Annotated in this window: 59 protein-coding genes, 2 tRNA genes and 1 other annotated feature (2 of these 62 cut by a window edge); of the genes, 45 read left to right on the forward strand and 16 right to left on the reverse strand. The window is 31.4% G+C overall.

What is annotated here, in order from left to right:
* The 16 genes from B5E58_RS08360 to B5E58_RS08435 form a co-directional block, all read left to right on the forward strand.
* Positions 1-690, forward strand: the 3' portion of a protein-coding gene (locus tag B5E58_RS08360) for an acyl-[acyl-carrier-protein] thioesterase (RefSeq protein WP_088109233.1). It extends 72 nt beyond the left edge of the window; only the last 690 of its 762 coding nucleotides appear in the window; its start codon lies off the left edge, out of view; its stop codon occupies positions 688-690.
* 114 nt (positions 691-804) lie between these two features.
* The gene (locus tag B5E58_RS08365) at positions 805-1,899 is read left to right on the forward strand and encodes a G5 domain-containing protein (RefSeq protein ID WP_158097710.1); all 1,095 of its coding nucleotides are present in this window, start codon (positions 805-807) and stop codon (positions 1,897-1,899) included.
* Positions 1,900-2,011: 112 nt separating this feature from the next.
* Positions 2,012-2,094 (forward strand) — tRNA-Leu (locus tag B5E58_RS08370).
* Positions 2,095-2,197: 103 nt separating this feature from the next.
* Complete coding sequence (locus B5E58_RS08375; protein WP_088109235.1) at positions 2,198-3,016, forward strand: VanW family protein; 819 nt, start codon at positions 2,198-2,200, stop codon at positions 3,014-3,016.
* A 50-nt stretch (positions 3,017-3,066) separates the two neighbouring features.
* Complete coding sequence (locus B5E58_RS08380; RefSeq protein ID WP_088109236.1) at positions 3,067-3,519, forward strand: PH domain-containing protein; 453 nt, start codon at positions 3,067-3,069, stop codon at positions 3,517-3,519.
* A complete protein-coding gene (locus B5E58_RS08385; RefSeq protein WP_088109237.1) occupies positions 3,491-4,786 on the forward strand; it encodes a YwqG family protein in 1,296 nt (431 codons plus the stop codon). Before B5E58_RS08380 ends, B5E58_RS08385 begins: the two co-directional genes overlap by 29 nt.
* A 119-nt stretch (positions 4,787-4,905) precedes the next feature.
* Complete coding sequence (lepA, locus tag B5E58_RS08390; protein WP_088109238.1) at positions 4,906-6,720, forward strand: translation elongation factor 4; 1,815 nt, start codon at positions 4,906-4,908, stop codon at positions 6,718-6,720.
* Between the two features lie 262 nt (positions 6,721-6,982).
* Positions 6,983-10,015: an InlB B-repeat-containing protein gene (locus tag B5E58_RS08395; RefSeq protein ID WP_088109239.1), complete on the forward strand. Its 3,033-nt coding sequence runs from the start codon at positions 6,983-6,985 to the stop codon at positions 10,013-10,015.
* 109 nt (positions 10,016-10,124) lie between these two features.
* On the forward strand, positions 10,125-10,646 hold the full coding sequence (locus B5E58_RS08400) for an RNA polymerase sigma factor (protein ID WP_088109240.1): 522 nt from the start codon (positions 10,125-10,127) through the stop codon (positions 10,644-10,646).
* Positions 10,615-11,655 carry a DUF4179 domain-containing protein gene (locus B5E58_RS08405; protein ID WP_088109241.1) on the forward strand — a complete coding sequence of 347 codons (1,041 nt, stop codon included), beginning with the start codon at positions 10,615-10,617 and terminating at the stop codon, positions 11,653-11,655. The genes B5E58_RS08400 and B5E58_RS08405 overlap by 32 nt, the downstream gene beginning before the upstream one ends.
* A 101-nt stretch (positions 11,656-11,756) precedes the next feature.
* Positions 11,757-12,893, forward strand: a complete 1,137-nt coding sequence (hemW, locus tag B5E58_RS08410; protein WP_088109242.1) for a radical SAM family heme chaperone HemW — start codon at positions 11,757-11,759, stop codon at positions 12,891-12,893.
* A 159-nt stretch (positions 12,894-13,052) separates the two neighbouring features.
* Entirely contained in the window at positions 13,053-14,096 is a 1,044-nt protein-coding gene (gene hrcA / locus B5E58_RS08415; RefSeq protein WP_088109243.1) for a heat-inducible transcriptional repressor HrcA, read from the forward strand.
* A gap of 14 nt (positions 14,097-14,110) precedes the next feature.
* Complete coding sequence (gene grpE / locus B5E58_RS08420) at positions 14,111-14,659, forward strand: nucleotide exchange factor GrpE (RefSeq protein WP_088109244.1); 549 nt, start codon at positions 14,111-14,113, stop codon at positions 14,657-14,659.
* A 76-nt stretch (positions 14,660-14,735) separates the two neighbouring features.
* Positions 14,736-16,577 carry a molecular chaperone DnaK gene (gene dnaK / locus B5E58_RS08425; protein ID WP_088109245.1) on the forward strand — a complete coding sequence of 614 codons (1,842 nt, stop codon included), beginning with the start codon at positions 14,736-14,738 and terminating at the stop codon, positions 16,575-16,577.
* 151 nt (positions 16,578-16,728) lie between these two features.
* Positions 16,729-17,889 (forward strand): molecular chaperone DnaJ, encoded by a 1,161-nt coding sequence (dnaJ, locus tag B5E58_RS08430; RefSeq protein WP_088109246.1) that lies wholly within the window; start codon positions 16,729-16,731, stop codon positions 17,887-17,889.
* Positions 17,890-17,908: 19 nt separating this feature from the next.
* Entirely contained in the window at positions 17,909-18,163 is a 255-nt protein-coding gene (locus B5E58_RS08435) for a TIGR03905 family TSCPD domain-containing protein (protein WP_088109247.1), read from the forward strand.
* 25 nt (positions 18,164-18,188) lie between these two features.
* Here B5E58_RS08435 and B5E58_RS08440 read toward each other — a convergent pair whose 3' ends face one another.
* Positions 18,189-18,893 (reverse strand): YciC family protein, encoded by a 705-nt coding sequence (locus B5E58_RS08440; RefSeq protein WP_088109248.1) that lies wholly within the window; start codon positions 18,891-18,893, stop codon positions 18,189-18,191.
* A gap of 258 nt (positions 18,894-19,151) precedes the next feature.
* Between B5E58_RS08440 and rpmG the strand changes: the two genes are divergently transcribed.
* The 5 genes from rpmG (at position 19,152) to rplA (ending at position 21,515) form a co-directional block, all read left to right on the forward strand.
* Positions 19,152-19,301, forward strand: coding sequence for a 50S ribosomal protein L33 (gene rpmG, locus B5E58_RS08445; protein WP_088109249.1), 150 nt, complete (start codon positions 19,152-19,154; stop codon positions 19,299-19,301).
* A gap of 32 nt (positions 19,302-19,333) precedes the next feature.
* The gene (secE, locus tag B5E58_RS08450; RefSeq protein WP_158097711.1) at positions 19,334-19,615 is read left to right on the forward strand and encodes a preprotein translocase subunit SecE; all 282 of its coding nucleotides are present in this window, start codon (positions 19,334-19,336) and stop codon (positions 19,613-19,615) included.
* A 39-nt stretch (positions 19,616-19,654) separates the two neighbouring features.
* Positions 19,655-20,209: a transcription termination/antitermination protein NusG gene (gene nusG / locus B5E58_RS08455; protein WP_088109251.1), complete on the forward strand. Its 555-nt coding sequence runs from the start codon at positions 19,655-19,657 to the stop codon at positions 20,207-20,209.
* A 101-nt stretch (positions 20,210-20,310) separates the two neighbouring features.
* The gene (gene rplK, locus B5E58_RS08460) at positions 20,311-20,736 is read left to right on the forward strand and encodes a 50S ribosomal protein L11 (protein ID WP_088109252.1); all 426 of its coding nucleotides are present in this window, start codon (positions 20,311-20,313) and stop codon (positions 20,734-20,736) included.
* A gap of 83 nt (positions 20,737-20,819) precedes the next feature.
* Positions 20,820-21,515: a 50S ribosomal protein L1 gene (gene rplA, locus B5E58_RS08465; protein WP_088109253.1), complete on the forward strand. Its 696-nt coding sequence runs from the start codon at positions 20,820-20,822 to the stop codon at positions 21,513-21,515.
* Between the two features lie 52 nt (positions 21,516-21,567).
* Here rplA and B5E58_RS08470 read toward each other — a convergent pair whose 3' ends face one another.
* The 4 genes from B5E58_RS08470 to B5E58_RS08485 all read right to left on the reverse strand — a co-directional run bounded on the left by B5E58_RS08470 (position 21,568) and on the right by B5E58_RS08485 (position 23,223).
* Positions 21,568-22,011 (reverse strand): hypothetical protein, encoded by a 444-nt coding sequence (locus B5E58_RS08470; RefSeq protein ID WP_088109254.1) that lies wholly within the window; start codon positions 22,009-22,011, stop codon positions 21,568-21,570.
* A 77-nt stretch (positions 22,012-22,088) separates the two neighbouring features.
* A complete protein-coding gene (locus tag B5E58_RS08475) occupies positions 22,089-22,358 on the reverse strand; it encodes a hypothetical protein (RefSeq protein ID WP_088109255.1) in 270 nt (89 codons plus the stop codon).
* Positions 22,359-22,461: 103 nt separating this feature from the next.
* On the reverse strand, positions 22,462-22,728 hold the full coding sequence (locus B5E58_RS08480; RefSeq protein ID WP_088109256.1) for a hypothetical protein: 267 nt from the start codon (positions 22,726-22,728) through the stop codon (positions 22,462-22,464).
* A 27-nt stretch (positions 22,729-22,755) separates the two neighbouring features.
* Positions 22,756-23,223: a hypothetical protein gene (locus tag B5E58_RS08485; RefSeq protein ID WP_088109257.1), complete on the reverse strand. Its 468-nt coding sequence runs from the start codon at positions 23,221-23,223 to the stop codon at positions 22,756-22,758.
* A gap of 208 nt (positions 23,224-23,431) precedes the next feature.
* Positions 23,432-23,574 (forward strand) — a sequence feature (ribosomal protein L10 leader region).
* Positions 23,575-23,604: 30 nt separating this feature from the next.
* Here B5E58_RS08485 and rplJ point away from each other — a divergent pair.
* The 12 genes from rplJ (at position 23,605) to murA (ending at position 35,600) form a co-directional block, all read left to right on the forward strand.
* A complete protein-coding gene (gene rplJ / locus B5E58_RS08490; protein ID WP_088109258.1) occupies positions 23,605-24,093 on the forward strand; it encodes a 50S ribosomal protein L10 in 489 nt (162 codons plus the stop codon).
* 64 nt (positions 24,094-24,157) lie between these two features.
* Entirely contained in the window at positions 24,158-24,529 is a 372-nt protein-coding gene (rplL, locus tag B5E58_RS08495; RefSeq protein ID WP_088109259.1) for a 50S ribosomal protein L7/L12, read from the forward strand.
* A gap of 245 nt (positions 24,530-24,774) precedes the next feature.
* Entirely contained in the window at positions 24,775-25,890 is a 1,116-nt protein-coding gene (locus B5E58_RS08500; RefSeq protein ID WP_088109260.1) for a LysM peptidoglycan-binding domain-containing protein, read from the forward strand.
* A gap of 27 nt (positions 25,891-25,917) precedes the next feature.
* Positions 25,918-27,387 carry a transcription termination factor Rho gene (rho, locus tag B5E58_RS08505; RefSeq protein WP_088109261.1) on the forward strand — a complete coding sequence of 490 codons (1,470 nt, stop codon included), beginning with the start codon at positions 25,918-25,920 and terminating at the stop codon, positions 27,385-27,387.
* A 103-nt stretch (positions 27,388-27,490) separates the two neighbouring features.
* Positions 27,491-27,694 (forward strand): 50S ribosomal protein L31, encoded by a 204-nt coding sequence (gene rpmE / locus B5E58_RS08510; protein WP_088109262.1) that lies wholly within the window; start codon positions 27,491-27,493, stop codon positions 27,692-27,694.
* 74 nt (positions 27,695-27,768) lie between these two features.
* Positions 27,769-28,686 carry a DUF1385 domain-containing protein gene (locus B5E58_RS08515; protein ID WP_088109263.1) on the forward strand — a complete coding sequence of 306 codons (918 nt, stop codon included), beginning with the start codon at positions 27,769-27,771 and terminating at the stop codon, positions 28,684-28,686.
* Positions 28,679-29,524, forward strand: a complete 846-nt coding sequence (prmC, locus tag B5E58_RS08520) for a peptide chain release factor N(5)-glutamine methyltransferase (protein ID WP_088109264.1) — start codon at positions 28,679-28,681, stop codon at positions 29,522-29,524. The genes B5E58_RS08515 and prmC overlap by 8 nt, the downstream gene beginning before the upstream one ends.
* Positions 29,525-29,537: 13 nt before the next feature.
* Entirely contained in the window at positions 29,538-30,608 is a 1,071-nt protein-coding gene (prfA, locus tag B5E58_RS08525) for a peptide chain release factor 1 (RefSeq protein WP_088109265.1), read from the forward strand.
* A gap of 84 nt (positions 30,609-30,692) precedes the next feature.
* On the forward strand, positions 30,693-31,322 hold the full coding sequence (locus tag B5E58_RS08530; protein WP_088109266.1) for a hypothetical protein: 630 nt from the start codon (positions 30,693-30,695) through the stop codon (positions 31,320-31,322).
* A 325-nt stretch (positions 31,323-31,647) separates the two neighbouring features.
* Entirely contained in the window at positions 31,648-34,101 is a 2,454-nt protein-coding gene (locus B5E58_RS08535) for a glycogen/starch/alpha-glucan phosphorylase (RefSeq protein WP_088109267.1), read from the forward strand.
* Between the two features lie 88 nt (positions 34,102-34,189).
* Positions 34,190-34,262, forward strand: a tRNA-Arg gene (locus tag B5E58_RS08540).
* An 81-nt stretch (positions 34,263-34,343) separates the two neighbouring features.
* Positions 34,344-35,600: a UDP-N-acetylglucosamine 1-carboxyvinyltransferase gene (murA, locus tag B5E58_RS08545; protein WP_088109268.1), complete on the forward strand. Its 1,257-nt coding sequence runs from the start codon at positions 34,344-34,346 to the stop codon at positions 35,598-35,600.
* A 53-nt stretch (positions 35,601-35,653) separates the two neighbouring features.
* On the opposite strand, the gene B5E58_RS08550 is transcribed toward murA, so the two are convergent.
* Both B5E58_RS08550 and lepB read right to left on the reverse strand, forming a co-directional pair.
* Entirely contained in the window at positions 35,654-37,234 is a 1,581-nt protein-coding gene (locus B5E58_RS08550; protein WP_088109269.1) for a DUF3794 and LysM peptidoglycan-binding domain-containing protein, read from the reverse strand.
* 94 nt (positions 37,235-37,328) lie between these two features.
* Complete coding sequence (gene lepB / locus B5E58_RS08555; protein ID WP_088109270.1) at positions 37,329-37,823, reverse strand: signal peptidase I; 495 nt, start codon at positions 37,821-37,823, stop codon at positions 37,329-37,331.
* 187 nt (positions 37,824-38,010) lie between these two features.
* Here lepB and B5E58_RS08560 point away from each other — a divergent pair, with 187 nt between their 5' ends.
* On the forward strand, positions 38,011-39,027 hold the full coding sequence (locus tag B5E58_RS08560) for a LacI family DNA-binding transcriptional regulator (RefSeq protein WP_088109271.1): 1,017 nt from the start codon (positions 38,011-38,013) through the stop codon (positions 39,025-39,027).
* 53 nt (positions 39,028-39,080) lie between these two features.
* On the opposite strand, the gene ychF is transcribed toward B5E58_RS08560, so the two are convergent.
* Positions 39,081-40,178 carry a redox-regulated ATPase YchF gene (gene ychF / locus B5E58_RS08565; RefSeq protein ID WP_088109272.1) on the reverse strand — a complete coding sequence of 366 codons (1,098 nt, stop codon included), beginning with the start codon at positions 40,176-40,178 and terminating at the stop codon, positions 39,081-39,083.
* A gap of 239 nt (positions 40,179-40,417) precedes the next feature.
* Here ychF and B5E58_RS08570 point away from each other — a divergent pair, with 239 nt between their 5' ends.
* Positions 40,418-42,943: an FAD-dependent oxidoreductase gene (locus B5E58_RS08570; protein WP_088109273.1), complete on the forward strand. Its 2,526-nt coding sequence runs from the start codon at positions 40,418-40,420 to the stop codon at positions 42,941-42,943.
* A gap of 225 nt (positions 42,944-43,168) precedes the next feature.
* Positions 43,169-43,429: an HPr family phosphocarrier protein gene (locus tag B5E58_RS08575; protein WP_088109274.1), complete on the forward strand. Its 261-nt coding sequence runs from the start codon at positions 43,169-43,171 to the stop codon at positions 43,427-43,429.
* A gap of 41 nt (positions 43,430-43,470) precedes the next feature.
* Here B5E58_RS08575 and B5E58_RS13450 read toward each other — a convergent pair whose 3' ends face one another.
* Positions 43,471-43,647: a hypothetical protein gene (locus B5E58_RS13450; RefSeq protein ID WP_158097712.1), complete on the reverse strand. Its 177-nt coding sequence runs from the start codon at positions 43,645-43,647 to the stop codon at positions 43,471-43,473.
* 110 nt (positions 43,648-43,757) lie between these two features.
* On the opposite strand from B5E58_RS13450, the gene B5E58_RS08580 reads away from it, so the two are divergent.
* Entirely contained in the window at positions 43,758-44,141 is a 384-nt protein-coding gene (locus B5E58_RS08580; protein ID WP_088109275.1) for a YhcN/YlaJ family sporulation lipoprotein, read from the forward strand.
* Between the two features lie 32 nt (positions 44,142-44,173).
* Here B5E58_RS08580 and B5E58_RS08585 read toward each other — a convergent pair whose 3' ends face one another.
* The 4 genes from B5E58_RS08585 to B5E58_RS08600 form a co-directional block, all read right to left on the reverse strand.
* Complete coding sequence (locus tag B5E58_RS08585; RefSeq protein WP_088109276.1) at positions 44,174-44,416, reverse strand: hypothetical protein; 243 nt, start codon at positions 44,414-44,416, stop codon at positions 44,174-44,176.
* A gap of 16 nt (positions 44,417-44,432) precedes the next feature.
* Positions 44,433-45,737: a thymidine phosphorylase gene (locus B5E58_RS08590; RefSeq protein ID WP_088109277.1), complete on the reverse strand. Its 1,305-nt coding sequence runs from the start codon at positions 45,735-45,737 to the stop codon at positions 44,433-44,435.
* A 208-nt stretch (positions 45,738-45,945) separates the two neighbouring features.
* Positions 45,946-46,152: a hypothetical protein gene (locus B5E58_RS08595; RefSeq protein WP_088109278.1), complete on the reverse strand. Its 207-nt coding sequence runs from the start codon at positions 46,150-46,152 to the stop codon at positions 45,946-45,948.
* A 378-nt stretch (positions 46,153-46,530) separates the two neighbouring features.
* A complete protein-coding gene (locus B5E58_RS08600) occupies positions 46,531-47,394 on the reverse strand; it encodes a nitroreductase family protein (protein WP_088109279.1) in 864 nt (287 codons plus the stop codon).
* Between the two features lie 203 nt (positions 47,395-47,597).
* On the opposite strand from B5E58_RS08600, the gene B5E58_RS08605 reads away from it, so the two are divergent.
* The 8 genes from B5E58_RS08605 to B5E58_RS08640 all read left to right on the forward strand — a co-directional run bounded on the left by B5E58_RS08605 (position 47,598) and on the right by B5E58_RS08640 (position 55,477).
* Positions 47,598-49,178: an NAD(P)/FAD-dependent oxidoreductase gene (locus tag B5E58_RS08605; protein WP_088109280.1), complete on the forward strand. Its 1,581-nt coding sequence runs from the start codon at positions 47,598-47,600 to the stop codon at positions 49,176-49,178.
* Positions 49,179-49,292: 114 nt separating this feature from the next.
* A complete protein-coding gene (gene pdaA, locus B5E58_RS08610) occupies positions 49,293-50,330 on the forward strand; it encodes a delta-lactam-biosynthetic de-N-acetylase (protein WP_088109281.1) in 1,038 nt (345 codons plus the stop codon).
* 83 nt (positions 50,331-50,413) lie between these two features.
* Positions 50,414-50,932, forward strand: coding sequence for a transcription repressor NadR (locus B5E58_RS08615; RefSeq protein ID WP_158097713.1), 519 nt, complete (start codon positions 50,414-50,416; stop codon positions 50,930-50,932).
* A 67-nt stretch (positions 50,933-50,999) separates the two neighbouring features.
* Positions 51,000-52,076: a PTS transporter subunit IIC gene (locus B5E58_RS08620; protein WP_275532722.1), complete on the forward strand. Its 1,077-nt coding sequence runs from the start codon at positions 51,000-51,002 to the stop codon at positions 52,074-52,076.
* A gap of 137 nt (positions 52,077-52,213) precedes the next feature.
* Positions 52,214-53,446, forward strand: a complete 1,233-nt coding sequence (locus tag B5E58_RS08625) for a LysM peptidoglycan-binding domain-containing protein (protein WP_088109283.1) — start codon at positions 52,214-52,216, stop codon at positions 53,444-53,446.
* A 125-nt stretch (positions 53,447-53,571) separates the two neighbouring features.
* Entirely contained in the window at positions 53,572-53,946 is a 375-nt protein-coding gene (locus tag B5E58_RS08630) for a GntR family transcriptional regulator (protein WP_088109284.1), read from the forward strand.
* 2 nt (positions 53,947-53,948) lie between these two features.
* Positions 53,949-54,812: an ABC transporter ATP-binding protein gene (locus tag B5E58_RS08635; RefSeq protein ID WP_088109285.1), complete on the forward strand. Its 864-nt coding sequence runs from the start codon at positions 53,949-53,951 to the stop codon at positions 54,810-54,812.
* Positions 54,806-55,477 (forward strand): ABC-2 transporter permease, encoded by a 672-nt coding sequence (locus tag B5E58_RS08640; protein ID WP_088109286.1) that lies wholly within the window; start codon positions 54,806-54,808, stop codon positions 55,475-55,477. The genes B5E58_RS08635 and B5E58_RS08640 overlap by 7 nt, the downstream gene beginning before the upstream one ends.
* Positions 55,478-55,509: 32 nt before the next feature.
* On the opposite strand, the gene B5E58_RS08645 is transcribed toward B5E58_RS08640, so the two are convergent.
* The 3 genes from B5E58_RS08645 to B5E58_RS08655 form a co-directional block, all read right to left on the reverse strand.
* Complete coding sequence (locus tag B5E58_RS08645) at positions 55,510-55,977, reverse strand: TspO/MBR family protein (protein ID WP_088109287.1); 468 nt, start codon at positions 55,975-55,977, stop codon at positions 55,510-55,512.
* A gap of 62 nt (positions 55,978-56,039) precedes the next feature.
* Complete coding sequence (locus B5E58_RS08650; protein ID WP_088109288.1) at positions 56,040-56,660, reverse strand: undecaprenyl diphosphate synthase family protein; 621 nt, start codon at positions 56,658-56,660, stop codon at positions 56,040-56,042.
* 104 nt (positions 56,661-56,764) lie between these two features.
* Positions 56,765-57,671 carry the 3' portion of a Na+/H+ antiporter NhaC family protein gene (locus tag B5E58_RS08655; RefSeq protein ID WP_088109289.1) on the reverse strand. Its footprint extends 401 nt past the window's final position, so the window shows 907 of its 1,308 coding nt (coding positions 402-1,308); its start codon lies off the right edge, out of view — the gene reads right to left on this strand; its stop codon occupies positions 56,765-56,767.

The following is a 57,671-nucleotide window of genomic DNA, read 5'->3' on the forward strand; positions in this document are numbered from 1 at the left end:
TCATCTCTTGCAGTTTATTTGCAGGACGCAGCTATACTTCATTCTGATTCAATAGGTTATACAATAGATTATTTTAATAACGAGAAAAAGGGCTGGGTTATAATAAATTGGCATATTGATATAATTCGTATGCCACAAAAAGGCGAGACAATAAGGGTTTGTACATGGTCTGATGAATGTAAAAGAATGCAAGCTGAGAGAAGTTTTGTTGTGTATGATGAAAATGAAATACCTGTTGCTAAAGCTATGAGTAAATGGATATTTATGGATTTGGAAAGACGCCGTCCTGTTAAAATTAATGAAGACATGGCAGAAAGATATAGTTCATTAAATGTTAAGGCAATAGAAAATGAAAATTATAAAATGATTGAAAAAGATGAAAACGATATAATTTCACAAAGGGTTTTTACTGTGACAAGAAGAGATACAGACTCAAATGGTCATACAAACAATACAAAATATATAGAATGGGCAATTGATGATGTGCCTGATGATATATATTATAATTATAAAGTTTCTGATATTAGAGTTGTATATAGAAAAGAATGTTATAAAAATTCCTGTGTAAAAGGTAAATGCTATCTTGTAAATTTAGATGATGATAAAAAATGTGTTGTATCCACATTTACAGATAATAACAATGATAAAGAAGTTTTTGCTGAAATCTCCACAATATGGGAAAAATGTTAACGGTTATTTTAAATATTGGTTACAATTGTTGCAAAAAATGAGTTAATGAAATAAAATATACCGTGTGTGTTTAATTATGTAAATTTTTAAAAGTTTATGATAGGGGGGGTTGATATGGCTGATTTTGGAAATAGAAATAGTGATAAAATTAGGCGTAGAACAAGAAGTACTGCTAATTTAAGAGATGTCAGTAAAAATAATTATACGCCGCCTGTTGAAAAAGAAAAAAGAGAAAATCCACGTAAAAAGCGTAAAAGAAGAAGTATAAAATTAAAAAACAGAAGATTGGCTGTTTTAGTAATTTTTATTTTTGTAATTATACTTCTGGCACTTTTTAGTATATTCAGTAAAAATGCATATGATATCACTGTTGATGGTGAGAGTGTTGGAGTTATAAAAAAGACAAATATAGAGGTTTCTGATATTAACAATACGGTTATAGCTGGAATTGAACAGCAATTAGGTTCAAAAATACAAATAAATGAAGAAATAGGAATGAAAGCTGTAAGAGCTTCTAAAAAAGATATGGTGACAATAGATTATGTTATTTCAAAAATAAAAGAGAATGTCACATATAAAGTTGAAGCGGCTGTTATAACTGTTGATGGAATTGAGGCGGCTGTTCTTTCTAATACTGCTGAGGCTGATAAACTTTTAAATGAAATAAAATCAGAATATATACCGGAGGATAAAAAAGATAAAATGGAGGCATCTTTTGTTGAAGATGTTCAAGTTGTATCTAAATATGTTAATTCTGATGATATAATAACAGCTGATGTGGCAAAAAGCAAATTCCAACAGACTACAAAAGTTTCAAAAACATATACTGTTCAATCTGGAGATACACTTTCTAAAATCGCTGATGCAGCAGTTATGACAATGGACGAACTTTATGCAGAAAATCCTGGTATAACAACTACCCTTAAATTAGGTCAGGTTGTTAATATACTTGTGGACAAGCCGGCTTTGTCTGTAAAAACTATTGAGACAAATGTTTTTACAGAGATTGCTAAAAAACAAGTTAAGTATCAGACTGATTCTTCAAAACCAGCTTCATATCAAAAAGTTATACAACAGGGTAGCGATGGACAGAAAGAAATCACTGTACAAACTATTCGTATAAACGGCTTTGAGGAGGAACAGGCTGTTGTTTCTGAAAATATAACACAAGAACCTGTTGATGAAATTATAGAAGTAGGGGCAAAATAAAGCCTATTTTGAGAAGTATCTTTTTTGAGATACTTCTCTTTTTATGTTTAAATTTTGACATTGACAACTTTCATTTTGTGTAATATCATTATGTTTAGTTAAAATTTAATATGCGGATATGGCGGAATGGCAGACGCGCAAGATTCAGATTCTTGTCCCTTTATGGTGGTGCAGGTTCAAGTCCTGTTATCCGCACTCATTTATTTTTAAAAACCGTAATTTTTTATTACGGTTTTTATTTTTTTATGTAATAAAATCTTAACATTGATACTCTAATATATTATAAGGGGGGAAAATTATGGAAAGAAAACTTTTTTGTGAAATATCGCCTTTAACTTATAATATATCTGTTAAAAAATGTATAATTCAAAGAAATATAAAAGATTTTTTAAAACACACAAATTTTTCTCTTGAAAAAGGTGAAATTCTTCCTGTTGTATTATATCGTCACAGCTCTCTTATAAGAAGAAAATTAGGTAATGTAGATATGGAGCTTCAGGAGAATAAAGCTATAAATCTTAATATTGCCGCACCTCTTGTAAATGAAATTATTATAAAACCGGGGGAAACTTTTTCATTTTGGAAACTTGTTGGAAATACAACAGCTAAAAAAGGATATAAAGAAGGTGTAACTATAAGTAATGAAAAAGTTAAAAGTGGAATTGGTGGTGGAATGTGTCAGTTTACAAATCTTATCCATTGGCTTGTTTTACATACTCCTCTTGATATTGTTGAGCATCATCACCATGATAGATTTGACCTTTTTCCAGATTATAATAGACAAGTTCCCTTTGGTACAGGGACTTCAATAGCTTATAATTATATTGATTATCGTTTTGAGAATAATACAGGTATGGACTTTCAGCTTATTACATATACAACAGATACTCATTTATGTGGTGAAATACGTGCTGAAAAAAATCTTGATTTTAAATATCATATATTTACTGAAAATGAAAAATTTATAAAAAAGAATGGAGAAGTTTATAGGACAGGAAATGTTTATAGAAAATGTGTTGATGTGAGAACAGGTAATACTATTTCAAAAGAACTTATAAGAGAAAACTATGCAAAAGTTCTGTATGATACATCAAATCTTGATGTGGAGGAAGTTTAATTGTTTTTGTTTTCGTATATATAAATATATTAACTTAGGAGGTTTTTAATATGGGATTTATGGATAAATTAGGTGGCAATATTGCAAATGGTTTAATGGGAAATCTTAGCCAGATTGATAATGATGAACTTATGAAAGATTATGGCGAATATATAATGAATGGAGAGACTATACAAATTGGTTTTAAAATGATACGTGACATTATGATAATAACAGATAAGAGAATTATAGAGATTGATAAACAGGGTGCTACTGGTCAGAAAATGCGTATTAATTCTATAAATCTTGACTCTGTTATACATGTTACTGCTGAAACATCTGGTTTTGGTGCTGATGATAGCGAAATAACAATAACATACATAACTTCACCTTATTTTAAAGTTTCCGGCGGTGTTTCTTTGGCTGAAAAGACTTTTGAGTTTCCAAAAAGTTTTGATATAAAATATCTTTATAGACTTTTACAGGAAACAGCTTATGAAAACCATGAAAGAATTAATAGGTGAGTATATGGACAAAGATTATATTTTAGATATACTTAGGAAAGAAATGGATAAAGGTACTATTGGATTTAGAGGTTCGAGTAAAAAGCCTACTATTTTTGACAGTCAAATTTATGGTATACCTTATATACCTAAAGATGGTATTTGGGTTAAAGATAAAAATGGTAAATGTATGAATTTTATGGGACAGATTAATCTTAAAGATATGTATGTACCTGAAGAACTACCTAAAAAAGGCATATTGCAGCTTTTTACAGATTATAATGATATATCGAAAATTGATTTTAATGACATAGCCGACAATGAACATTTTGAATTTATATATTATGAAGATATAGATGAAAGTGTTGGAGTTTCAGATGTTTTAAATAAATTTGACGAGGGAGAGTATAATTTTTATCCTTCTAATACTTGTAAAATTGAATTTAATGAACCTTGTAACTTTAAAAATGTTGATAAAGATAAAGTTGTTGAAGTTTTTAAAGAGATAAAAAGAAATACTGAAAAAGATGTTATAAGATTTACTCTTGAAGATGAAAAAGTAAATTTGTTTGATAGTTTTGTTTATGGTGTTCCATATATACCTTTAGATGGCTTTTGGCCAAAAGATGAAAATGGTCAGTGTTTAAATCTTTTAGCTCAGATAAACTGCGAAGATTTGAAAGGACTTGAACATTTTCCTAAAAAGGGTATACTTCAATTTTTTATAGCTTGTGATGATTGTTTAGGACTTGATTTTGATAATAATGAAAACAAAAATTTTAAAGTTGTGTATTATGAAAATATAGATAAAAACATAACTGTTGAAGATGTTATTGAAAAAGGAAATAATAATACTGATGATGATGTGTATTTTCCTGTATTAAATACATATAAAATTGTTTTTAAGGATATAGAAAAAGAAGGTATTACAACATCAGACTATAAATTTGATAAAATATTTACAAATTTATATAATAAAAAATTTAAATGTAAAATAGAAAAATGGTGGGATGTTGGAGCTGAGTTTGCAGACGATTTATGTAATTGTGAAAGCAATTATTCAAATCATAAATGTGGAGGGTATCCTTTCTTTACACAAAGCGACCCAAGAGTATATAAAAATTGTGAGGACTATGATGTTCTTTTATTCCAGTTGGACAGTGATTTTTGCGAAAATGACGAAAAGGTCATGTGGGGAGATGTTGGGGTTGGAAACTTCTTTATAAAAAAAGAAGACCTTGAAAATCTTAATTTTGATAATGTGCTTTATAACTGGGATTGTTGTTAAAAACAAAAAAGGCTGTCTTTTAGACAGCTTTTTTATTTTGTTTATTAAAAGTTATTCCTAAAATCAATAATAATATGATATACTATACATTAGTTTTAAATTTATGAGGAGGAAAAAAGATGTCTTTAAACAGACAGGATAAAATAAGAAATTTTTGTATTGTTGCACATATAGACCATGGCAAATCAACTCTTGCCGATAGACTTATACAGAAAACAGGACTTTTGACAGAAAGAGAAATGCAGGAACAAGTCCTTGATAATATGGAACTTGAGAGAGAAAGAGGAATTACAATAAAGGCACAGGCTGTCCGTCTTGTATATAAAGCTTCAGACGGTGAGGAGTATGTTTTTAACCTTATAGATACACCGGGACACGTTGACTTTAACTATGAGGTTTCAAGAAGTCTTGCTGCCTGCGAGGGTGCTATACTTATTGTTGACGCTGCTCAAGGTGTTGAGGCTCAAACTCTTGCAAATGTATATCTTGCAATAGATAACAATCTTGAAATACTTCCTGTTATAAATAAGATTGACCTTCCAAGTGCTAACCCTGAAATGGCTAAAAATGAGATTGAAGATATTATAGGAATACCTGCTGAGGATGCTCCTATGATTTCAGCTAAAAACGGTATAAACATTGAGGAAGTTCTTAAAAGAATAGTCACTGATATACCAGCTCCAAGTGGTGATGAAAATGCACCTTTGAAAGCTCTTGTTTTTGACTCTGTTTATGACCCTTATAAAGGTGTTATAGTTATTATGAGAGTTTTTGATGGAAGTATTAGAAAAGGTACTAAAGTTAAAATGATGGCAACTAAAAAAGAATTTGAAGTTGTTGAAACTGGTTTCTTTGGTCCTGGAAGATTTATACCTTGTGATGAGCTTAAAGCTGGCGATGTAGGATATTTTACTGCAAGTATTAAAAATGTTGCTGACACTCGTGTAGGTGATACTGTCACTGAAGTTGAAAATCCTACTTCTGAACCTCTTGCTGGATATAAAAAAGTAAATCCTATGGTTTACTGTGGTATTTTCCCAGCTGATGGTTCAAAGTATCCTGACCTTAGAGATGCTCTTGAAAAACTTCAGCTTAATGATGCTTCTCTTTTCTTTGAGCCTGAAACTTCTGTGGCTTTAGGTTTCGGTTTTAGATGTGGTTTCTTAGGACTTTTACATCTTGAAATTGTTCAAGAGAGACTTGAAAGAGAGTATAACTTTGATGTTGTTACAACTGCACCAAGTGTTATATATAAAGTTCATCTTACAGACGGTACAAGCATGGATATATCAAATCCAAGCAATATGCCAGACCCTGCAAGAATACTTTCTATGGAAGAACCTATTGTACGTGCTGAAATTATGCTTCCTAAAGATTATATTGGAACAATTATGGAACTTTGTCAGCAGAGACGAGGAGAATATATAAGTATGGAGTATCTTGATGATATAAGAGCTAGACTTATATATGAAATTCCTCTTAATGAAATTATATATGACTTCTTTGATGTTTTAAAATCAAGAAGTAGAGGCTATGCTTCATTTGATTATTCTTTAATAGGATATAAAGAGTCTGATCTTACAAAACTTGATATTCTTGTTAACCGTGAGGTTGTTGATGCCCTTTCATTTATCGTTCATACTTCTTCTGCTGTTGAGAGAGGTAGAAAGATTTGTGAAAAACTTAAAAAAGAAATTCCAAGACAGCTTTTTGAAATTCCTATTCAGGCTGCTATCGGAAGCAAAATTGTTGCAAGAGAAACTGTAAGTGCTATGAGAAAAGACGTACTTGCAAAATGTTATGGTGGTGACATTTCAAGAAAGAGAAAACTTCTTGAAAAACAGAAAGAAGGTAAAAAGAGAATGCGTCAGATTGGTAGCGTAGAAGTTCCACAGGCTGCTTTCATGAGTGTTCTTAAATTGGAAGAAGAATAAGTAATAGGCTATATTTAATTTGTTAATAAAAAGGTAGTGTAAAATATAAAATTTACACTGCCTTTTTTACTATTTTAATAAATGATAATTATTATTATATTTATTTTGATTGTCTACAATTTATAAGTTATTGTTTTTTGAGTTATATATAAATGAATAATTGGATAAAATTATAAAAAATGTAATTTATATATTGAATATATATGATTTTTATAATAATATAAATACAGTTAAATAAATTTTGATTTGGGGGGCATATTTTGTGAAAAGAAGAATTTTTCCATTAATTATGGCGGTATTAATGACAACATCATCTATATCAAGTGTTGTTATGGCTAATGATAATGAATTGTTATATGATGAAATTATTAATTCATATTTAGAGGAAAAAGAAAAAAAAGAAGAAAGAAATGATGGTTTAGATAATGTAGAAGAAAGTAATAATTTAGAGGAATTAGAGACAGAGAAAGAAAGTGATATTAAGTTAGATAAACCAAAAGAAGAAAATATTTTAAAATATGAAGAAACTGAAGTTGGTAAATTAGAAGAAAATACTTTGGAAACTTTAGAACAATTAGAAGAAACTACTGAATTATCACAAGAAGATATTAACTTATCTGAAGAAGAAAGTACAATTTGGGATGGAACAAGTGTAGATACTTCTTGGTACGATAACAATATTGACGAAACTTCTTATTCAATAGAAACAGCTGCTCAGTTGGCTGGAATTGCTAAGTTAGTAAATGAGGGAACAACTGATTTTTCAGGAAAGACTATAAAACTAACAGCAGATATTGATTTAGACAATAAAGAATGGACACCTATTGGTGGTGCTGGAACAGGTACAAAATTTGCAGGTGCCTTTGAAGGTGTCGGTCATACTGTTACTAATTTAAAAATTAGTCGTGAAATTTTAAATGCAGCTTCAAATAATAGAATTGGTTTATTTGGACATTGTACTGATAATGCTGTTATCCAAAATTTGAATTTTGAAAATATAAATATAAAAGGTTGTGCTTATATTGGAACAGTTTCAGGTGATGGTGGAAATATTTCCAATATAAATGTTAAAAATGTTAATATTAGTGGTTGTCAGTCTATGGGAAGTATTGCAGGAAATATATTAAAAAGTATTTCGAACTGTAATATTAGCGGAAATATTTATATTATTGCAAATAAAGACGCTGGTGGAATTACAAGCTCTAATGCTGGTGGTATTTTAGGAAAAGGAACTGGTAGTAATATTAATAATTGTTATTTGAAAGGTAATATAAATATATTTTCTGAAAATGGAACAGCTGGAGGTATAGTTGGAAGTGGTACAAATATTATTGTATCTAACTGTACAGTTGAAGGTAGTGTGAAAATTACAGAAGATATAACTAATCCCTATGGATATATTGGAGGAATTTTAGGTAAAGGATATGCGAAAATTAGTAATTGTGATGTTATAGGTGACGGCAAAGATACATCTATTATTGAGGCTAAATATACATATTCTGGTGGTATAGTAGGATTTATGGGTGAAGGAAATTGTATCACAGAAGGCTGTACTGTAAAAAATATATCTGTTTTAGGAGCATATAATGGAATTGGTGGTATTAATGGAATACTTCATTATGGAAATACTATTTCTGACTGTACAGTTGAAAATGTTGTTGTATATCAGACAACAAACCCTGAAGAATGTTTTGGGGAAGAGCGTATTTTTGTGGGAGCATTTGCTGGCACATATTTAGACAATAGTGGTAAAAACATACCAACAGTAAGTAGATGTACTTTTACAGGTGAGTTATATAGTGATATAAATAACGAAAAAACAAATATTTTAACAGAAGATAAATATGTAGGAGATTTATGGTATAATGCAAATTATCCAGCAACTGTAAATATTGAAAATTGTAAAATCAATATTCCATATAAAATTATATTTAACCACAATGATGGAACAGACACAATAACAGAATTAAAAGTTAATAGTGAAAATAAAATAGACACTTTACCTGTGCCAAAACGTGAGGGATATAAATTTAAAGGATGGTATACATTAGCAGAAGGTGGAGAGCAGATTACTAAAGATACTGTGTTTGAAAATGACACAACAGTATATGCTCAGTGGGAAGTTTCTTCATCTAGCTCTTCATCTAGTTCCTCCTCTAATAACAATAAAACGGAGATAGATAAAAATAAAGATGGTTCTACAACAATAACTGTAACAAAACCAGATGGAACGGTTACAGAAACTACAAAGAAACAAGACGGTTCGGTTATAACAACTATAACAAAGCCAGATGGAAGTAAGACAGAAACTATTGAAAAAGAAGATGGCTCAACTATAATTACAGAGACAACTGAAGAAAGCAAAATTACAACAGAAATTGATGCAGCTGGTAATAAAACTGAAATTGCTGAAGATAAAAATAGCGGAAGTACAACAACAACAGTAAACAAAGCTGATGGTACAAGTTCAATAACAAAAATTGACGAAAATGGTAATATACAAATAGAAGTTAATGTTTCTAAGGAAGCAATGGAAAATAATGCTATCGTTGATTTACCTATATCTTCTATAAATGGAACAAAGGATAAATCAGAAGCCCCAATTATTAAAATTGATGTTGAGGAAAAGGGTGTTACAAAAGTTGAAATACCTGTTGAAAATATAACAGATGGAACAGTTGCTGTTATAGTAAAGGATGATGGAACAGAAGAAATATTAAAGACATCTATTGTCAGTGAAAACGGTGTTGTTTTTACAGTAGATGGAAATGCAACAATTAAAGTTATAGATAACAGCAAGGATTTTATAGATGTTCCTGATGGTTTCTGGGGTGATAGTGCTATAAACTTTACTACAAGTCGTGAGATTTTTGCTGGAACAAGTGAAGTAACATTCAGCCCAGATGATACTATGACACGTGCTATGATAATTACAGTTCTTGCTCGCTCAGATGGTCAGGATACTTTAAATGGAGATTATTGGTATGAGCAGGCTTCAATATGGGCTGTTGAAAATGGAATATCTGATGGAACAAATCTTGAAAATTCAGTAACAAGAGAACAGATTATATCAATGCTTTATCGCTATGCAAAAAATCCATCTGTAACTGGAAATTTAGATAACTATATAGATGTTTTAGATGTCAGTGATTATGCCAGAAATCCAATGGTATGGGCTGTTGAAAATGGAATAATTCAAGGAATGGATAATGAAACTCTCAATCCTAAAGGTGAAGCTACAAGAGCTCAGGTTGCTACAATAATTATGAATTTTATAAAAGCTATGCATAAATAAATAGATAGTACTATTTAAAATGGTGTGAATAAAAAATCACACCATTTTTTATTTTTTTGCAATATTTTTAAGTTCTTAGTCGTGTACATTATAGAAAGGGGGCGTGTACATGGCTTATGATTATAATAAGGAGTATTTTATATCACTTTATGAAAGACATTGTGATATGGTTTACAGGATATGCTATTTTTATTTAAGTAATAAACATGATGCACAGGACGCTGTTCAGAGTGTTTTTACTAATATACTTAAAAAAGAGTTAAAATTTAATGACTTTGAACATGAGAAGGCTTTTTTGATTGTATCAGCAAAAAATTATTGTAAAGATGTATTAAAATCCTTTTGGATGAAAAAACGTGTGAATTATGATGAAATAAATGAGCTTTGTACTAAAAATAATAAAAATATTAATTCAGATATAATTTATAACGTTATGAATTTACCTTATAAATATAAAATTCCTGTCTATTTATATTATTATGAGGGTTATTCTGTCAAAGAAATTTCTGAAATTTTAGGTGAAAAGGAAACAACAATACAAACGCAACTTTCAAGGGCTAGAAAAAAACTTAAATTACAGTTGGAGAAGGAGGGTTTTTATGACGGAAAAAGAAGTAAAAGAACTGTTTGAAAATATGAATCCATCAGAAGAAGAGAAAAGAGAAATGTTTAATAATATATTTTACTCAAAAAATTTAAAAAGACATAAAAAAATTTATATTAAAAGAAGTGTTGTTTTGTTTGTTGCAATACTTATAATATCGACAGTCTCTGTTTTTGGATATATGAAAACAAAAATGGAACAGTATTCAACAGAAATATATAAATGGAGTGTTTCGGAATTTGCTAAAAACTTAAATATATCTGATACAGATAAAAATATAACTGTTACTGCAGAGACTGTTTTTGGAGATAATGAAAATTTTTATGTTTTATTTTCTGTAAGTGATAAAAATGGAAATCCCGTTAAAATAAAATATGATACTGAAAATGCTTATATTAAAAGTAAAGATGTTACTGTAACTTTCGATAAAAATGATAGTTATACAGGTTCTTCTGGAGCTTTTGCTGTAAATTATTTGGGAGATAATAAAGTATATTTTGTTTTACATGTTGAAACTCAAAGAGATGATGACGAAATACAGAATATAGGTCAAAATCTTAATGTTGTAATTAATGGTTTATATACAGGAAAGGTTACTGATTTATTTGATTTAAGCCCAGAAAATAATGGGGTTTGGGAGTTTGATATACCTCTTGATTATAAAAATTCTGGTAAAGATTTAATACTTAATATGCCTTTTGAGTATAAAGGTAAAACAGTGTATTTAGACAATATTCATTATTCACCTTTAGACATAGGTGTTCATTTAAAGAGTGATGAGGGAAATCTTGAAGATTTTGTATATTCTAGATTTGAAGGTACAGTAAATATTGCTGTTGAGACAACTAAGGGGCGTATATATCCTATTTCTTCAAATGGCAAAAATGATGGTACAACTGTGGATTTACAGTATAATATGATAAATTTTGGTGTTATAAAGCCTGAAGATGTTATAGGTCTTTATTACTACGAAAAAGAAAGTGAAAATGGAGATAAAATTGTTGAAAAATTAATACCAATCAATATTTCAGAGTGATTTTAAAATACTGTCCTTTTTGGGCAGTATTTTTTATGTAATTGAAAACAATATGTCTTTTTGATAAACTTTATTTATATTTTGTAAAGGAGGGTTTTTGTTTGAAACCTTTAAGTCTATATATACATATACCTTTTTGTGTTAAAAAGTGTCTTTACTGTGATTTTCCTTCCTATGGTGGTTGTGAAAATGTTTTTGAAGATTATGTTAGTTCTCTTATAAGTGAGATAAAAGAGACAAAAAGCAATTTTTCACAGTATGAAATAAAATCTGTATTTTTAGGTGGTGGAACTCCTTCTATACTTCCACCTAAACTTACAGGAAAAATTATGGATACTGTTTTTAATTCTTTTAATATAGCTAATGATGTTGAAATTACAACAGAGGCAAACCCTAAGACCGTTGATGAAATCAAACTTAGAGAATATAAAGCTATGGATATAAACCGTATAAGTTTTGGTGTTCAGGCTTGGCAAAATGATATTTTAAAATCTTTAGGTAGAATTCATACAATAGATGATTTTATAAAAAATATGGCTCAGGCTAGAGATATTGGATTTAAAAATATAAATGCTGATATTATGTTTGCTCTGCCAAATCAGACTTTATCAGATTGGGAAGAAACTTTGGAAAAAATAATGAAATTAAATCCGGAACATATTTCAGCTTACAGTTTAATTATTGAAGATGGTACACCTTTTGGAAAAATGTATGATGAAGGAAAACTTAAAATTTGTGATGAGGCTTTAGATAGAGAGATGTACTATTTAGCAAAAGAAATGATGAGAGATAAAGGCTATCATCAGTATGAAATATCAAATTTTGCAAAAGAAGGCTTTGAATGTTATCACAATAAAGTTTATTGGAAATGTGATGAGTATATGGGATATGGTCTTGGGGCTCATTCATATTTTAACGGTGAAAGATTTAATAATACTTATGATATGGATAAATATATATCTTCAAAGGGACTTTATAGCATTATAAAAGAGAACAGAGATAAACTTGAAATTACAGAAATGTATGGAGAGTTTATGTTTATGGGGCTTAGAATGACAGAGGGAATTTCAAAAGAAAGATTTTTTGAAAAATTCGGTAAAACTGTTTATGATATTTATAAAAATGAAATTGAATATCTTAAAGATATGAAACTTATAAAAGAGACAGAAAGCAATATTATGCTTACTGATAGAGGTATCGACGTTTCAAATACTGTTTTTGAAAAATTTATAATTTAAAAAGAATATTTTTTAAAATTTTTGCGTATATAATAACATAAAAGAAATATAAAATTTAAAAAATCACTTGACATATAGCCCGTCAAGTGATATTTTAAGAGTATGAGTTAGCACTCAAATAGAGTGAGTGCTAACAAAGAAAAGGAGGAGGGTTTGGATATGGCTTTAAATGATAGAAAAATACAGATTTTAAAAGCTATTATAAATGACTATATAGCAACAGCCGAGCCGGTCGGTTCCCGAACCCTTGCCAAAAAGTATGATTTGGGAGTCAGCTCGGCTACCATAAGAAATGAAATGAGTGACCTTGAAGATATGGGACTTATAATTCAGCCTCATACATCAGCAGGACGTATTCCTTCTGATTTAGGTTACAGACTCTATGTTGACAGACTTATGAACAGAAGTGAACTTACACCGAAGGAACAACAATTCCTTCACAGTGTTGTTTCAGGAAATGTATCAAGAATTGAATATCTTATGGAGGAGACAGCAAAGGCTCTTTCAATGCTTACAAATTATACAACAATTATTTCAGAGCCTGTTTTAAAAAGAACAGCATTAAAACAGATAAGGCTTATGCCTCTTGATGATGCATCAATAATGCTTATTATAGTTACTGAAGGAAATTTTGTTAAAAATCATATAATACACGTTAACAGAGCTCCTAGTGATGAAGATTTGTTCTCTGTATCAGTAAAAATAAACAGCATACTTCAGGGGCACACTTTGGAGGATATAAATGAGCATACAATAATGGCTTTACAAAAAGAGCTTAAAGAGTATAGCGGACTTCTTAAACCGGTACTCAAAGCAGTTCAAAAAACAATTCGTTCTGCTGAAAATGTTCATCTTCATATGAGTGGTGCAAAAAATATACTTACATTCCCTGAATTTAGTGATGTGGCAAAGGCAACAGAAATTTTTAGAGCCTTTGAGGAGAAAAATAATCTTGTAAGCCTTCTTGGAAATCCGAAGGATAATGACATAAGAATACTTATAGGAAATGAAATAAATATAAAAGAAATGAAAGATTGCAGTGTTATCACAACTACTTATAGAATGGGTGAAAACACTGGTGGAAGTATCGGAATAATAGGACCTACAAGAATGAATTATAATCAGGTTGTATCGGTACTTAATGAAATGGTTAAAAATATTGAGAGTGCTTTAAAAACCGTACCTGACGGTAAAAACACATAGCGGAGGTTTTGAATATGGAAGAAAATCAGAATATGACTGAAGAACAGAAAATTATTGATGAATGTGAAGAAACAATAGAAAAATCCGAAGAAGAAGTTATTGAAGAAATCTCCGAGGAAGAAAAGAAACTTAAAGAAGCTTTGGAAAAAGCTGATGAGTATCTTGATAGATATCAGCGTACTTTAGCTGAATTTGATAACTTTAGAAAAAGAACATCTAAAGAGAAAGCAAGTATGTATGATGATGGAATTAGGGACACTGTTTTAAAACTTCTTCCAGTTGTAGATAATTTTGAAAGAGCAATAATGTCTTGTCAGAATACAGATGACAGTTTTTATAAAGGCGTTGAAATGATATTAAAACAGATTAAGGAGATATTTACATCAATGGGTGTTGAGGAAATACCTGCTGTTGGTGAAAAATTTGACCCTAATCTTCACGCAGCTGTTGCTCATGAAGATAATGATGAGTACGGTGAAAACGAAATTATGCTTGAAATGCTTAAAGGATATAAGCATAAAGATAAAGTTATACGCCATAGTATGGTAAAGGTTGCAAACTAACCTTTTTGATATAGATTTTTAAATTTTGTAAATAATCATTTTTAAAATATAGTATATTTTTTAGGAGGAATTAATTATGGGTAAAATAATCGGTATTGACTTAGGAACAACTAACTCTTGTGTGGCAGTTATGGAAGGCGGTCAGCCTGTTGTAATAGTAAACTCAGACGGTGGAAGAACAACTCCTTCAGTTGTTGGTTTTGCAAAAAATGGTGAAAGACTTGTTGGTGAGACAGCTAAACGTCAGGCTATCACAAATCCAGACAACACAATAAGCTCAATTAAACGTCACATGGGTGACAATTATAAAGTAACAATCGAAGGAAAAGGATATTCTCCACAGGAAATTTCAGCTATGATACTTCAGAAACTTAAAGCAGACGCTGAAAGCTATCTTGGAGAAACAGTTTCAGAAGCTGTTATCACAGTTCCTGCATACTTCAATGACGCTCAGAGACAGGCTACAAAAGACGCAGGAAAAATTGCTGGTCTTGATGTAAAACGTATCATCAACGAGCCAACAGCTGCTGCTCTTGCTTATGGTCTTGATAACGAAAATGAACAGAAAATCATGGTTTATGACCTTGGTGGTGGTACATTCGACGTTTCTATTATTGAAATTGGTGACGGTGTTATCGAAGTTCTCTCAACAAATGGTGATACACGCCTTGGTGGTGACGACTTTGACCAGAGAATTATTGATTTCCTTGTTTCTGAATTCAAGAAAACAGAAGGAATGGATTTAAGTACAGATAAAATGGCTATGCAGAGACTTAAAGAAGCTGCTGAAAAAGCTAAAAAAGAACTCTCAACAGTAACAACAACAAATATCAACCTTCCTTTCATTACAATGAACCAGGATGGACCAAAACATCTTGATATTACTCTTACAAGAGCTAAATTTGATGAACTCACAGCTGACCTTGTAGACAGAACAATGGAACCTGTTAGACTTGCCCTTAAAGATGCTGATTTACAGCCTTCAGAACTTGACAAAGTTCTCCTTGTAGGTGGTTCAACAAGAATTCCTGCTGTTCAGGAAGCTGTTAAGAAATATACAGGAAAAGAACCTTTCAAAGGTATCAATCCAGATGAATGTGTAGCTATCGGTGCTTCAATTCAGGGTGGTAAACTTGCCGGAGATGCTGGTGCAGGTAGCGTTCTTCTTCTTGACGTAACACCACTTTCACTTGGTATCGAAACATTAGGCGGTGTTGCTACAAAACTTATTGAAAGAAATACTACAATACCTACAAGCAAAAAACAGGTATTCTCAACAGCTGAAGACAATCAGACAGCAGTTGATATCCATGTAGTACAGGGTGAAAGACCTCTTGCAAAAGATAACAAAACTTTAGGACAGTTCAGACTTGATGGTATCGCTCCAGCAAGAAGAGGTGTTCCACAGATTGAAGTTTCATTTGATATTGATGCTAACGGTATCGTAAACGTTTCTGCTAAAGACCTTGGAACAGGTAAAGAACAGAAAATCACAATCACAGCTGGTTCAAACTTAAGTGATGAAGAAATCGACAGAGCTGTAAAAGAAGCTGAACAGTATGCAGAAGCTGATAAAAAACGTAAAGAAGCTATTGATGCTAAAAACGAAGCTGACTCTCTTGTATTCCAGACAGAGAAAGCTCTTGAAGAGCTTGGAGATAAAGTTGATGCTAGTGAAAAAGCTGGTATTGAAGCTGAACTCACAAAACTTAAAGATGCTATCAAAGATAAAGATGTTGAGTCAATGAGTGATAGCGACGTTGAAAGCATTAAATCTGCAACAGAAAGCCTCAGAAATGAATTCTATAAGATTTCTGAAAAATTATATCAGCAGGCACAGGCAGCTCAGGGTGCTCAGGCTGGAGAAGCTCCAAATGGTGACCCTAATGTTGTTGACGGAGAAGGAAAAGAGTTATAAAATAAAGCGTGGCTTTTAAAACATTTAAAAGCGTGACCCTATAAATAAAAAAGGGGCAGGTATATTTGCCTGTTCCCTTTTTTTAAGTAGTAATTAAAATTTATATGTATAGTAATATACATAATTCCAATTATTAAGGCTGGTGAGAATTTTGGCAACTAAACGTGATTATTATGAAGTCTTGGGAATAGCTAAGGGAGCAAGCGATGCGGAAATTAAAAAGGCATACAGAAAACTTGCTAAAAAATATCACCCAGACGCTAATCCAGGAAATAAAGAAGCAGAAGAAAAATTTAAGGAAATAGGCGAGGCCTATGAAGTTTTAAGTGACCCTCAGAAAAAGGCTCAGTATGACCAGTTTGGTCATGCTGCTTTTGAACAGGGTGGTGGCTTCGGTGGAGGCGGTGGCTTCTACGGTGGCGGCATGAACTTTGACATGGGCGATATATTCGATATGTTCGGCTTTGGCGGTTTCGGTGGCGGTGGTCAGAGAAGAAACGGCCCTAGACGTGGTGCTGATATAAATGTTTCTATATCTATAACATTTGAGGAAGCTGTATTTGGCACAAAGAAAGAAATTCAAGTTAGTGTTACAGATAAATGTGACACTTGTGGCGGTAGCGGTTCTAAACCGGGAACTCATGCCGAAACTTGTAAGAGATGTAATGGTACAGGTCAGGAAAGAGTTGTTCAGCAGTCTATGTTTGGTTCTGTGACAAGTGTAAGAACTTGTTCAGCCTGTGGTGGTACTGGTAAGACTATAAAAGACCCTTGTACATCATGTAACGGTACTGGAAAAGTTAAAAAGACTAAGAAATTTGAAGTTAATGTTCCTAAGGGAATTGATAACGGTCAGACAATACGTCTTGCTGGCAAAGGAAATGCTGGCGAGCTTGGCGGTGAAAATGGTGACCTTCTTGTTACTGTATATGTACAGCCACATAGAATATTTAAGAGACAGGGCAACAATGTTTACAGTAATGTAGAGATAAACTTTGTTCAAGCTGCTCTTGGTGGAGAAATAAAAATTCCTACTCTTGATGGTGAGGAAACTTATACAGTTAAAGCGGGAACACAGCCTGAGACTGTTGTTAGCCTTAAGGGAAAAGGTGTGCCTTATATAAGAAATAATAAAGTGAGAGGCGACCATATTGTAACATTTAAGGTTAAAATACCAACAGATATGTCAGAGAGACAAAAAGACCTTCTTCGTCAGTTCTATGGTACACCTGTTGACGGTATGAACTTTGAAAAGAAAGATGATGAAAAGAAAGGTTTCTGGGATAAAGTAAAAGACTCTTTTAAGGATTGATATACCTAGGAGGAATAATATGAAATACGAATATAAAACAAAAGGTACTTGCTCAGTAAAAATAGATTTTGAAGTTGAAGATAATAAACTTAAAAATGTTGTTTATTACGGAGGATGTAATGGAAATCTCAAAGGAATTTCAAATCTTCTTGAGGGAATGAATGTTGACGATGTAATAACAAAACTTGAGGGAGTTACTTGTGGAATGAAAAGAACAAGTTGTCCAGACCAGCTTGCACAGGCTTTGAAAGCTTATAAAAACGGAGAAATTTAAAAGAACGCACCGAAAGGTGCGTTTCTTATTTTGTTTCATAATATTCATTGTATATATCTTCAAAATATAGAGATTTTGCAGTGTAAAAATAAGGATTTAAAAATATATCTCCTAATGATAATGTAATAATACTTGAGAGTATACGCCAACCTATAAATGAAAGTTCAAAAAGGAATATATCCATTTTCTTTCCTCTTGTCATATCCCAAGATAATTTTAAGGCATCTGTTGATGATATTTCAGTATCTTTTAAAAGTATAAAAGGTGTCATTGAAAATCCATAAATTATTATCATTCCAGGGACTACAAGTAATAATAATCCTATTGCTGAAAGCAAACCTATTATAATTCCTAATATCAATGTTTTTGAATATATTTTGAAACCGTAAAATATATCTTTAAAATCTGATTTGTTGTTTTTAATGTTAATACAATAATTTAAAATACCTACTTCAAAAGGAAATGAAATAAATAAAAGTGATATACTTGATATTATAAGGGATATTATTTGAATTCTAAGAGGTATATTTAATATTATTATATATTTGAATACAAATGAATTTAATATATCTGTTAATAATGATAAACTTAATATTTTTATTATAAAAAATACAATAGCTGAATATATCCATTTTCCTTTTAAGTAGGAAAGGGCTGTTTTTTTAAAGTTTGGTGGTTCTTTTACATGGAAATTAAAATCTAAGTTTTCAGTATCATTATAATTAGTCATATAAAGCACCTCCCTATTAAATTATATAAATATTATACCATAAAATGACAGATGTTTATATAATTTACATCAAATTATAAAAATATCAATAAATGTGTTTACATAATCGGCATTATGCGGTATTATAATTAAGCTGAAATGCTGATTTTATGGCATAAATTTGTATTGACAAAACACTGTTACTGTGATAAATTTATTGATAGAAAGACGGAAGTCTTTTTTTTATGCAAAAATTTGTATTAATCGGAGGTGGAAGTGTTGAGAACAAGAATTACCTTAGCTTGCACAGAATGTAAGCAGAGAAACTACAGCACAACTAAAGACAAAAAAACTCAGCCAGACAGAATGGAAATCAAAAAGTATTGTAAATTCTGTAAGGCTCATACATTACACAAAGAAACTAAGTAATGTGCCTACAACCTGAGAGGGAAGTGAAAACAATGCAAGAACAGAACACCACAAACCCAAATGAGAAAAACGAATCTAAAAAAGTAGAATCCAAAGCTAAGAAGAAAGTGAAAAAAAGCGATAAGCCTTCTTTCTCTGAGACAGTTGCGGATTATAAGGCTGAATTCAAAAAAATCATATGGCCTAATCGCAGTGAAACAGTAAAAAACACAATTACGGTCATCGTTACATCCTTACTTATAGGTGCCATAATCTTCTGCATGGATACGGTTTTTGCCGGAGGTTATAACTTTATTTTAGGTCTTTTAGGCTAATAACAAGGGGTATATAAGTATATAAAAAAGGATGATAATATGTCTGAAGAATTAAACAAATCAGAAGAAAACAAACTGGCTAATGAATCAAGATGGTATGTTGTTCACACTTATTCAGGATATGAGAATAAAGTAAAAGCAAATATCGAAAAGATTGTTGAAAACAGAGGAATGCAGGACCAGATACATCAGGTTATCGTTCCTGTTCAGGACTGTGTTGAAGTTAAAAATGGTCAGAAAAAAAATGTTCAGCGAAAAGTTTTTCCGGGCTATGTTCTCCTCAAAATGTTTATGAATGACGATACATGGTACGTTGTAAGAAACACAAGAGGTGTTACAAGCTTTGTTGGACCAGGTTCAAAACCTGTTCCGCTCACTGATGAAGAAGTAAGAGCTATGGGAATTGGCGATACTGTTGAAGACCTTGACATTGAAATTGATGATACCGTTAGAGTTGCTAGCGGTCCTTTCGCAGAGTCTGTGGGTCAGATTAAAGAAATCAATGCAAACAAGAGAACAGTCATTGTTAAGCTGTCTATCTTCGGCAGAGAAACACCTGTCGAGCTTGACTTCAATCAGATTGAGAAGTTATAAGTAAATTAAATTATTCGTTTTTTAGTAGTGTGCGGAGATTTTAACCCGCACGTGGGAGGGAAAATCCCCGTTAATTACCACATTTATTAGGAGGTGCCGAAATGGCAAAGAAAGTTACAGGTTATATTAAATTACAAATTCCAGCTGGAAAGGCAACACCAGCACCACCTGTTGGTCCAGCTCTTGGTCAGCACGGTGTAAATATCATGGGCTTCTGTAAAGAGTTCAATGAAAAAACAGCACAGCAGGCAGGTCTTATTATCCCTGTTGTAATCACAGTTTATGCTGACAGAAGCTTCAGCTTCATCACAAAGACTCCACCAGCTGCAGTTTTATTAAAGAAAGCTTGCAAGATTGAGTCAGGTTCTGGCGTACCTAACAAAACAAAGGTAGCTACAATCGCTAAAGAAGAAGTTATGAAGATTGCTGAATTAAAAATGCCAGACTTAAATGCTGCTACAATCGAAGCTGCTTACAGCATGATTTGCGGTACAGCTAGAAGTATGGGTATCGTTGTTAAGGAATAATTGATGACTAAATAATTTTTAACTGTCGTCACAATAGTGGGAGGGAAGCACTCCCGATATTACCACATAAGGAGGTCACGAAAGTGAAAAGAGGAAAGAAATATATTGAAAAAGCAAAGCTTGTAGATTCTGCAATGCTTTACGATACAAAAGACGCTATTGATTTAATTGAAAAAACAACAGTTGCTAAATTTGATGAAACTGTTGAAGCTCATATTCGTTTAGGTGTTGACAGCAGACATGCTGATCAGCAGGTTCGTGGTGCCGTTGTACTTCCACACGGTACAGGTAAAACAGTTCGTGTTTTAGTGTTCGCTAAAGGTGATAAAGCTGAGGAAGCTTTAGCTGCAGGTGCAGACTTTGTAGGTGCAGAAGACCTTATTCCAAAAATCCAGAACGATAACTGGTTCGGATTTGACGTAGCTGTTGCTACACCAGATATGATGGGTGTTGTTGGTCGTCTTGGTCGTGTACTTGGACCAAAAGGTTTAATGCCTAACCCAAAAGCTGGTACTGTAACAATGGACGTAACAAAAGCTATCAAAGATATCAAAGCTGGTAAAATTGAATACCGTCTTGATAAAACAAACATCATCCATGTTCCAGTTGGTAAGGTTTCATTCGGTCCTGAGAAGCTCGCTGAGAACTTCCAGACACTTATGAGTGCTATCATCAAAGCTAAACCATCAGCTGCAAAAGGCCAGTACCTTAAGAGCGTTGTTATCTCTACAACAATGGGTCCTGGAATCAAAATCAACACAGCTAAAATCTCTGAGTAATTTTTATTAAAATAATTCAGTAATAAAAAGGAAGGCTATTAGCCTTCCTTTTTTAATTATCAAATTGTTGTACATTAACTGTTATATTTATATTATTCCCATTATTATCATAATCTGTTGTATGTACTTTGAACTTTTCCCATATACCACCTATTAAAGTGTCATTTTTATATGTAAAACTATAATTTTCATTGGGCTCTATTATTTTTATTATATCTTTTGAATTTGATTTGTATATAGTAGCTCTTACAGGTATACTGTCACTATTATTTTTAATATTTATAATTAAAGTATTTCCATTTTGTTTTTCTGTATTAAATTCTTTTTCATAGGAAAGTCCATTGTATGTATCATTTTTTACTATATTATAGGAATTTTCAGAAATATTATTTATAGTAATGTTTGATTGTGTACTTGAAAAAGTTTTTGTTCCTATGTATGAAATTATAATTATTAAAATAAATAAAATTAATATATATAGTATTCTCTTTTTCATATAATCACCTCATTTTTAATTATATTATATTAAAAAAGAACTGTAAATTTTATACAGTTCTTTTTGATAGATATTTATTATTTTAATATTAAAAATTCAAATATACTGAGTATTAAAAGTACTATTATAGCTATAACTTCAACTATACAATGATATTTTATTGATTTTTTATAGCTTTCTTTCTGTGACTCTTTTATATCTTCTGATTTTAATTTCTTATAATTTAAAATTATAAAAACTAAAGATGATACTATGTAACATACTAAACCTAAATACATACTAGCGAAAAGAAATATAAAAAGGCATATAACATTTATTATTCTTTCCACTTTTGTTCTCTCCTTCAAAATATACCCTCCCTGTATATAATTTGATAAATATTATAACATTATAGGGTATTTATAACAATGTATATAAAATAAAAAAGGAAGGTATACACCTTCCTTTTTATTATTTAACAACAAAATCCATTATTAAATGACATATAATAAGAAAAATTTCTATTGGAATTGATATTTTATATATTTTAAGAAATCTTTTTCTTTCTTTTGTTTCTTCTTCATCAAGAAATCCACTTTCAATCATATTTTTTGAGTAGTTGATAAATACTATTCCGCTTATAATTAAACCTATTAATCCTATATATGGATTAACAAAAAGAAATATAAAAGAAAATATAGTGTCTATTGTATATTCTAATGGTTTCATTCCGGGCATATTATCAACTCCTTAATGTAAATTATATTATTCTACAGAAGCAGGATTTAATCCTTCAAGTACTCTTACATCTGTATCTATTACATTAGAAAAACTTGAATCAGAGTAAACTCTTGTTGTTACAGTAGTTCTGAAAAATGCAAATTCTCCTGCAATGTAGATTTCTTGATATTTTTTGGTAATACCTACATATACACTGTCCATTGTATTTTCTATTATGACATCAGCAACAAAATCAGCAATAGCTCCAGCGTAAGGCAAACCTACTTTTTCAGCAATAAAACCTTCAAGCCTAATTATATCTTGTAAAAAAACTTTTTCATCAAATCTATCTTCAGGAGTTGTCCATTCTCCTCTTATTTCTTCGCCACTAGCTTTATAAATTGAGGAATTTTCAGGAGTTTTAATTTGTTCATTAGCAAAAACAGGAATAGAATTAGAAACTAACATTAAAAACGCTGTACAAGAAGCTATTAAACATTTTATTTTTTTCATATAAAAACAACCTCATTACATTAAATAATATTTGTGAAATGTTAAGTATCAGTAATTACTGTGTTTATATTATAACATCATAAATTTTGAAATACAACTATATTATAGCAATAATGCTATTTTTTGTAAAATATATAATATAAATGGTTTTAAATTTTGGCGAAAAATATATTGACATAAATAGTTTTTTGATATATAATACAGTAGTTGTTTGAAATGAATACAGCCGTAGACAGCAGGTCCCTTTGGGATAAAATTTTTATAATAGATTGCCTGCCGAGGAAGTTCTTTTATAAATAGAGATTACAGCCTCTTTCGTCTGCGTGCAAAAGAGGCTTTTTTTACGGCCATTTCATTTATATTTACAAGGAGGTGTAAAGAATGGCAAAAATCGAACAGAAACAAGTTATTGTTAATGAAATTAAAGAGAAACTTGAAAAAGCTACTTCTGTAGTTTTAGTTGACCCTAGAGGATTAACAGTTGAACAGGACACAATTCTCAGAAAGAAATTAAGAGAAGCAGGTGTTGACTATAAAGTTTACAAAAACACAATGGTAAACTTTGCTATTCAGGGAACACAGTTTGAAGGATTAGCTCCATACTTAGAAGGACCAAGTGCAGTAGCATTCAGTTATGAAGATGCAACAGCAGGCCCAAGCGTTATCAGCAAAGAAGCTAAAAACTTTAAAGCATTAGAGTTCAAAGCTGGTGTTGTTGAAAGCACAGTATACGATGCTGAAGGTATGAAAGTTATCGCTGAAATCCCTTCAAGAGACGTTCTTCTTTCCAAATTACTTGGAAGCTTCAAGAGCCCAATGTCTTCATTTGCTCGTGTTATCCAGCAGGTTGCTGAGAGCAAAGCTGAGTAATTGGCAGTTTGATTTAAAATTTAATTTGATTACTATTTAAAAAATATTTCGGAGGTGCTTTATAATGGCAAAATTATCAATCCAGGAAATCATTGATGCAGTAAAAGAGCTCACAGTTATCGAGCTTAACGATTTAGTAAAAGCAGCAGAGGAAGAATTCGGTGTATCAGCAGCAGCAGGTGTTGCAGTAGTAGCAGCTGGCCCAGCAGCAGCAGCTGAAGAAAAAACAGAATTCGACGTTGAATTAACAGAAGTTGGTTCAGAAAAAATCAAAGTTATCAAAGTTGTTAGAGAAGCAACAGGTCTTGGACTTAAAGAAGCTAAAGAAGTTGTTGACAACGCTCCTAAGGTTATCAAAGAAGCTGCTTCTAAAGAAGACGCTGAAGCTATCAAAGCTAAACTTGAAGAAGTTGGCGCTAAAGTTACACTTAAGTAATTTTGACAATAGCTTGAATTTTTACACCAAAAATTACCGCCCGCTTATTATGACGGGCGGTTTTTTTTGTGCTTATTAAAAATTTATTAAGAATGCTTAAAAACCAATTATATTGTTTGACACTTGTCCCGTGTAAGGTTAAAATTATATAAGTATTATTATGAAATTAATAATACTTTTTTTAGGAGTATAAAGGGAAATTTCTATATATTTTGTCTTAAAAAATAAATAATAGGAGGATAAGCATGGAGAACAATAATAAAGACGATTTAAAAGATTTAGAAAATATAGAAGAACTAGATGATACTGAATATTATAATGAGTTATATAATGATGTTTCAAAAGAAGTAAGAGATATTCTTATGGAAACACACCCTCTTAGAGGTAAAGGTCTTAATTCTGAAACAGCTTCTTACAGAACAAGAAAAAGAGAACTTTCAGAAGTTGACTTGGTAAAAAAAGCAAGAAGTGAACAGGTTAAAAAAGAAATAAATAAAGATTTTGGAATAGAATTTAACCAAGAAGATAATAGTAAAAAATCACAAAATAATATAGAGAAATTTCAAAAACTTGAAAGTGAAAGTGATATAACTATTTTTGATGAGCTTAAAAAGAAAAGCAGAAAAATCAAGGGAAATTCTGAAAATATTAAAAAAATTGAAAATTCATCTGAAAATAGGAATAAAAATGCTAGTAATAGCAGTAAAATAAAAAAAGAAGACTATAACAATATACAGACTGTTAAAATGAAACCTTCTTCAAAAAATACTGTTCAAGAAAAACCTGTCGAAAATACTGCAAAGAAGAAGAAAAGCATAATAAAATCATCAAAAAAACAATCTGAAGCATCTTTTAAAAATATGAACCATGATTTAGACCTTGACAGAATAACAAAAGATGCAGCTTTAAATGAGCTTTATAGAGCAGAGGATTTTGTGGAAGAAGATAAATTTAATCTTCCTTCAAACAAAAAAGTTGTTATGGGTGCGGGAGCAGTATTTATAATACTTTTTATTTTCTTTGCTATTAAAACAATAACTTTAAGTGGTCAGCTTCATAAAGCTAATGAGGAGCTTAAAGAATTTGCAACAACTCAGGAGCAAAATGAAGAACTTAAAATGGAAATTCTTTCTTTACAGGAAGAGCTTGAAAAATACACTGGAACAGGTGAGAAAAAAGAAACTACTACAACAGATACAGGAAATTTTGATACATACACTGTTGTTCCTGGTGATACTTTCGGTTCGATAGCTACAAAGATTTATGGAAATTTTGCTGATTACACAAAGATACTTGAAGCAAACGGTCTTACAGAAAATTCTAGTCTTCAAATTGGTCAGGTACTTAAGATACCTAAATAATTTTTGTTTTATATTTTGGGAGGAATTATGGAAGATTCTTTGGATAGTAAAAATTTACAGGAGCTTAGAGCTTTGGCAAAAGAAATGGGGATAAAAGCTGTTACTTCCTATAAGAAAAAAGAACTTATTGATAAAATAAGAGAAATGGAAGAAAAAAATAAAAAGGATTGTAAAAATACAGTTTTAGAAAATACTGAAAAAGAGCAAACTCCTGTTGTTACAACTTATGGTTTTAGCCTTAAGGATAACAGTAACGATTTTGAACATAAAAATGAGGCTAGAGAAAAAAGACATTTTGAATATAAATCATCAGAAAATCAAAGTACAGAAACAAGACAGCAAGATGTACAGCAAATAATAGATAACAATAATATGGGTGAGGGGATATTGGAGGTTATGGCTGATGGTTATGGCTTCCTTAGAACAGAAAATTTTCTTCCTGGTGCAAATGACATATATATTTCACCTTCTCAAATTAGAAGATTTAATCTTAAAACAGGTGATTGTGTTAAGGGAAATATACGCCTTGCAAGGGAAAATGAAAAATTTAACGCCCTTTTATATGTTAAATCTGTAAATGGGGATAATCCGGAGCAGGCTTCAAAAAGACCTAATTTTGAGGACCTTACTCCTATATATCCAACAGACAGACTTACACTTGAGACAGATAAAAATGAGCTTTCTACAAGGATTATAGACCTTGTAGCACCAATTGGAAAAGGTCAAAGAGGAATGATAGTTGCACCACCTAAAGTTGGTAAAACTGTACTTTTGACAAAAATGGCTAATGCCATAACAAAAAATCATAAAGAAATAAACCTTATAGTTCTTCTTATAGATGAACGTCCAGAGGAGGTTACAGATATTCAGCGTTCAATAGAAGGTGAGAATGTTGAGATAGTATATTCAACCTTTGATGAGCAGCCTGAACATCACAAAAGAGTTGCTGAAATGGTTCTTGAGAGAGCAAAACGCCTTGTGGAACAGGGTAAAGACCTTGTAATACTTCTTGATAGTATAACAAGACTTGCAAGAGCTTATAATCTTACAATTCCACCAAGTGGAAGAACTCTTTCTGGTGGTCTTGACCCGGCAGCCCTCTATATGCCTAAAAAATTCTTTGGAGCTGCAAGAAATATTGAAAACGGCGGAAGTCTTACAATACTTGCAACAGCTCTTGTTGATACTGGAAGTAAAATGGACGAGGTTATATTTGAAGAATTTAAGGGTACAGGTAATATGGAACTTGTCCTTGACAGAAAACTTTCTGAAAGACGCATTTTCCCTGCAATAGATATAAATAAATCTGGCACAAGGAGAGAGGACAAACTCCTTTCAAAAAAAGAAATGGAAAGCGTTTATATACTTAGAAAGATTACAGGAAATGTTTCAGGCTCAGAACTTACACAGAGTATACTTGAACAGATGTCAAAAACTTCTGACAATAACGAATTTGTGGAAATGATACCTATTATAGAGAAAAATATAGTAAAATAGTAGATACAACAACTATTGCAAAAATAGCTGAAATATGCTACAATACCCATGTTGTCTTTAAATAATCAAAGGAATTATTGATCAACAGAGAGAGGTGAAAGAAATGAGAGAAGGAATACATCCAGAGTACCATCAGGTAAAAGTAAAATGTAACTGCGGTAACGAATTCGTAACTGGTTCTACAAAAGAAGAAATCAGAGTCGAGGTTTGTTCAAAATGCCACCCATTCTACACAGGAAGTCAGAAGCTTCTTCTTGAGGCTGGCGGTAGAGTTGAAAAATTCAACAAAAAATACGGCAGAAAATAATATTGAAATTCAAAGGGTTGGTTTTACCGGCCCTTTTTTTCTATTAAAAATCTTTTTTAAAAGAGGTGATTTTTTTGAGAAAAACCAATATAGGCGGACAGGCTGTTATTGAAGGTGTTATGATGCGTGGCAAAAAAATTTATGCCATGGCTGTAAGAAATCCTGAAGGCGGCATTACAATAGAGAAAAATGAGGTTAAAGACCTTTCACATAAATGGGGAATATTCAGACTTCCAATATTTAGAGGTGTTTCTGCTTTCGTTGACTCTCTCGTTATGGGTACAAAAATACTTATGAGAAGTGCAGAGATTGCCGGAGAAGGTATTGAGGAGGAGGGAGAACCTTCAAAATTTGAAAAATTCCTTATGGATAAATTCGGAGAAAAACTTAACGATTATATTATATATATAAGCGTTACAATATCAATGATAATGGCTATTGCTCTCTTTTTCCTTCTTCCTGTTTTTCTTGGTGGATTTTTCAAAAATCATGTTGAAACTTGGGCTTTAGGTATAATTGAGGGATTTATAAGAATATTTATATTCCTTGGATACTTAATGCTTATATCAAGAATGAAAGATATTCAGAGAGTTTTTCAATATCACGGTGCAGAGCATAAAACAATAAATTGCTTTGAGAGTGGTGATGAACTCACTGTTGAAAATGTAAAGAAACATACAAGACTTCATAAGAGATGTGGAACAAGTTTCCTTTTTCTTGTAATGATGATTAGTATGGTTATATTTTTCTTTGTAAGAACAGACGTGTTATTACTTAGAATGGTTTCAAGAATACTTCTTGTACCTGTTGTTGCAGGTGTGTCCTATGAAGTTTTACGCTGGGCTGGAAGAAGTAATTCTGCTTTTGTAAAATTGGTAAGTTATCCCGGTTTATGCCTTCAAAAAATAACTACTGCTGAACCAGACGGAAGCCAAATTGAAACTGCTATTGCAGCTATGAAAAGTGTTTTGGAGGAGGAGCCTGATGAATAATACTGTTGAAAGTAGTCTTTTATGGGCAAAAAAACTCCTTAAAGAAAATGAATGTGAAAGTTATGCTCTTGATGCAGAACTTTTTATGATGAAAACCCTTGATATTTCAAGGGTAAAACTTTTTATTGAGGGTAAAAAAGTTTTATCAGATGATGAATATAAAAAATTCAAAGAGTATGTTGAAAAGAGAGCTTCCGGTGTTCCTACACAGTATATATTAGGTAGCTGTGAGTTTATGTCTCTTGAGTTTTTTGTAAATCCCTTTACACTTATACCTAGAAATGATACAGAAATACTTGTTGAGACTGCCATAGAAAGTTTTAAAAAATATAGAGTTAAAAATTTTATTGATATAGGTACAGGTTCAGGCTGTATTGCCATAAGTCTTGCCTATTATACAGAGGCTAGAGGAACAGCTGTTGATATAAGTGAAGGAGCTCTTGATACTGCTAGAAGAAATGCTAAACATAATGAAGTTTTTGCTAAACTTAATTTTGTTTTAAGTGATGTTTTTAGCAATATAAATGATAAATTTGATGCTATCGTTTCAAATCCACCTTATATAAAAACTGATGTTATAAAAGGTCTTATGCGTGAAGTGAAGGACAATGAACCTTATAATGCCCTTGATGGTGGAGATGATGGACTTTATTTTTATAGAAAAATTGTAAAAGAGTCTGTTGATTATCTTAATAAAAATGGTTTGATACTTTTTGAAATAGGTTATGACCAAGGTGAAGATGTTAAAAATATATTAGTTGAAAATGGTTTCTGTGATGTTAAAGTTATAAAAGACTTAGCAGGACTTGACAGAGTTGTGACAGGAATTAAATTATGATAAGAGGTGTTTTATGTTAGACCGTTTACAGGAAATAGAAACAAAATATGAAAATCTTGGGGAGAGCATAAACGCCCCCGATGTTATTGCCAATCAAGATGAATGGCGTAAACTTATGAAAGAATATAGTGATATGACTCCTATTATTGAGAAATATAGAGAGTATAAAACTCTTTCAGAAGAAATTGAAGATGAGCTTGAAATGCTCAAAGAAAAACTTGATGATGATTTTAGGGAAATGGTAAAAGAGGAACTTTCCGAAAATAAACAAAAACTTGAAACTGTTAAAAATGAACTTACAATACTTCTTATACCTAAAGACCCTAATGACGATAAAAATGTTATTGTTGAAATAAGAGGTGGAGCTGGTGGAGATGAGGCTGCACTTTTTGCCGGTGACCTTTTCAGAATGTATTCAAGATATGCTGAAAGACAGAAATGGAAAGTTGAGATAATGAATACAAATGAAAATGATTTAGGGGGCTTTAAAGAAATATCATTTATGATAAAGGGAACAGGTGCTTATTCTCGCTTAAAATTTGAAAGTGGTGTTCACAGAGTACAGAGAATACCTGTAACAGAAAGTGGCGGAAGAATACATACATCAACAGTTACTGTTGCTGTATTGCCTGAGGCTGAGGAAGTTGATGTTAATATTGACATGAATGATGTAAGAATAGACGTTTTCAGAGCTTCTGGAAATGGTGGTCAGTGTGTAAATACAACAGACTCTGCTGTTCGTGTAACTCATATTCCAACAGGTATAGTTGTATCTTGTCAGAATGAAAAATCACAGCTTAAAAATAAGGCACAGGCTTTAAAAGTTCTCTATGCAAGAATATATGAAATGGAACAGGCTAAACATGACGCTGAAATTTCTGCTGACAGAAAAGCTCAGGTTGGTACAGGAAACAGAAATGAGCGTATAAGAACATATAATTTCCCACAGGGACGAGTTACAGACCATAGAGTAGGTCTTACTCTCCATAAACTTGATATGGTTCTTGACGGTGATTTGGACGAAATTATGGACACTTTAATAACAACAGACAGAGCCGAAAAAATGGGAAATACTGAAGAATAAAAAATAAAAAAAGTTTATATTTTAATAGGTATATATTTCACCTCATATAATTTACAATAATGTATTTTATATGGGGTGATTTTTTTGGGAAGTATAATTATTTTTGCTTTTATAATTTTATTTTCTTCTGCTGTTTTAGGTTGTTTATTAGGTGTATTTTTTGAAAAAAATAAAATTTACAGAGTTTTAAAATGTTTTTGGGGTGGAGTTTTACTTTCATTTATGTGTTTTAGTTTTATAACAGAGGTTTTTTATAGAAGTGGTATTATATATTCTCTTATATTTGTTTTTGGAGGTATAATATTTTCCCTTTTTTATGAAAAATATATTGGAAACTTTTTTGTTGAGGTTATACTTTGTTTTTTTGGTGGAATAGTTGTTGGAAGTGTTTTTATGTCATGTGGTGAAAGTTTTATATATTCGTCATTTTTCACAGGATTATATGTTATGAGCTGTATAGTTGGCGGAAATATAAGATTTAAACTTTTTTATTCTTTTTTTATGGCTTTTAGTGGTGTAATCAGTATATATTTAAATTTTTGTTATGATAAAAATGCCGAATTTATATATGCCATGTCGGGAGGAGCTATATTATATGTGATATGTAAGGATGTTTTGCCCGAAAAAATAACACTTTCAGAGGATTTTTTTGTATGCTGTGCTTCTTTGATTGGATTTATAGCTGGTATAGGAATTTTTGGAGTAAATTTATAAAAAAATGCTTGGTTATTTTTTTGCCCTAAAAATTTACAAAAAAATTTTTTTACACAGCATATTGCATTAATTTAAAGATATATTTTGTGTAGTATTGCTCAATTTTTTGAATAAATACTAATGAAATATCCGACAATTAACAGTATACCATAATTTTTTATAAAAAAATCACTATAACAAAAAAACTGTCAATACTAATTGATTTGCAAATATTACTCAAAATATGGTATATTAATTATACAGAGAGGATAAAGTGTAATATTTATCTCTTTAGATATTTTAAGTTGTTAAAGTTACAATATCATTTTTTATTGGGGGGTTCATAATGAACTATAACATTAGCAAAGATGAATTGAAAGGACTTATTGTTGACAATGTAAAAAATCTTTACAGAAAGACTGTTGACAATGCTTCAAAAGAGGAGCTTTATCAGGCTGCTGTTTTTGCCGTTCGTGATGTTATAACAGATAAATGGCTTAAAACACACAGTGATTATGCAGAAAAAGATGTAAAGGTTGTTTATTACCTTTCAATGGAATTCCTTATGGGAAGATTTTTAGGAAACTGCGTTTTAAATCTTATGATGGACGACGAAGTTAGAGGAGCTTTTGAAGAGCTTGGTATTGATTACAATGCAATCGAGGAGACAGAGCCAGACCCAGGTCTTGGAAATGGTGGTCTTGGAAGACTTGCTGCTTGTTTCTTAGACTCTCTTTCAACTCTTGAACTTCCAGCTTATGGCTGTGGTATTCGTTACCATTATGGAATTTTTGAGCAGAGAATTGAAAATGGTGAACAGGTTGAATATCCTGATAACTGGCTTGAAAACGGTGACCCATGGTCTGTAAGACGTAATGAGTATGCTGTTGAAGTAAAATTTGGCGGTAATGTAAAAGCTGTTCCTAAAGGAAATGGTGAATATCGCTTTGTACAGGAAAACTATCAGTCTGTAATTGCCATACCTTATGATTATCCTATTGTTGGATACAATAATAATACAGTAAATACACTTCGTCTTTGGGATGCAAAACCAAAGAATGAATTTGACCTTAAAAAATTTAATGAAGGAAAACATGACCAGGCTGTTGCAGAACAGAACCTTGCAAAAACTCTTACAGAAGTTCTCTATCCTGCTGATGATAACTATTCAGGAAAAGAACTTCGTTTAAAACAGCAGTATTTCTTCATTTCAGCTACTGTTCAGAGAGTAATTGAAAGATTTAAAGAAAAACATTCTGATTTCAAATTACTTCCTGAGAAAGTTGCTTTCCAGCTTAACGATACACACCCAACAGTTGCAGTTCCAGAACTTATGAGAGTTCTTGTTGACGAAAACGATGTACCTTGGGATGAAGCTTGGGAAATTACAAGAAAAGTTTGTGCATACACAAACCATACAATTATGGCTGAAGCCCTTGAAAAATGGCCTCTTGACCTTTTCTCAAGACTTCTTCCACGTATCTATCAGATTGTTGAAGAAATCAACAGACGTTATTGTGCTGCTTTAATTGAGCGTTACGGAAATGACCATGAAAAAATTAGAAAAATGGCTATAATCGCTGACGGTCAGATTAGAATGGCTTACCTTGCTATCGTTGGAAGCCACTCTGTAAATGGTGTTGCTGCACTTCATACAGAAATTCTTAAAAATCAGGAACTTAAAGATTTCTATGAAATTTATCCTGAAAAATTCAACAATAAGACAAACGGTATAACACAGAGAAGATGGCTTCTTCATGCAAACCCAGAGCTTGCTAAACTTGTTACAGAAAAAGTTGGAGATGGCTGGACAACAGACCTTTCAAAACTTGAAGGACTTCTTCAGTATGCTGATGATAAAGATTTCCAGAACAAATTTATGGAAATCAAAAAGAATAATAAAATAGCTCTTGCTAAATATATCAAAGAGACAAAAGGTATTGAAATAAATCCAGACTCTATTTTTGATATACAGGTTAAGAGACTTCATGAGTATAAGAGACAGCTTTTAAATGTATTTAATATAATTCACCTTTACAACCAGATTAAATTAAATCCTGGTATGGATATAGTTCCTAGAACATTTATATTTGGTGCAAAGGCTGCTGCAAGTTACAGAAAAGCTAAACTTGTAATCAAACTTATTAACTCTGTTGCTGATGTTATCAACAATGACGAGTCAATAAACGGAAAAATCAAAGTTGTATTTATGGAAAATTACAGAGTTTCTCTTGCTGAAAAACTCATACCTGCTGCTGATGTAAGTGAGCAGATTTCAACAGCAAGTAAAGAAGCTTCTGGTACAGGTAATATGAAATTTATGCTTAACGGTGCTCTCACAATAGGTACTATGGACGGTGCTAACGTTGAAATTTGTGAGGAAGTTGGCAGAGATAATATATTCATATTTGGTATGTCATCAGAAGAAGTTATTGCAAAATATAAAGATAACTCTTATGACCCATGGATGGTTTATAACATGAACCAGGGAGCAAGAACTGTTCTTAATGAACTTATTAACGGAACATTCTGTCCTGAAAATCCAGACCTTTTCAGAGAGCTTTATGACTCACTCTTAAATGGTTATGGCGGAAGAGCTGATGAGTACTTTGTACTTGCAGACTTTGAAGACTATGTAAGAGCTCAGCAGGAAGTTGATGCTACTTATAAAGATAAAGAAAAATGGGCTAAAATGGCTATTATCAATACAGCTAAGAGTGGTAAATTCTCAAGTGATAGAACAATTAAACAGTATGCAAATGAGATATGGAACCTTAAACCAGTTCATATTGAAATGTAATGATGTTAAAAATTCAGGCGTGCCTAACGGCACGCCTTTTCAATTTATGTTGACATATATAAAAATAAATTATAAAATTATACTTAATGTTTCCTTAGCTCAATGGATAGAGCGTTCGGCTCCGGACCGAAAGGCAGTGGGTTCGACTCCCACAGGAAACTTTTTTATTGATTTTTTAATGATATTATAATTTTTTAAGGGCATAATAATATAAATTTTATGATAAAGAGGAGAATTTTATTATGTCTGTATTTGTTGTTTCAAAAAGTCCTGCTCTATCAGGAAATGTGAAGATAAGCGGAGCAAAAAATGGAGCTTTGCCAATACTTGCCGCATCAATTTTGACAGATGAGGAATGTGTAATATCATCAGTGCCACCTTTGAAAGATGTTTTTGTTATGATTGATATATTAAAAAAACTTGGTGCAGATATTGATTATGATGAAAAGAAAGAGAAAGTAACTGTATGTTGTAAAAATATAGGAACTTGGGAAGAGGACAGCGATGATGCAAGTAAATTAAGAGCATCTTTTATAATAATGGGACCTCTTTTGGCAAGGATGAAAAAGGCAAGAATACCATTGCCGGGAGGATGTCAAATAGGAAGTCGCCCTGTCGACCTTCATTTAAAAGGTTTTCAGGCTATGGGAGCTACAATTGAGCAGAAAATGGGTTTTATATCAGCTAAAACAAAAAAACTTATAGGAGATACAATTTACCTTGATTTTCCTAGTGTTGGAGCAACTGAAAATATAATGATGGCAGCCGCTCTTGCTTCTGGTGTAACTGTGATTGAAAATGCTGCTGCTGAACCTGAAATATGTGACCTTGCAAAGTTTTTGTGTAAAATGGGTGCAAAGGTTACAGGAGCCGGAACTGATACAATAAAAATAGAAGGTTCAGAAAAACTTAAAGGTGCTAAACATAAAGTTATACCTGACAGAATAGAGGCGGGAACTTTTATGGTTGCCTCTGCCATTACTGGTGGTGATATTATACTTGAAAACGTTATAAGCGAGCATTTAAAGCCTGTAACTGCAAAATTAGCTGAAAGTAATGTACTTATAGAGGAACTTGAAGGAAACAAAATGAGAGTAGCTGCAAATGAAAAACTTAAACCTATCAATATAAAAACAATGCCTTTTCCTGGCTTTCCAACAGATATGCAGTCACAATTTATGAGTTTATCTGCTGTAATATCAGGTACAAGTATAATAACAGAGACTGTTTTTGAAAATAGATTTATATATGCTGGCGAACTTAGAAGAATGGGAGCAGATATTAAAATTGATAGTAGAAGTGCTGTTATAGAGGGAGTCAAAAAGTTAACAGGAACTCAAGTGAGAGCAACAGACCTTAGAGGAGGAGCAGCTCTTATACTTTCTGCTTTGGCTGCTGAAGGTGAAACTGAAATAAGTGATATTTATCATATTGAAAGAGGTTATTGTAATATAGAAAAGAAATTTGAAAGCCTTGGAGCTTTTATAAAAAAGATATGAAAGTATATAAATAGAAAAGGGTGTATAAAATTAAATTTATACACCCAATTTTTTTAGATTTCAATATTCTTTTTAGGTATAGTTTTGAATATAAGAAGTTTTTCACCAGCCACAAGTTTTTCAGGATTTTCTATTGTATTAAGCATTGTTATATCTTCCATTGTGGTGCTATATTTTTTTGCAATATCCCATAAACTGTCTCCTCTTTGAACTGTGTATATTATTATTTCAGCATTACTGATGTTTTTACAGTTTTCATCAGTTGTTATATCAGTTAAAAAGTCAGTTCTCATATTTCTGAATACTGTCACATCAAATATACAAGTGACTTTGACTTCTGTTTCTCTCTCAGACATCATATCAAAAGATATATTGTCAATATATCCATTTATATTATAAAACATATCATCAAAATCTGATTTTATTTCTATATCTTGAGAGAAAGGTATATTGTAAGGTATTACTGATACTGGTTCGCTATCACTTTGGGCTGTATAAAGTATGTCACCACTTAAAACACCTTCAACAGTTATTTTGTTTTCTGAAGGTTTTTTGTCTGTTATATCCATTTTGGAACTGACGTTTTGAACCCTGAGCATTTCAGGATATTTATTGTCAGCAGAAATAATATCTTTAAATGATGCTTTTGTGCTGTTTTTCATTACAAAACATGGATATTCTATGTTTGTTTTTTCAGGTTTTAGATTTTCAGAAAGACTGTATATATCATCAGCAATGTCTTTTTCTTCATTTTCATAGGCTTGCATATAAAGGTCTATTGAAATATCTGTATTTATTTTTCTTTCCTCTCCGTCATCATCTATTTCTGTTTTACAGTTTATATCAGATATATCCATAACTGTGTCTATTGTAATATTTTCAGATGAATTTCTGCAATCTTCCATAATATTAAAAGGTACTTCAAAAAATGCCGTTTCAGCCATAGAATTTTCTGTGTCTGATGTGTATATTACAGTCATAAAAATTGTTCCTGTTATATTAACTTTTCCATTAAAAGGCTTTATTTCACGATTTCCTATGTATCCTGTACATTCAACTATATTTCCAATGTTAGGTTTTCCAGAAGGTAAATTTAAAATTTCGTTTATGTTTAATATATCTTTTTTTCTATCAACACATTTACATATTTTTATTGATTTGTCTTTTACCATAATGTCTGGTGAGCCTGATACAGTTTTTATTATGCTCATGTTGTCAAAAAAGTTTGTCTCTGATTTTGCTGTTATTGCACAACGTAAATTTATTTTTCTGTCATTTATAACTTTATAGTTTATATTTTCAATATTAAAGTATATGTGTGTATTTGAGTTTTTTTCGCTTTCTGGTAATGGTATTACATCTTCAAAAGGTATTGTGGCTATCATTGAATATATACAGTTTTCTGTGTTTCTGCCTCTGTACATTATTGAACAAACTACTTCACCTTTGAAAAAAGCTCTGTTATCAGATATTTTTTCATCAATGGTATTTATCCTTCCTGATACTGTCAATATTTTTTCTATATCTGGCTTTATATCAGGTACTATTGCATCACCGTCAGCCATAACCTGTATTGTTCTAAAAGCTCCCTTTGTTTCTATTGTTATATCTGTTCTTTCAGTTTCCATAGACATTAAAAAAACCTCCTTATCACTATATTAAAATATAGTTTCAAAAGAGGTAATTTATGAATTAAAAATACAATTTTTTTTATATGGGTACAATTTTTCAATAATGAGTTATTTCATTAAAAGGATACCATTTTAAAAATACTTTTCCTATAATATCTTTTTTGTCAATTGTTCCAAGATGTCGGCTGTCGATACTGTTTTCTCTGTTGTCACCCATAACAAAGAAACTGTTATCTGGGACAACAGTTTCAAAATGGCCCATGGTCATACCTGTAACATAATATTCTTCTATTTCTTCTGAATTTATATATACCTTTCCCCTGTCTATTTTTACGGTGTCGCCTTCTGTGGCTATAACTCGTTTTATAAGACGCTTATCTTTTCCTTCAAGAGTTTCTGAAAATACTATTATATCGCCTTTTTCTATATCATCAATGTATTTACTGGCTCTTGAAATAAAAACTCTGTTTTTGTCTTGGAATGTATGCTCCATGGAAATTCCGTCTATTTTCACGGGCCAGCAAAATAAAAAAAGCAGTGCAATTATAATTCCTGCTTCTATAAATGCCTCTTTCCATTCCCTTAACTTCATTACATCACCTGCCAAATTGGATATATACTAAAGTATAGAGGTTTTTGTGGAAAAAACAAGGCTTTAAACAAAAAAACAGCATTTTTTGTCTATGAAAAAATTACCATTTGAAAGACTTAGGAGTTTATGCACAGTATTTGACAAAGATATGTTATTTTATTAATATATAATATAAGAGGTGAGATTAATGGCTACTATAAAAGATGTGGCAAAACTTTCGGGAGTATCTGTTTCTACTGTATCCATAATACTTAATGGTCAGGCAAAAGCCAGAAAAATTTCCGAAAAAACACAAAAGAAAGTCCTCGAGGCAATAAAGGAGCTTAACTATAATCCCAGTGTGTCTGCAAGAAGATTAAGAAGTAGTGATAAAGAAAAATACACTGTGGGTGTCTACTGGGCAATAGATTTTACAACAGGATTTCTTGCAAGATTTATAGAAGGTCTCCAGACAGAACTTGTAAAATCAAAACTTCCTGTATCAACAGTGATTTGTCCTTTTGAAAATAACAGGCTTGAAAATGAAAGTGGACTTAAAAACATGAGTACATACAATGCCGTTATAATAGCCAATACAAATATAAAGGACCAAGAGTTTTTAAATGAAAATCCTCTGCCTATACCGGCTGTACTTATAAACAGAAATTCTGAAAAATATCACACTATCAGAATTGATAATGTTAAAGCTGGTGAGATAGCTGCAAATCATATATTTAGAAAAGGTATAACTGATGTTGGTATGGTTATACAGAAAAATTCATTTTATGGTATGCAAGAGAGGGGAAAGAGTTTTTATAATTTCTTTCAGCGTAAAGGTTTTAAAATACCTGATGAACTTATAGTGAGTGTTAAAAATTCCGTTTTGGGTGGAACAGAAGCAGGAGAATATTTTTTTAGAAAGGGTAGAATACCAAGGGCGGTTTTTGTTGATTCTGATGTTATGGCTCAAGGTCTTATACATTTCTTTAATAAAAATGGTGTAAATGTTCCTGAGGATTGCGAAGTTATATCTGTTGGAATAGGTCCTTCTGAAATTTCAAAATATTTTATGCCTTCAATAACTGTTGTTGATATGCCTCTTGAGAAAATGGCTTCTGAATGTATAAAACTTATTTCTGAAATACTTGAGCATAATATAGATGAGAAAAAGCATATACTTCTTGATACAGAGCTTGTTATAAGAGAGTCTTCTCCTCTTTTATAATTTTATTTTTAAAATAAAAAATCACAGTATCAAAAATACTGTGATTTTTTTTATTATACATTAAATCTAAAGAGTATAACATCTCCGTCTTTTACAACGTATTCTTTTCCTTCAGAACGAACAAGCCCCTGTTCTCTTGCAAGGTTGTATGAGCCTAAACGAATAAGGTCATCATATGCAACAACTTCAGCACGAATAAATCCTCTTTCAAAGTCAGAGTGTATTTTTCCGGCAGCCTGTGGAGCTTTTGTTCCAACAGTAATTGTCCATGCTCTTGTCTCATCAGGACCACTTGTAAGATAACTTATAAGACCTAAAAGTTTGTAGCTTGCTGCTATAAGTCTATCAAGACCGCTTGATGATACTCCAAGTTCTGCAAGAAATTCTTTTTTGTCTTCTTCATCAAGGTCAGATATTTCTTCTTCGATTTTTGCACAAAGTACAAATACTTCTGAACCTTCCTCTTTTGCAAACTCACGAACTCTTTTTACAAATTCGTTTGATGCTCCATCATCTGCAAGGTCATCTTCTGTAACGTTTGCAGCATAGAGTACAGGCTTTCTTGTAAGAAGTGTGAGACTGTCAACAAAAGCTTTGTCATCTGGGTCATCATACTCAATAGCACGAGCACATTTTCCAGCTTCAAGAGTTTCTTTTAATTCTTCGAGAATGTCAAGCTCTTTCTGTAATGATTTATCAGCTTTTGCCATTTTTGCTGTCTTTGCTATTCTTCTTTCAATTATTTCTATGTCAGAGAATATAAGCTCAAGATTTATTGTCTCAATATCTCTTATTGGGTCAACGCTTCCATCTACATGAACTACGTTTGAGTCCTCAAAACATCTAACAACGTGAACTATTGCGTCTACTTCACGTATATGGGATAAGAATTTGTTTCCAAGTCCTTCACCTTTACTTGCTCCCTTTACAAGACCTGCAATGTCAACAAACTCTATTACAGCTGGTGTTGTTTTTGCAGAATTGTAAAGCTCTGTGAGTTTTGTAAGTCTTTCATCAGGTACAGTAACTATACCTACATTTGGGTCTATTGTACAGAAGGGATAGTTTGCAGCTTCTGCCTTTCCTAAAGTCATTGAATTGAATAATGTACTTTTTCCCACATTGGGAAGTCCTACAATACCGAGTTTCATATATTTATTTCTTCCTTTCGAGTATAATAAAATTATCTTTTGATATTATACTTTATAGAGGTTTATTTATCAATAATATAAAACTTTCATATGCATAAAAAAATATATTGTTTCAAGGTAATAATTAGACAAAGTGAAGATTGTTTTTTATTAGACAATGTGGTATAATTAAGACAAAAATAGTCGAGTTAATTTTTTGTTAAATATATATTATTATTTATTAAAGGAGATGTTATTTAATGCAGACATTGGAACTTAAAAAAGGTCTTTATTGGACAGGCGTTCTTGACCCTAACCTTAGAGTCTTTGACATTGTAATGGAGACAGAGTTCGGTACAACATATAATTCATATATACTCAAAGGCAGTGAAAAAACAGCACTTTTTGAAACTGCAAAACTTAAATTTTTTGATGAATATATTGAGGCTTTAAAATCAATAGTTGATATTAAAGATATTGATTATATTGTAATGAACCATACAGAGCCTGACCATGCGGGAAGTATTGAAAAACTTATTGAATTAAATCCTAATATTAAAGTTGTTGGAACAGCTTGTGCAATAGGATTTTTAAAAGAGATTGTAAACAGAGATTTTTACAGCATAACTGTTAAAGAGAACGATACTCTTTCTTTAGGTGATAAGACACTTCATTTTATGGTTCTTCCAAACCTTCACTGGCCAGATTCAATGTATACTTATGTTGAAGAAGACAAAACTCTCTTTACTTGTGACTCTTTTGGTTCCCATTACAGCTTTGATGGAATTCTTTTAAGTAAAGTTACAGACAATGAAGGTTATATGAGAGCTGCTAAATATTATTTTGATAATATTATAGGACCATTTAAGCCTTTTATGGTTAAAGCATTAAATAGAATAAAAGACCTTGATGTAGAAATGATTTGTGTAGGACATGGCCCTGTTGTTGATTGCAGAATTGATGAGCTTAAAGAAACATATAAAAATTGGTGTACAGTTGTAAATCCAAACAAAAAGAAAACTGTTGTTATGCCTTATGTTAGTGCTTATGGATATACAAAAGAACTTGGTGAAGAAATTGCAAGAGGTATAAGAGATAGTGGTGACATTGATGTAAAGGCTTATGATATGGTTACAGCTGATGTTTCTGAGGTTTTAACAGAACTTGGATATGCTGATGGTATACTTCTTGGTTCTCCTACTATTGTTGGAGCTGCATTAAAACCTATTTGGGACCTTACAACATCAATATTTGGTGTAACTCATGGTGGAAAAGTTGCTTCTGCTTTTGGTAGCTACGGCTGGAGTGGTGAGGCTGTTCCACATCTTCTTGAAAGACTTAAACAGCTTAAAATGAAAGTTGTTGATGGATTTAAAGTAAGATTTAAACCTAGTGAGACAAATCTTCAGGACGCTTATGAATATGGATATAACTTTGGTTGTATTGTATTAAAGAAAGAAAATCCAAGAAAAGCAGGAAGAAGACAGCTTGTTAAATGTGTTGTTTGTGGTGCTATATTTGACTCATCAAAAGATATATGCCCAGTTTGTGGTGTAGGTAGAGATAACTTTATTGAGGTTGATGCTGATGAAGTAACATACTCAAATGATACTAATGAAAAATTCCTTATACTTGGAAATGGTATTGCAGGACTTTCAGCAGCAGAGGCTATAAGGGCAAGAAATAAAACTTGTTCAATTGTTATGGTTACAAATGAAGAACATCTCACATACAACAGACCTATGCTCACAAAATCATTACTTGCTGGATTTACAGCAGAGCAGATTGCTGTTTACGATGAAAAATGGTATGAAGAAAATAATATATATGTTGTAACAGGAAAGACTGTTGAAAAAATTGATACAGAAAATAAAGAAGTTATAGCAAATGACAACTTTGTTCTTAAATATGACAAACTTGTATATGCTATGGGTGCAGAGTGCTTTGTTCCTCCAATAAAAGGTGCTGAAAAGAAAAATGTAGTATCTATAAGAAGATTAAGTGATACTGATAAAGTGAGAGCTATTCTTAAAGATGTTAAAAATATTGCTGTTATTGGTGGTGGTGTTTTAGGTCTTGAGGCTGCTTGGGAGTTAAGCAAATCAAAAGCTCATGTTACAGTTATAGAGATTGCTAATAGAATTATGCCAAGACAGCTTGATGAAAAAGCTTCTGAAATTCTTTTGGGCAAGATTAAAAAAGCAGGAATTGATGTAAGACTTGGAGTTTCTGTTGAAGATATTGAAGGTGAAGATTTTGCAACAGGTGTAAAACTTACTGATGGTGAAATCATTGACGCTGAACTTGTTATTATATCAAGTGGTGTAAGAGCGAATATTGCCCTTGCTAAAGATGCAGGAATTGAAACAGATAGAGCTATTGTTGTTGATAGTAACATGAGAACAAATATTGAAGATGTTTATGCTTGTGGTGACTGTGCACAGCTTGATGGTATAAATTATGCTGTATGGGCTGAGGCTCTTGAAATGGGAAAAGTTGCTGGAACTTGTGCTTGTGGTGATGAGGCTGAATATGAAAATATTACTCCTTCTTTAGCATTTAATGGTATGAATACATCTGTATTCTCTATTGGTGATAACGGTTCAAATCCTAAACTTAGATATAAAACAGCTGAGTTTAATGATACTGCAAAGGGAACTTATGAGAAATACTATTTCTTAAATAATCGTCTCTGTGGTGGAATTCTTATAGGAGATACAAAAACTCTTGTTAAACTTACAGAAGCTGTTTCAAAAGGTATGAGTTTTGGAGAATTTTTTAAATAATATAATAATAACAAAAGACGCCTTGTTTTAAGGTGTCTTTTTGTTTATTTAATATTGTTTTTGTATGAAAAAATTTTATACAAAAATTTCTACAATTGATTTTTAATGTAATATTGTTGATATTGTTGATTTTTTTCTGTAAAGGTTGTAAAATTATTAATACGGATATAAATTTTTGGGTGTAGTGTCCGTAAATTAAAAATAATGTTAAGGAGAGGGTAAAAAATGGTATCAGACAAAGTAGTTATCACAAATCCAACAGGAATTCATGCACGTCCTGCATCAAATCTTTTAAATTTTGCTAAAAAATTCAAATGTACAGTAACTCTTAAAGCAGGAGATAAAACTGCTAACTGTGCAAGCATCATAAGCCTTCTTGCTCTTGGTGCAAAAACAGGTACAGAAATCGAAGTAATCTGTGACGGTGAAGAAGAAGCTGTTGCATTACCAGAAATCGTTAATTTCATTAAAGAACTTAAAGACTGATTTTTAATGTTTAAAAAGTGCGGAAAATATTCCGCACTTTTTTATTTTGATAATTTAAGAGCTGTTATTATTGATGTTAAAAATGAAGCCATAGTTATTATAATTCCTATAAGTAAAAGTTTTTCTTGTTGTTGTTTTGTTATATATATTCCTCTTTGAGGGTTTGCTGAAATTTCTTTTTGTGCCACTCTGTAATGTTTTCTTGTGTTTTCATACATAATTTTTTCCTCCTTATATTTTTATATTATTATTATAACCTTCTGTTTAATTTTTTACAGCTATAAAACTATGGCAATGAGTAATAATAATATTAAAAGGAGGTCGTATTATGTCAAAAAAATTTATATATGTATTTATTGGACTTATTGGCTTTGCTTTTTTGGCTACTGGTTGTAATAATTATACTGAAAGTGAAAATAATAGTATTATAACAATGGGAAGAAGTCCAAAAGAAAAACTTGAAATAAGTGACCTAGAAAGAGAAAATAATATTAAAAAGGCTGTTTGTTGTATAGAAAGTGTTGAAAATGTTTGGGTTATTGCTTCAGGGGATAATATTGTTATAGGTATTGAAACTTATGAACAAAATGATGATAATATTCAAAGAATAAAATTTGAAGCAAAAGATAAGGCAGAAAGTGTTGATAAATGGGCTGATAATGTTTCTGTTACAACAAATCCAAATATAGTTGAAATGATTAAAAACGTATAAAAAACCGTGTTATATAACACGGTTTAATTTTTTTAGTCTATATTTATTTTTCTGTTACAACGAGGGCATATAGTGTTATCTTCAAGTTTAAGTTTCATAGGTATAGGCTTTCCACAATGAGGGCATACAAAGCCTTTCATAAGGCATACAGCACCAAATACTGTAAGTATACAGGCAAGTATTAAATTTCCTGTAAAAAGTATGTGATAACATCCAAGCATTATAAATATTATTGATACAAATTTTATTATGTTAAGTTTTGTTGTATTATTCATTTTTATTACTCCTATTTTATATTATTGTGTCAAGTATGAGAGGAGGTATTTCTTTTTTGTCTTTTTCTATTTTTATTGCCTTTTTAATAAACTCTCCTGCTGATACACATTTCTCCTCTGATGAGCTGTATATTAAAGCAATAGTTTCTCCTTTTTCAACTTTATCTCCTATACGCTTTTTCATTATTATTCCAGCACCATAATCAAGTTCTTGCTCTTTGTAACTTCTTCCTGCTCCCGTTTCAAGACTGGCTCTGCCTATTAAAGCTGTGTTTGTCTCTGTAATATATCCTGAATATTCTGATATAACTTTATATTCATGTTCACAGTGAGGAAGTAAAGAGTAATCATCAATTATATTAGGATTTCCATCTTGTTGTATTATCATTTCTCTGAATTTTTCAAGACCTTTTTTATTTTCAATATTTTCTTTAAGTATTTTTATTGCTGTATCTTCCTTATCTGTTATATTTGCAAGTATAAGCATATGAGCACCTAATTTTAATGTCACATCAAGAAGGTCTCCTTTTACATTTCCTTTTAAAACTTCAATAGCTTCTATAACTTCAAGAGAGTTTCCTATATAGTTTCCTAAAGGTTGTGACATACTTGTTATAATTGCCCTTACATTTCTTCCAGAATTTTTTCCAATTGATACCATTATATTGGCAAGTTTTTTTGCAGAGTCAATGTCTTTCATAAAAGCACCACTTCCACATTTTACGTCAAGAACAATAGCATCAGCACCGGCAGCTATTTTTTTTGACATTATACTTGATGCTATGAGAGGGAGACTTTCAACCGTGCCTGTAACATCTCTAAGCTCATAAAGTTTTTTGTCAGCTGGTGTAAGTTCATTGTTTTGACTCATAAGAACTATGTTTGTTTTTTTCGCATATTCTGTGGCGTGGTTTTCGTCTATATCAACATTAAATCCTGGTATAGAGTTCAATTTGTCTTGAGTTCCTCCTGAAAATCCTAAACCTTTTCCGCTCATTTTTACTATTGGTAAACCAACAGAGGCTGTTAAAGGTGCAAGTATTAAAGTTGTTGTATCTGCTACACCTCCTGTGGAGTGTTTATCAACCTTTATACCCTTTATTTCTGAAAGGTCGAATATTTTTCCAGAGTGTGCCATGGCAATAGTCAAAAGGGCTGTTTCATCGTCGTCAAGACCTCTAAAATATATTGCCATAAGCATTGCTGATGTTTGATAGTCAGGAATAGTTCCATCTGTAACACCTTTTACAAAAAAATCAATTTCTTCTTTTGAGAGTTTCATTCCATCACGTTTTTTTATAATTAAATCAAGTATTTTCATAAAATCACTCCCTTTAGTTTTTATGTTTATTTATAGTATAACATAAAAAAACGACGGATATGTTTTCCGTCGTAAAAAAAGGAGGGGTATGTTTTTTTGCAGATGCTATCTGCTGTTTATTACAATAATCATCTATATAAAATAAACTTTTTCTGTATAAAAAGCTTATTTGCCGGATTTAAAGAGGGAGAAAATAGTTTCTCCCGTATCAACAGCATCTGTGCTGTTTTTCAAAAATATGTATAAAGCTATTGATGAAATAATTGAAAATATTAAAATTTTCAAAATTGAGTTTTTTTTTACCGTCTGTGTTTTCTGAAGGGGTTTCAGTTTTATTCATATCTATTATTTCACCGTTTGCTATATCAAGTATTCCTGTTTTTTTATTGTAAGTAACGTTTCCTCTTTTAATCATATATATCACCAATTTTATTTTTAATCCTTTTTATGGGGGCAGCAGCCTGATTTTTCAGGGGCGAAAAATATCAGACTGCCAGCTGAAGAAGGCTTTTTAACTCTTTGCCTTTTGTCTTCCGCATATCTAAAGTATAATGCCTAAATATGTATAAATTATGAACAAAGACTTAAGTTTTTACTAACAAAAGGAAAGTTTTTCTTGCGTTTGTACTATCAAAATATAGTTATATGCCTTTAAATATACAATTTTGTATTTTTGTAGATTATATTATATATTTTATAAATGTGTTAATTTTTTTTAGGATAAAAATAAAAGAGATAAAGTATATATAATACTCTATCTCTTTTAAAGAAGGTGACTGTTTACACAGATATATTACATTGTACAGCTTACTTCAACTTTGAAGTTTGAAGGAACTTCTGGAGCATCTTTTACATCAAATGTCCATTTTAATCCAAAGAAGTCTGTTTCAAATACTGACTGGAAATAGTGCATAAGTGCACCGAGAGAAATTTTTTCATCATATGATGATGTGTTTAATGTATCTTCAACAGCAATGAAAACTTTTCCACCTTTAATTATAAATCTCCAAGGCTGGGAGTTTAAAGCTGAAGGAGCAAAAAGTACTGTTCTTAAAGGCTCAAAAAGTCCAAGATTTAAGAGCTCATCAATAGTTGCACTGTTTCCAAATTTTTCTGAAAATACAAGTTCTTCAAGTTCTTTTCTGTATGAAGGTGCATTTTCTGAAACTTTTACATCAGCTTTTGAATAATTTCCGCCTGCTTTTGTATCGTTAGATACTGTCTTTGAGTCTTTTTCTTTATATCCAAGAGCTATTAATGCTGTAATTTCCATTCCTTCAGGAAGATTTAATATTTTTGATACTTCTTTTGTATCTTTCATTGTTATGAAACAAGTATTAAGTCCCATATCTGTTGCTTTTAATATAATATCTGATGCTTTATATCCACTGTTTTCAATATAGTTTTCAGCTTTTTCAGAACATATAACAATATAACTTGGGGAATTTATCATAATTCCGTTATATCCTGCTTTTCCATCAAGAGCTTCGAAAATTTCTTCATTTTCGTAAATTGTCATTTCTGTTTTTATGTTTTCAAAAAGAGTTTTACTTTCAGAAAAATATGATAAGAGTTCTTTTTTTGCATCATCTGAAACTTTTTTGTCGCTGTAATCTCTTACAGAATATGTTTCTTCTATAAGTTTTTTGTAATTCATAATGTACACTCCTTTTATATAAGTTTTGAAATATATGACAAAATTTATCTAAATAACTATTTTAATTATAGTTGATAAAAAAATTTAGGTCAAGTATAATTATGAGAACTAAACTTTTATTATATTAAAAATAGTCGCTATTTGTATTATAGCATTAAAAGTATATAGATGTATATAATATTATTTGAAACAAGGTGGATTTTATGATAAGAATTTCGAATATAAAAATAGGAATTTTTGAAAATTTTGATATTAAAAAAATGTGTGCTAAAAAGGCGGGAGTTAAAGAAAATGATATTTTATCATATAAAATATTTAGACGCTCCCTTGATGCACGTAAAAAAGATAATATACATTACGTTTATACTGTTGATATAAATGTTAAAAATGAAAATAAAGTTTTGTCTAAAAAAAATAAAGATATTTCAGTTTCTCCAGATATGGAATATAAATTCCCTGAGGGGGTTTGTAATATAAAAAAATCTCCTGTTGTTGTAGGTTTTGGCCCTGCGGGAATGTTTTGTGGACTTCTTTTGGCTCAAATGGGACTTTGTCCTGTTATTGTTGAGAGAGGTCAAGATGTTGATAAAAGAACAGAGGCCGTAAATAAGTTTTGGACAGAAGGAAAACTTGATACAGAAAATAATGTACAGTTTGGTGAAGGAGGAGCGGGAACTTTCTCTGACGGTAAACTTACAACAAGAATAAAAGATTTAAGATGTAGAAAAGTTTTGGAGGAGTTTGTAAATTTCGGAAGTCCAGAAGAAATATTATATGAACAGAAACCTCATATTGGTACAGACATTTTAAAAACTGTTGTTAAAAATATAAGAAATGAAATAATAAGACTTGGTGGAAAGGTTTGTTTCGGGAAAAAAGCTGTTGATTTTATAGAGGAAAGTGGAAAAATAAAAGGTGTTGTATTAAATGATAATACTGTAATTGAAAGTGATGATGTTGTATTGGCATTAGGTCACAGTGCAAGAGATACTTTTGAAAAACTTTTTGAAAAAGGAATTAAAATGGAACAGAAACCTTTTGCTATGGGTGTGAGAATAGAACACCCTCAAAGTATGATTGATATTTCACAGTATGGAACACTACACAAAAAACTTCCTCCTGCTGATTATAGATTAACTTATACAACATCAAAGGGCAGAGGTGTTTATACATTCTGTATGTGTCCTGGTGGAACTGTTGTGGCTGCTGCCAGTGAGGAAGGAATGGTTGCCACAAATGGTATGAGTGAATATGCAAGAGATAAAGAAAATGCAAACAGTGCTTTGCTTGTTCAAATTTATCCTGAGGACTTTGGTACAAATCATATACTTGGTGGAATGTATATGCAAAGAGATTTGGAGAGAAAAGCCTTTATTGAAGGTGGAAGCAATTATTTTGCTCCTGCCCAAAGTGTTGGGGCATTTATGAATAATAATGTTGATAGTGAATTTGGAGAAATTAAAAATAGTTATATGCCGGGAATAAAATTTTCTGATATTAGAAAAGTTTTGCCAGAGTTTATGACAGAAGCTATAAGAGAGGCTTTACCTGAAATGGGAAAAAGACTTAAGGGTTTTGATAGAGATGATGCTATTATGACTGCTGTTGAAAGTAGAAGTTCATCTCCTGTTAGAATACTTAGAGACAAAGAAAGTTTTGAGAGCGTGTCTTTAAAAGGTCTTTATCCTGCCGGTGAAGGTGCCGGATATGCCGGTGGAATTGTTTCTGCTGCTGTTGATGGTATAGTTATTGCTGAAAAAATATATTGTAAATATGTATATTAAAATCGGGGTTTTATACCCCGGTTTTTTGTTTTTTTGTAAGAATTAATTAATGTTTATTTAATTATAGTAATGGTATAATTTAGTTAGATATTTTTGAAAAAAGGGAGGTTTTATATGAACAGAATAGGAATTACCGCAGCATTGGTTGCAAGTCTTTTTTCAGGCTGTATTCCTTCAGAAGGACAAGATATTTCGTCAAAAAATAATGATGAAACTTGGTATTATTCTTCTGAAAATATAGAAAATACTGAAAATACAGGAAACGACAGACAACAAATAAATCCTTCTACACCTTTACCAATAGAGGAAGAAAAACAAGAAGAAAATATTATTGAAAATAATATTGAGGGAAATATTGAAGACCTTATATATGACCCAGTTGAAAATCAAAATGAAGACATTATATATGACCCTGTTGAAGCTCCTAAACAGCCAACAGAGACAAGCCCTCTTGTAGGATATAATGACAAAAAATCATGGTGGTTTAGAAGAAATAGTGAACATATTCCACCTTCTGCTCAGATGGATATAAATATATCTCAGTATGATGCTTATTATTTGGGAGATACTCAACATAAAGTTATATATCTTACTTTTGATGAAGGATATGAAAATGGATATACACCTCAAATACTTGATATTTTAAAGGAAAATGATGTTAAGGCAGCCTTTTTTGTTACAAAGGATTACATAGAAAGTTATCCTGAACTTGTTCAAAGGATGGTTGATGAAGGTCATATTGTGGGAAATCATTCTGTAACCCATTCAGATATGCCAGACCTTACAGATGATGAGATTAAAGGGGAACTTCAAGAGTGTGCCGATTATTTTAAAGAGGTTACAGGTGTTGATATGCCTAAATATTTCCGTCCGCCAGCAGGTGTTTACAGTATAAGAAGCCTTGAAAAAACTCAAGAGGCAGGATATAAAACAATATTCTGGAGTTTTGCTTATCAGGACTGGGACATAAATAATCAACCAGGTAAAGAGGCAGCCTATAATATGGTTATGAATAATTATCATAATGGTTCTATTATGCTTCTTCATGCTGTTTCTCAATCAAATACAGAGGCTCTTGATGATATGCTTAAAAGCCTTAAGGCTGAAGGATATACTTTCCTTTCTCTTGATGATTTGCCAAAACTTAATTGAATTTAAAAATCACGGTTTTATCCGTGATTTTTATTTTGTATTTTTTGTGATATAATCTATCTAATTTAATGGGAGGTTGGTTTATGAATAGTGATGAAAGGCGAATTGAAATACTTAAAATAATAAATGAAAGTGGCAAACCTGTAACGGGAAAGGCTTTAGCTGAAAAATTTGGTGTTACAAGACAGATTATAGTTAAGGATATAGGTATAATTAAAGCTGCGGGAAATGTTATACTGTCGACAGCCAAAGGATATATTTGTGAAAATAAAAAAAATGAACATCCAACAAGAGAAATAACTGTTTGTCATAATAGTGATGATATAGAAAATGAGATGAATATAGTTGTTGATATGGGCGGAAAAATACTTAGTACATCTGTAAATCATCCTGTTTATGGCAGTGTTGGGGAAGCTCTTAATATAAAAAGTCGTAGAGACATAAAAATGTTTTTAAATAAAACCAGTGAAACAGGCTGTATGCCCCTTCTTGAACTTACAAAGGGCATTCATACTCATTTAATATCTGCCGATGATGAGGAAACTCTCGATGAAATATGTGCTGAACTTAAAAATGCTGGATACTTGATTTCGACAAAATAATATGGTATCATACTCCTTAATGTAAACATTGATGTATATACACATGAATATTTAAGGGGGATATGTTTTGGAAGAAAAATCTTTATGGCAGAAGATTTTGAGACGCTATTTTATAAATGGTCTTAATGGTATGGCTCTTGGTCTTTTCTGTACACTTATTGTAGGACTTATAATAAAACAGATTGGTGGAATTATAGGAGGAAATATAGGTTCATTTATTATTGCTGTTGGTAATGTGGCTTCAATATGTACCGGTGCTGTTATTGGTATAGGTGCGGCACATTCCATGTCAGCTCCAAGACTTGTTATATTTTCATCAGCTATAACAGGACTTATAGGAGCAAATGCGGCGGCTTTTGTAAATGGAACTCTTTTCAATGAGGCGGGAGCTATTGTTTTGACTGGTGCAGGAGACCCACTCAGTGCTTTTATTGCAGTTGTTGCCGGAGTTGAACTTGGAAATCTTGTTTCTGGAAAAACAAAGGTTGATATTATAATAACTCCTATGGTAACAATAATATGTGGTGCTGTTATCGGTTCAATAGTTGGACCACCACTTTCAGCCGGTATGATTTGGCTTGGAAATATGATTAATATTGCAACAGAATTACAACCTTTCTTAATGGGTATAGTTATATCTGTAATAATGGGTGTTGCTTTAACTTTACCTATAAGCTCTGCGGCTCTTTCAATAATTCTTGGTCTTTCAGGGCTTCCAGCCGGTGCAGCAACAATAGGTTGTTCAACTCAGATGATAGGTTTTGCTGTTGCAAGTTTCAGAGAAAATAAATGGGATGGTCTTTTTGCTCAGGGAATAGGTACATCTATGCTTCAAGTGCCTAATATAGTGAGAAATCCTTTAATATGGATACCTCCAACTCTTGCCAGTGCAATTTTAGGACCTCTTTCAACAGTTGTATTTAAAATGGAAAATAATCCAGCTGGTGGCGGAATGGGTACAAGTGGTCTTGTTGGTCAGATTATGACATGGCAGACTATGGCAGGTACAAGAGGAAGTGGAATTCTTATGTTTGAAATAATACTCCTTCATTTTGTTTTACCAGCTATATTAACTCTTGTAATATCAGAGTTTATGCGTAAAAAAGGTTATATAAAATTTGGTGATATGAAACTTAATGTTTAAGAGATGTCTTTTGACATCTCTTTTTTTGTCGTAAAATAAAATAATTTTTGTGTAATATCTGCCTTTTTAATTACATATTTTTACAAATTATTTTTTACTTTAATGTTATATTAAGTAAAACGAACAAAGGAGGAAATATGATGGATTTAAACGGCGGAATTTATAAAGATGAAAACGACGATTTTGAATTCCCTTCAAATATACGGCAGATAGGCTGTATTGATGACAGAATAAAGGTTTATATGGAAGATTACGTTTATACATACCTTTATCAGTATGCAAAGGCTTCTGGTGGGAGTGAAAAATTAGGTGTCCTTGTGGGAAGACATTTTATGCAAGATGATTGTGATATTGTTATAATAAGCGGTGCTATACAAGGACAGTATACTGCTAATGAAAATGGTGGACAAGTTTTTACTGATGAGACTTGGAACTATGTTAATGAGCAGATGAAAGTATATTTTAAAGGTCTTGAGGTTGTAGGTTGGGTTCATGCTTTATCTGGATATGGTGCTTTTCTTATGGCTAAAGACGAGGAAATGCATAAAATGTATTTTACAAAACCGTATCAACAGCTTTTTGTTATAGATGCTGAGGATAAAATGGATAGGCTTTTTTCACTTAATTCCAGTGGAAGTGGTATGAGAGAAGTTCTTGGATATTTTATATACTATGATAAAAATAGAGATATGCAAGAATATATGCTTGAAAATAGTTTTGTTAAACCGAAAGAAAATATAAATATAAACTTAAATCCTAAAATAAATGTAAATGACTTTGATAATAGAAAAGAGGAAACTTTTGAGGATAATCAGAAGAAATATAATGAGAGAATTGACGCTGCAAAGAAAATACGCTCTGTATTGAAAGAGAGAGAAGAAAAAGTGGCAGCAAGAACAAGAGCTAGATATAGAGCTCTTACAGGAGTTTGTGGAATGTTGTGTTTTTTCTGTTTTATTATGGGAATAGGACTTATAAACAGTAGTGAGAGAATAAATCGTCTTGAAACAGAGGTTGTTTCTGTTAAAACAAAATATACTGATATTTCAGAACAAATTCAAAATAGTGCTGTTGCATCAGTTTTTGCAGGACAGCAAAGTTCCATACCAAAACAAGAAGATATAGAGGAAGAACCAAAAGAAGAACAGGAAAATACAACTGAAAATGAAACAGAAGTTGAAACAAAGGAAACTTTTGAAGAAGATGAAAAATCAATTCCTGCTTCATATACAATAAAATCAGGAGATAGCTTAACATACATAAGCACTAAGTTTTATGGTGATATAAATATGGTTGATGAGATTATGAAGGCTAATAATATGAGTGACCCTGATAAAATTGTTGTTGGCAAAAAAATAATACTTCCCTGACATTTAAAATACCTATTTTACAGTATTGTAAAGTAGGTATTTTTTTGTTGACATATATTATATTGGGTGTTATAGTGTATATATAAGATATATACACTATAAACGATATATACGGAGGTGGTTACTTGAATATTATAATAAGTAATTCCTCAGACAAACCTATTTATGAACAAATTTCTTCACAGATAAAAAATCTTATTATAAAAGGTGAACTTTCAGAGGGTGAGGCTTTACCTTCAATGAGACTTCTTGCAAAGGAACTTAGAATAAGTGTCATAACAACAAAAAGAGCCTATGAGGAACTTGAGCTTGACGGTTTTATAGAAACTGTTGTGGGAAAAGGAAGTTTTGTTGCAAGAAAGAATATTGAGTTTATAAAAGAGGAGAGACTTAGACAGGCTGAGGAATATATTCAAAAGGCAGTTGATACAGCGAAAGAGGGGGGAATATCTCTTTCGGAACTTAGAGAAATTCTTGAAATTGTTTATGGAGATGAGTAATTATGGATAATGCTTTGTGTATAAAATCACTTACAAAGGAATTTGAAGGATTTAAACTTGATAACATAACAATGAATGTTCCTAAAGGTTCTATTATGGGACTTATAGGTGAAAATGGTGCTGGAAAAACAACAATAATAAAGTGTATTTTAGGTGTTATAAATAAAGATAGTGGAAATATAAGTGTTATGGGAAATGATATTGATGATAAAGATAACAGCTATAAAGAGAATTTAGGTGTTGTATTTGATGAAAATTCTTTTAATGAGCTTTATAATGCTAAAGATGTAAATAAAATATTTAAGGGTATTTATAAAAATTGGAATGAAAATCAATTTTTTGATTATATTGATAATTTTAATATAGATTTTAAAAAGAAAATAAAAGATTACTCAAGAGGTATGAAAACAAAACTTGCTCTTGCTGTGGCTATGAGTCATAATGCAAAATTTCTCATACTTGATGAGGCTATGAGTGGTCTTGACCCTGTAATAAGAAATGAGATACTTGATATATTTATGGATTTTATACAGAATGAAGAAAACTCTATACTTATATCTTCTCATATAACAGGTGACCTTGAAAAAATTTGTGATTACATAACTTTTATACATGAAGGTAAAATTTTTGCCAGCAGAAATAAAGATATGTTTATTGAGGAATATGGCATATTAAAATGTGGCAGTGATGATATAAACTGTATAGATAAAAATGATATTGTAAGTATAAGAAAAAATTCTTTTGGTGCTGAAATTCTTGTTGATAAAAAATATAAAATTAAAGAAAAATATAAAGATTTCATAATAGATAATGTTACCCTTGAAGATATTATGATGTTTGTTATAAAGGGGGAGAAATTATGGTAGGACTTATAACAAAGGATTTGTTGGCTCTTAAAAGTTATGGTAAGAGTATACTTTTTGTAATAATAATTTATTTCATAATAGGTTTTTTTATGGGGAATATTAATTTTTATAATACTATGATTATATTTATGACAGCAATGGCATCTATAAATCTTTTTTCCTATGATAATTATTATAAGTGGGATAGATATGCTATAAGTATGCCTTTATCAAGAAATAAAATAGTAATGGCAAAATATATTTCTGCTTATTCTATATTATTATGTGGTTTTATGTATTGTATAATTATAGATTTTATAAATTCTTTTGTATCAAAAGATGGAATGTCTTTGGCTTCATATTTTTCATTGGATTTTTTCTATTTTATATTATGTTCTGTATATATAAGTATTGTTATACCCGTAATATATAAAATGGGTGTTGAAAAGGGAAGAATATTTATTATAGCTTTGTTTGTTGTGCCTTTTGTTATTATTATGATTTTGGCAAACAAAGAAAATACAAGAGAGATTTTTGAAGTAGTATTTTCAGTTATTGAAAAAGCTTTCTCTGAAAATAGTTTTATTACAATTTTAGTTATTTTTGGTGTATTTTTATCTTCAATAGTTTTTAACATAATTTCATATTTTATATCTTGTAATATATTTAGTAAAAAAGAATTTTAAAAATTTTAAAAAAGCACCCTTTAAGGGTGCTTTTATCTGTTTAAAAGATATATGCTTATATTTAAGTATCCTGCAAATATTGTCCATAGTAAATAGGGTATAAGAAGAATTGCAGCTTTTTTATTTACTTCTTTAAATAATAATATTGTTTCCATTATAAGAACAATAAGGAAAAGAAGCCATACAAAGGCTAAAAAGTATTTTTGACCATTAAAAAATATAAGTGGCCATATGAAATTTACAGCAAGTTGTATTGCATATACTTTTAGGGCTTTTCCTTTTATATCTGAGTTTGACATATATACTATATATGATGCTATTCCCATAAGTATAAAAAGTATTGTCCAAACAACAGGGAATACCCATGAAGGTGGAGAGAGAGCAGGTCTTTGAAGATTCTCATAAGTGTCCATACTTCCCATAGATATAAAACCGGAGAGCCCTCCAACAGCTAAAGCTATAAGTATACTTATTATAAGTGGTTTAAATTTTATTTTCATAAAAAAACTCCTTTTTTAAAAAATTATATGAATTTAAAGAGTTTATATTACTTTTAAATGCGTTAGCCTCCAAGAGTTATATCTTGATGACTGTACCACTCCAAAGCCTTTAAAATATGCTCACGTTTAAAGTCTGGCCAATATTCATCTATAAAATAGAAATCTGAATATACTGTCTGTATTGGGAGAAATCCTGAAAGACGTTTTCTTCCTCCCCAACGTATAACAAGGTCTACTCTTGATACATCTTCTGAATTTAAGTGAAAAGGCATTTTTTCATTTATTCCTAAATCCCACTCCCAACTATAATTTACAAGAAAGTTTATTTTTATACCGCCTTTGTTCATTGTTTTTCGTTCTGTGTAAGGTGTAAGTTCTTGTGGAAACACTGGTGATTTTCTATTTCCCAATACAAGAAGCTCTGCATTTTCTTTTGAAAGCATTGAAACAGCCTCAACACAGGCTTTTGTAAAGGCAAGTCTCTGTTCTTTCGGTCTTTTTGCATTGTCTGCTGTAAATCCATAATATGTTATCTCTTTTATGCCTAATTCTTGGCATATTTTAAAAAGTTCTAATCCTGGTAAAAGTCCTTTTTCATAGCCATCTTTTTTTGTGTATCCATTGGCTACTGCCCAGCGGCGGTTTCCGTCAGGTATTATTCCTATATGTTTTGGTATTCTCATGTATATTTTTTCCTTTCTTTTTTATTTAGATTATGATTTTATTATTCAAAAAATATACATAAAAATAAAAAAAGCATAACGTAAAGTTATGCTTTTAAAAATCTTTAAGCTTTTTCTTTTCCTCTTATGAAAATTATAAATATAAGAGCTGATATACCCATTAATATAGGGTAGAATAAGTAAGGTATAATATCAAATGGTGTTACTGATATAGCTTCAGCTATTGTCTGAGACTCTACGGCAAGACTGGCTGCTGTGAGAAGTTGTGCTCCATAAGGTATTATGCCCTGCCATACTGATGTAAATATATCAAGAAGTGATGCTGTTGTTTTAGGGCTTACATCAAATTCTGATGATATTTCTTTAGCTATTGGTCCAGAAATAACTATTGCTATTGTGTTGTTGGCTGTACATATATCAACTAAAGATGCAAGGGCAGCTATTCCAAGTTCTGCCCCTTTTTTGCTGTTTATTTTTGATTTTATAAAGTTAAGTATAAAATCAACACCGCCATTTTCTTTTACAAGAGATATTACTCCGGCAACAACTATTGATATTACTGTTATATCATACATACCCATTATACCATCACCTACAACAGTGAACATCTCAAGCATTGTAAAACTTCCTGATATAACACCAACTACAAGAGATATTATTGTTCCAAGTATAAGTACAAGAAAAACGTTAAGTCCCACAAGAGCTCCTATAAGTACAACTAAGTATGGTACTATTTTTATAAACTGATAATCAAGGTCAGTTGGTTTGTAGGCTGCTGTTTTTGTAACAACAAGAAGAAGTATTACTGTTATTATGGCAGCCGGTAAAACTATAAAGAAGTTCTGTTTAAATTTATCTTTCATCTCACAGCCCTGTGTTCTAACAGCAGCTATTGTTGTGTCACTTATCATTGAAAGGTTATCTCCGAACATTGCACCACATACTACTGCACCTACACAAATAGGTATGCCTAAACCTGTTTTTTCTGCAATTCCAACAGCTATTGGAGTT

The organism is Tyzzerella sp. An114 (genome assembly GCF_002161055.1).
In the GTDB taxonomy this organism is placed as follows: domain Bacteria; phylum Bacillota; class Clostridia; order Lachnospirales; family Anaerotignaceae; genus Fimicola; species Fimicola cottocaccae.

Coding starts and splice junctions, on each gene's coding strand:
- rplJ (WP_088109258.1), top strand. CDS start 23,605: ATGGCAAAAATCGAACAGAAACAAGTTATTGTTAATGAAATTAAAGAG.
- B5E58_RS08635 (WP_088109285.1), top strand. CDS start 53,949: ATGGATAATGCTTTGTGTATAAAATCACTTACAAAGGAATTTGAAGGA.
- B5E58_RS08380 (WP_088109236.1), top strand. CDS start 3,067: ATGGGATTTATGGATAAATTAGGTGGCAATATTGCAAATGGTTTAATG.
- rplK (WP_088109252.1), top strand. CDS start 20,311: ATGGCAAAGAAAGTTACAGGTTATATTAAATTACAAATTCCAGCTGGA.
- B5E58_RS08595 (WP_088109278.1), bottom strand. CDS start 46,152: ATGATTAAAAGAGGAAACGTTACTTACAATAAAAAAACAGGAATACTT.
- ychF (WP_088109272.1), bottom strand. CDS start 40,178: ATGAAACTCGGTATTGTAGGACTTCCCAATGTGGGAAAAAGTACATTA.
- nusG (WP_088109251.1), top strand. CDS start 19,655: ATGTCTGAAGAATTAAACAAATCAGAAGAAAACAAACTGGCTAATGAA.
- dnaK (WP_088109245.1), top strand. CDS start 14,736: ATGGGTAAAATAATCGGTATTGACTTAGGAACAACTAACTCTTGTGTG.
- B5E58_RS08470 (WP_088109254.1), bottom strand. CDS start 22,011: ATGAAAAAGAGAATACTATATATATTAATTTTATTTATTTTAATAATT.
- prfA (WP_088109265.1), top strand. CDS start 29,538: ATGTTAGACCGTTTACAGGAAATAGAAACAAAATATGAAAATCTTGGG.
- B5E58_RS08375 (WP_088109235.1), top strand. CDS start 2,198: ATGGAAAGAAAACTTTTTTGTGAAATATCGCCTTTAACTTATAATATA.
- B5E58_RS08570 (WP_088109273.1), top strand. CDS start 40,418: ATGCAGACATTGGAACTTAAAAAAGGTCTTTATTGGACAGGCGTTCTT.
- B5E58_RS08645 (WP_088109287.1), bottom strand. CDS start 55,977: ATGAAAATAAAATTTAAACCACTTATAATAAGTATACTTATAGCTTTA.
- B5E58_RS08440 (WP_088109248.1), bottom strand. CDS start 18,893: ATGACTAATTATAATGATACTGAAAACTTAGATTTTAATTTCCATGTA.
- grpE (WP_088109244.1), top strand. CDS start 14,111: ATGGAAGAAAATCAGAATATGACTGAAGAACAGAAAATTATTGATGAA.
- rpmE (WP_088109262.1), top strand. CDS start 27,491: ATGAGAGAAGGAATACATCCAGAGTACCATCAGGTAAAAGTAAAATGT.
- B5E58_RS08625 (WP_088109283.1), top strand. CDS start 52,214: ATGATGGATTTAAACGGCGGAATTTATAAAGATGAAAACGACGATTTT.
- prmC (WP_088109264.1), top strand. CDS start 28,679: ATGAATAATACTGTTGAAAGTAGTCTTTTATGGGCAAAAAAACTCCTT.
- B5E58_RS08560 (WP_088109271.1), top strand. CDS start 38,011: ATGGCTACTATAAAAGATGTGGCAAAACTTTCGGGAGTATCTGTTTCT.
- B5E58_RS08480 (WP_088109256.1), bottom strand. CDS start 22,728: ATGCCCGGAATGAAACCATTAGAATATACAATAGACACTATATTTTCT.
- rho (WP_088109261.1), top strand. CDS start 25,918: ATGGAAGATTCTTTGGATAGTAAAAATTTACAGGAGCTTAGAGCTTTG.
- B5E58_RS08640 (WP_088109286.1), top strand. CDS start 54,806: ATGGTAGGACTTATAACAAAGGATTTGTTGGCTCTTAAAAGTTATGGT.
- lepB (WP_088109270.1), bottom strand. CDS start 37,823: ATGAAGTTAAGGGAATGGAAAGAGGCATTTATAGAAGCAGGAATTATA.
- B5E58_RS08500 (WP_088109260.1), top strand. CDS start 24,775: ATGGAGAACAATAATAAAGACGATTTAAAAGATTTAGAAAATATAGAA.
- B5E58_RS08590 (WP_088109277.1), bottom strand. CDS start 45,737: ATGAAAATACTTGATTTAATTATAAAAAAACGTGATGGAATGAAACTC.
- B5E58_RS08405 (WP_088109241.1), top strand. CDS start 10,615: ATGACGGAAAAAGAAGTAAAAGAACTGTTTGAAAATATGAATCCATCA.
- rplL (WP_088109259.1), top strand. CDS start 24,158: ATGGCAAAATTATCAATCCAGGAAATCATTGATGCAGTAAAAGAGCTC.
- B5E58_RS08605 (WP_088109280.1), top strand. CDS start 47,598: ATGATAAGAATTTCGAATATAAAAATAGGAATTTTTGAAAATTTTGAT.
- B5E58_RS08600 (WP_088109279.1), bottom strand. CDS start 47,394: ATGAATTACAAAAAACTTATAGAAGAAACATATTCTGTAAGAGATTAC.
- B5E58_RS08615 (WP_158097713.1), top strand. CDS start 50,414: ATGAATAGTGATGAAAGGCGAATTGAAATACTTAAAATAATAAATGAA.
- B5E58_RS08535 (WP_088109267.1), top strand. CDS start 31,648: ATGAACTATAACATTAGCAAAGATGAATTGAAAGGACTTATTGTTGAC.
- B5E58_RS08365 (WP_158097710.1), top strand. CDS start 805: ATGGCTGATTTTGGAAATAGAAATAGTGATAAAATTAGGCGTAGAACA.
- B5E58_RS08580 (WP_088109275.1), top strand. CDS start 43,758: ATGTCAAAAAAATTTATATATGTATTTATTGGACTTATTGGCTTTGCT.
- secE (WP_158097711.1), top strand. CDS start 19,334: ATGCAAGAACAGAACACCACAAACCCAAATGAGAAAAACGAATCTAAA.
- B5E58_RS08575 (WP_088109274.1), top strand. CDS start 43,169: ATGGTATCAGACAAAGTAGTTATCACAAATCCAACAGGAATTCATGCA.
- pdaA (WP_088109281.1), top strand. CDS start 49,293: ATGAACAGAATAGGAATTACCGCAGCATTGGTTGCAAGTCTTTTTTCA.
- B5E58_RS08485 (WP_088109257.1), bottom strand. CDS start 23,223: ATGAAAAAAATAAAATGTTTAATAGCTTCTTGTACAGCGTTTTTAATG.
- B5E58_RS08400 (WP_088109240.1), top strand. CDS start 10,125: ATGGCTTATGATTATAATAAGGAGTATTTTATATCACTTTATGAAAGA.
- B5E58_RS08385 (WP_088109237.1), top strand. CDS start 3,491: ATGAAAACCATGAAAGAATTAATAGGTGAGTATATGGACAAAGATTAT.
- hrcA (WP_088109243.1), top strand. CDS start 13,053: ATGGCTTTAAATGATAGAAAAATACAGATTTTAAAAGCTATTATAAAT.
- B5E58_RS08650 (WP_088109288.1), bottom strand. CDS start 56,660: ATGAGAATACCAAAACATATAGGAATAATACCTGACGGAAACCGCCGC.
- B5E58_RS08585 (WP_088109276.1), bottom strand. CDS start 44,416: ATGAATAATACAACAAAACTTAACATAATAAAATTTGTATCAATAATA.
- murA (WP_088109268.1), top strand. CDS start 34,344: ATGTCTGTATTTGTTGTTTCAAAAAGTCCTGCTCTATCAGGAAATGTG.
- lepA (WP_088109238.1), top strand. CDS start 4,906: ATGTCTTTAAACAGACAGGATAAAATAAGAAATTTTTGTATTGTTGCA.
- B5E58_RS08435 (WP_088109247.1), top strand. CDS start 17,909: ATGAAATACGAATATAAAACAAAAGGTACTTGCTCAGTAAAAATAGAT.
- B5E58_RS08550 (WP_088109269.1), bottom strand. CDS start 37,234: ATGTCTATGGAAACTGAAAGAACAGATATAACAATAGAAACAAAGGGA.
- B5E58_RS13450 (WP_158097712.1), bottom strand. CDS start 43,647: ATGTATGAAAACACAAGAAAACATTACAGAGTGGCACAAAAAGAAATT.